A 57671-nucleotide genomic window follows, 5' to 3' on the forward strand; every position below is an offset into this window, starting at 1 on the left:
GCGCTCTTGCACCAGAGCTCGCCCACTTCGCCGCGCGGCAATTCCTTGCCATCCGGATCACAGATCTTCAGCTCCACCGCGAGCGGCGGGGCGCCAGCACTCGAAGGCCGGTTCACATAGTCTTCGCCGATATTCAGCGTGGCCGTTGCGCACGTTTCCGTCATGCCCCAGCCATTGCCGGGCGCCGCATCTGGGAAGCGCTTCTTGATCGTGGAAACGAGTTCCGGCGCCGAGGGCGCACCGCCATAGGAGATGACCTGGATGGAAGATAGGTCGTATTTGTCCCGGTCCGGATGTTCCAGGAGTTGCCAGGCAATCGCCGGCACGCCGCCGATGGAGGTGATCTTCTCCGCCTCGATGATCGGCAGGGCTTCGCCTGCGTCCCATTTATACATCGAGACGATCTTGTCCCCGCGCAGCGCCGAGGGAATGAGAATCGCGAAGGAACCGGTCGCGTGGAAGAACGGGATCGACAGCAGGGTAGCGCGCATCGCTTCCGGATCGGGCGTCGGCACAGGCTCACCCTTGCGCAGGTACATACGCGCCTGGCAGGTCATGGAGTTGAACATGTTGGTGATGATGGCGCGGTGCGTTGCCAGCGCCCCTTTCGGCTTTCCAGTCGTGCCGGAGGTGTACATGATTGTGGCATCATCATCCGGCCCCAGATCAACGGCGACAGTACCGGCATCAGCCAGCCCGACCCAGTCGTTCGGATGGCCGACGATGGCATCCAGCGATGAGACACGCGGATCGGCGATCTCTTCGGCAGTGTCCCGCGCAATGAGGATGTTTTTCAGTTCGGGCAGTTTTTCGAGATGGCCGCGAATGCGCTCATAGATCTGGCCATCGACAATCGCCAGCTTCACGCCTGCGAACGAAAGGCCGTATTCGAGTTCTTCCGCCGTCCACCAGGAATTCATCGGCGTGGCGATCGCGCCAAGAGACAGCGCGGCGTAGAAGCCGAGCGGCCATTGCGGATAGTTGCGCATCACGATGCCCACACGGTCGCCTTTCCGGATGCCGTATTTCGTATGCAGCTCGTGCGCGAGCTTGCGTACGGCAAGCTGCATGGCTCGGAACGTGACGCGCTCATTCTGATAGACGATGTAGGTCCGATCGGCGAACTGCATCGCCGCGAGATCAAGGATCACAGGCACCGTCGGCGGTGCGTTCTTGTAGACCTTATAGGTCACCCCGCGAATGACCGCATCTTCCAGCTCAACCGGTGAGCCGGGCGCCGCCAGCGCAGCGTTGGCCGCATCAATCGACATCGCCGGCCAGTTCGGAATCGCGCCTTCTGCCATGTGCAGTTTCCTCCATATCTGATTGTCGCCCCCCACAAACCATGCCTGCCGCCGTGTTTGAAGGGGTATGCGCACCGGATTCGGCGCGCAGGGCGCGGCTATTTGCGCCGAGCCGCAAGTACCTTGTCGATATCCCGGGCCGGATCGAAACGGCGCGGCCTCGAGTTGACAGCCCAGCTGAACATGAGCGGCAATGAGATCAGGACAATCCCCAGCTTGATCAGGTTGGTTATGGATACGTCGCCGATGCTGATCGGCAGGGCCAGCACGACAAGCACCAGGAAGCCAAAGGCCAAAATGTTGAAGATCAGCATCAGCCCGTAATAGGCCGGGCGCTCCCCTGCCCTGAACTCAGCCGACGGATTAGCGGCGGCAACACCGGCAACCACCTTGCGGATCAGCGGTTCGAAAGTGTCGAACCGATCCTCGAAATTGCCGATGCCCTTGAAGTGCATGCTGGTGAGCGTCAGTTGCGAGCGCGCACCGGTGAGCTCTGCCAGGAACCGTGTCTGTTGTATCCGCCCGGGCGCAAAGGCCAGACGCACGCGCCGGACATGGCTGTAAGGCACCGTCAGCACAAGCTGACCCTCAGGGCCAAACTGCTCCAGCCGGTCGTCGTGAGCCAGCCACAGCGTTTCGCCCGTCTGGCTGACGGACGCCCTGCGGCGGAACTCCACTACGCTCATATCCTGACCCCCACTGCGGGATCTGGTTAGCTTCATTTGCCGAGATCGCAAAAGCGGACTTTGCGGACCGTACCGTCCCGGTCCGTCACATCATAGGCCCGGCCGGTGAGGTTGGTGTCCTCACAGAGATAACCAATCTGGTACATCGCCAGCAGCGCTTCATTGTCCGGCATCAGGTCATAGGCGGTCATCACGTCAATGGCCGCCTGGTGACGGCCCAGGCCGAACAGCGCGTTAAACTCCTGCGTACGGGTCAGGTTGGCCGAGCCAAGCGTGGCGAGGTACTCGGCCACTTTCGTCTGCGCAACCGGAAGTTTCTTCGCAGCGTCCGCCGCTGCCTTGCTGGACGCATGGTCTGCCAGCACTTCCTGATAATAACCGACCGCGCCCTCGGCATTATAACCGCCCGTCGCGAGGCTGTAGTCACCGAGCAGCACAAGCGTCTTCGCGCGTTCTTCTTCTGTGATGCTGGTATCTCCGGCGAGCTGCATAAGGCGCTCGATGGCAATCGGCGTATTGCCGGCGCGGACGAGCTCTTCGACCGTGCCCATAGCGCGATCGAAGCTGGATTTCACAACCGCGGCTTCCGGCGGCGAAATCGCGCCGGGTACCGGCGTGGGTGATGGCGTCGACGAACATGCGGCGAGAACGACAGCCGAAGCGGCAGCGAACAGAAGGGAACGAAGCATCGGGAAACTCCTGTAAAAAGCTGGAATCGGCGGGACGAACCCGCGCGCAGCGCTATGCTTAGCCCGGCAAACTGAACCGAGACAGGGCCGAACTGCGGAGAAAATGTGACGTCTGCGCGTCAGGCGCGGGCAGCAATATCTATTGCTGAAATGTCACCCCGGCCGAGCGCCTCGATGGCCCGGGCCGCAATATGACGGGCGTTCAGGCCGGCCTGCTCGTACATCAGGAAGGGCGAGTCCTGATCCTGGAAGACGTCCGGCAGGGTCATCACCCGGATCTTCAGACCGCCATCCAGCGCGCCGACATTAGCGAGGTGTTCGAGCACGAAACTGCCAAAGCCGCCTTTGGCGCCTTCCTCGATCGTGATCAGCACTTCGTGTTCCTTGGCCAGGCGCTCGACGAGTTCTGCATCGAGCGGCCGAGCGAAGCGCGCGTCGGCAACCGTGACACTCAGGCCCTGAACGGAGAGCATGCTCGCTGCTTTCAGGCATTCCTGCAGGCGGGTGCCATAGGAAAGAATGGCGATGGTCGTGCCTTCACAGACGATCCGGCCCTTGCCGATTTCAAGGGCTTTCAGGACCGCAGGCATCTCGGCGCCTGTGCCTTCACCGCGCGGATACCGGATCGAACTCGGGCCATCATCAATCTCGTGCGCGGTCTTGACCATGCGGGCAAGTTCCGCCTCGTCCGAAGGCGCCATGCAGACAAAGCCCGGAAGTGCGCCGAGATAGCCGACATCGAAGCTTCCAGCGTGCGTCGCGCCATCTGCGCCGACGAGGCCTGCGCGGTCGAGCGCAAAGCGCACGGGCAGTTTCTGGATCGCCACATCATGGACGACCTGATCGTACCCGCGCTGAAGGAAGGTTGAATAAATCGCGCAGAAGGGCTTCATCCCATCCGCAGCGAGGCCGGCCGCAAACGTCACCGCATGCTGTTCGGCGATGCCGACATCGAAATGGCGCTCCGGAAAGCGAGCGCCGAAAATATCCGTAGACGTACCAGATGGCATCGCGGCCGTGATGGCGCAGATCCGGTCATCCGTCTCGCCAAGGTCTGCCAGCGTCTTGCCGAAGACTTTCTGATAAGAGGGCGGGCCGGCCGCGCCTTTCGCCTGCTCGCCGGTGATCACGGAGAATTTCGAGACACCGTGGTACTTGTCCGCGGAGTTTTCAGCGGGCGCGTAGCCCTTCCCTTTCTGGGTGACCACATGCAGCAGGATCGGGCCATCCTGCATCGCCTTGATGTTTTCCAGGATCGGGATCAGCGTGTCGAGGTCATGCCCGTCAATCGGGCCGACATAGTAAAACCCCATCTCTTCGAACATGGTGCCGCCCATCGCGAAGCCGCGGAGATACTCTTCCGCGCGTCGCGCCGGCGACTCGAGGCCCATCGGCGCGACGACTTTCTTTGCCAGCCGGCGCAGGCCCCGGTAAGGACGCGAAGATACGAGGCGCGAGAAATAGTGGCTCATCGCGCCGACCGGCGGCGCAATCGACATGTCATTGTCGTTGAGGATGACGATCAGGCGCGTCTTGTCAGCACCGGCATTATTCATGGCTTCGTATGCCATGCCCGCCGACATGGAGCCGTCGCCGATCACGCAGATGACGTGGTTCTTGCGCGCCTGCAGGTCGCGCGCCTTGGCGAAGCCGAGACCGGCCGAAATGGAGGTCGAGGCATGGGCTGCGCCGAACGGGTCGAACTCGCTCTCTGAGCGTTTGGTGAAACCCGAGAGGCCGCCCCCCTGACGGAGCGTGCGCATCCGGTCGCGGCGGCCGGTGAGGATCTTGTGCGGATAGCACTGATGGCCGACATCCCAGATCAGCTTGTCATCCGGCGCATCGAATACGGAATGGATGGCGACTGTCAGTTCGACGACGCCGAGGCCGGAACCGAGATGGCCGCCTGTCACGGCGACAATGTCGATCACCTCGTCGCGCACTTCGGCAGCAATCTGCTTGATATCCGCCCGGCTGCGGCCTTTCAGGTCTGCCGGGGAATTGATCGCGTCAAGCAGGCGATTGGGTCTGTTTTCTGTCATCTTGCGATGTCTTTTCTATACTTCGCCGCTGCTGTTTCAACGTGGCCGGTTCAGGACGTAATCAACCGAATGCAGCAGGACTGAGGCCTTGTCACGGAAAATCGCCAAATGTTCCTTGGCCTGGGCTGCCAGCAATCTGACCCGCTGGCGGGCCCCTTCCACCCCCAGAAGGGTGACGAAATTCGCCTTTCCGGCGGGCTGATCGGTCCGCAATGGCTTGCCGACCACACTCTCCTCGCCCTCGGCGTCGAGGATGTCATCCGCAATCTGGTAGGCGAGGCCAAGGTCGTTGGCGAAGCCCGCGAGGGCATTGCGCTCGGCCTCCCGGGCATGGCCGATGATGGCGGCGGCTTCAAAGGCGTAGGAGATCAGGGCGCCGGTCTTCAGGCGCTGCATGCGGGTAATCGTGTTGAGGTCGCGGGGGCTTTCCTCTTCCAGCATGTCGATCATCTGGCCGCCAACCATGCCGCGCGCCCCGGCGGAGTCGGCGAGGCGCTCGATCAGCAGGGAGCGGACCGCCGGATCATCGTGCGTTTCGCTCGAGGCGAGAATCTTGAAGGCCAGGGTCAGCAGCGCGTCACCTGCCAGAACCGCGGTCGCTTCGTCGAACGCCTTATGGACCGTGGGCTGGCCGCGCCGGAAATCATCATCGTCCATGCAAGGGAGATCATCGTGGACGAGCGAATAGCTGTGCACGCATTCCAGCGCTGCCGCGGTGCGCAGAAGCGATTTCTCGGATGCGCCAAACATCGCGCCGGTCTCGATGACGAAGAAGGGCCGCATGCGCTTGCCATTGGCGAGAGCTGCGTGGCGCATGGCCCGCATAAGGTTGGCTTCCGGGCCGCTGGCAGGCGGGATCAGCTGGTCGAGGGCCACCGTGACACGGTCTGCCACTTCCTTAAGCCGCTGTTCGAAATCCGTCACGTCCCCCATGTCCGCACCGGCCGCCTCATTCAAACGACGCAGGTTCAGTCGACGGGCCCGACGCGCCCTGGACGATCTGCTCGATCTTGAGTTCGGCAGACTTCAGACGGGTTTCGCAATGCGCCTTCAGGGCGGCGCCGCGCTCGTAGATGGCAATGGATTTTTCGAGTTCCACATCGCCCGCCTCGAGCTGGCGCACGATACCCTCAAGCTCCGAGAGCGCTTCCTCGAAGCTCATCTTATCGACGGGTTTCGCTTTCGAGTCGGCCATGGGCGGGCGCCCTCCTCAGGAATAGTCCATTTGTTTCTAGTGACGTCAGCCGGGGGCGACAACCGGATAAGCGATCCCGGGCCGGATTTAGTCCTCGCGATAGGCGTAAACCCGGAAGCTCCAGTAACTGTCGCCCCCGTCCCGGATGCAGGACCAGCCAAGGCGCCGCAGTTCCGGGCGAAGCATGCGATTGAACCAGCCATGGGCGGCAAGGTAAACTTTTCCTTGCTCCGAGGCCTCATGCAGGCGGAGGGCGGCGATTTTCGCGCGTAGATGGGCTTCGGTGTTCGATTCGCCGTCCAGGCTGTGTCCGGCAAGCCAGGCCGTTCTGGCGAGCACGTTCCAGGTTTTCGGCAACGCCCTCACCCCCACGAGCGTTGGCGGTGGCAGCGGCGCTTCGTTGAAGACAGGGTCATGCAACGCCGCCTTGTGGGGCATCGCGATGGCCGCTGTCTCCTGTGCCCGCAGGCGGGCGGAAGCGAACACGATATCGGCGTCTGCAACCGCTTCCATCAGCTCTTTTGGCGCTTTCTGGCCTTCGGCAAGAGGACCAGCTTCGTAGCGGCTCCACCAGTCGACATATTCCTGCCAGCTGAGGCGGGGCCCCTTGGTGCGGTCAAGTGCCGGGCGACCGTGACGGGATACGATGATGGGGCCGCGCGGCGGCTGAGTCGATGTCGTTGCTGGCATCGTCCTTCCCCCGTCATTCAGGCGCCTTGAGGGCCATGGCCCGGACTTTTCGACTAGCGGCGTTGCCCTTCGGGGGCAAGCTTACAGATCGCGCCAGACGCGCTTCTTGCAGGGCTCGTCATCGAGCAGGCCGCAGCGATGGAAGGTCAGCAGGACCGTATCCGCGCGGCCGATCAGGTGATCGAGCGGTACGAAGCCGACAGAGGCATCGTCCTTTCCGACACGCAGCGGGCAGCCGGCGCGGTCCACAACGCCATTGACCGGCGGGCAATGGCCCGACAGTTCGCGGCTGTCATAGGAATTGTTGCGGTTGTCGCCGATCATGAATAGGTGGCCTTCCGGCACCACGAACAGCGCAGTGTCGGCGACTTTCCGGCCGCGCAGGCCGCGGTGGGTGAGCCAGGACTTGTCACCGATGGTTTCGCGCCATTCCTGCGCCTGATCGATCACCACGTCCTTGTCGGGAACGTAGCGCACGGAGCGGACATATTCGGACTGGACCGGCTCGCCATTGATGATGAGCGTTTCGTTGAGAATCTGGACGGTATCGCCCGGCAGGCCGATGACGCGCTTGATCATCACTCGGTCGGAAAAGGTGTGCTCGAACACGACCACTTCGCCACGCTCCGGCGTGCCGGGAAAGAAGCGGCCTTCGCCGAGCGGCAGGTAGCGGCCCATGCTGAGGGGCAGCGAGTAACGGCCGTATCCATAGGCGAACTTCGCCACCGCCACCCGGTCGCCAACCTCAAGGCTGGGCACCATGCTCTCGGAGGGGATGACCCGCTGCTCGTACAGCAGGCCGGTGAACAGCAGGAAAACTGGCGCGACGATGGCCAGCGTTGCGCCCCATTCCTTCAGCTCGCGCTTGACCTTTTCCCAGGTCGTCAGCGGCGCCGCTTCCGAGGCCGAGGCGTCGATTTCACTGGACATTCTGACCTCGAGATTCCGTTTCCGGGGCAGTCTTAGACGAAAAGAGCGCCACCTGCGAAGGCGAAAACACCCTTGTGACTGCTATTGCCCGGCACTTTGCCCGCAGGTCAGGCAAGGCTGTAGAGGAGGACACCCTCAGGGTTTGGGGAAACCGACAATTCTTTTCGATGTTTCAAGTAGTTAAGGTGGGCAATCGCCTCCCCTGTGGCCATGCTGACCTCGTCCTCCTGAATGGCGCGGCCGAAGATCGCGATGAAAGTATCCAGCACGGTCATTGGCTGTTTGCCGAGGCGCTGGCGCAGGCGGGCGAGCGCGGTTTCGTGGCCATGGATCAGGTGTTGCAGCCGTGTGTGCGCCCCGGTGAAAGGCTCGTTATGGGCAGGCAGGACCAGCACGTCTTCCGGCAGGGTTTCCAGCAGTTTGCGACAACTGCGGAGCCAGTCTTCCAGCGGGTTTGCCTCTGGCTCGGTCGGATGGACCGAGACATTGGAGGAGATGCGCGGCAGGAGCTGGTCTCCTGAGATGACGACATTCAGCTGAGGCGCAAACAGGCAGGCATGCTCGGGCGAGTGGCCGGAGCCTGTGACGACCCGCCAGGTGGTTCCAGCCATCTCGAATTCCTCGCCATCGACGAGGCGGCGGTAGGAATCGGGCATCTGGCTGACACCTCGGCCAAAGCCGCCGAAACGCTTGCGGTAGGTGTCTATCGCGGCCTCGTCCCATCCCGCGCGGCGGTAGAATTCCACACCTGCCGGAGGGGCTTCGCGGCCAGTGTCGGCGACAAGCATGCGGCAGGTTATGTATTCCAGCTGAGTCATCCAGAGCTCAGCACCGTACTTGTGGCAAAGCCACCCAGCGGTGCCGACATGGTCAGGGTGCATATGCGTAATGATCACGCGTTTCAGCGGTTTCTTCTCAGAGATTCTAGCTTTTAACAGCTTCTTCCACGCGTCCCGGGTCTCGGTTTGCGGGATGCCGGTATCGACAATTGTCCACCCATCGCCATCATCAATGAGCCACAGGTTGATAAACTTCAGCGCGAATGGAAGCGACATGCGTACCCATTCGATACCCGGCGCAACCGGGATCGTTTCCGCGAGCCCAGGAGTCGCCTCGCCAAAGGGAAACGTCAGGCCGGCGCGGTGCGTGGGGGCGTATTCGAAACCATCCATGGGGCGACGTTAGCCTTCCGGATCGACCCGTCGAGCCGTCACGCAGGGGAAGTTACTTGATGGGGGTACGCGGACGTGGGGGAAGCTTGGTGCGCTTGAAATTCGGGCCCCGGGGGCCGTCATTCTTGGGGCGGTAGGGCAACTTCTCGGCCTGATCGCTGACCGGGGCGCTGGCGGCCTTCGGGCGCGCTTTGGCTGGCGAGGAAGACTTCTGCGGCTTGGCGGTCTTGCTCATGGCGATGAGGGCAGCGCGTTCCTTGTGGCTGAGGGCGCGCCATTTGCCTTCGGGTAGGTTGCCGAGTTCAACCGGACCGACGCGGATGCGCTGCAGGTCGAGCACCTTCAGGTGCACGAGCGAGCACATGCGGCGGATCTGGCGGTTGCGGCCTTCGTTGAGGACGAAGCGCAGCGTGCCCTTCCCTTCGACATTGACCTTGGCGGGGCGGAGCTGGCGGCCATCGAGTTCGAGGCCGTGGCGGAGGAGTTTCAATTTCTCCTCGGTGATCTCGCCGCCGACTTTGACGACGTATTCCTTGTCGACTTCGCTGAGCGGGCCGATGATGGCTTTGGCAAGGACGCCATCTTCCGAGAGGATCAGGAGACCGCGCGAGTCCTTGTCGAGCCGGCCGAGGGGCGCGAGCTTGCTGTTGCGGCCCGGAATGGCGGGGGCCTGACCGGAGAGGCGCTGCTGCGTGATGAGGCGTACGGCGGGCGTTTCGCCGGGCTCGGGTGTGCCGGAGACAAAACCGACCGGCTTGTTTAGGATGACCGAGAGCTGGCTGTCGAGCTTGCGGGAAGCCTTGGCGCTGAGGCTGATCGTCTGGCCGGGCTCCAGGCGTTCGCCGAGTTCGGTGATGGTTTTCCCATCGACTTCAACAAGCCCCTGCTCGATCAGAGCATCGGCTTCGCGGCGCGAACAGACGCCTTCCAGCGCCAGCCATTTGTTGATGCGGACGGGTTCAGCCCCTTCATATGTTTTCGACCACGCCATGTTTCAGTCGATCCCGAAGAGTGCATTGCTGCTGGAGAGAAAGCGGTCGCCGCCTTCCGTGATGCCGGGAACCCGGCCCGGCGCCGTCGCGAGGACGGTTTCGGCGAAGAAGCCGGCAAGCGCCGTCTGGCGGGCGCGGAAGTCTGCTGCCTTGCTGCGGGAGGCGAGCGCGGCGCGCGCGAGGAAGTGGCCGCCGATGACATCGCCCGCGAGGCCGAGATAGGCCGTTGCACCGGCGAGGGCCTTATCCTGTTCCTCGGCCTTCAGGCGGGCGAGCATCCAGTCCGTCGTTTCGACGAGCGCCTTTGACGCAGCCCAGAGGCGTTCGGCAATCTGCACGAATTGCGGATCGTTGGTGGACCGGGCGAGACGGACTGTTTCGTCGATCTCGGCGATCATCTCCCGCATGGACTCCCCTCCCGTGAGGGCGAGCTTGCGGCCGATGAGATCGATCGCCTGAATACCATTGGTGCCTTCATAGATCGGCGCGATACGGGCATCGCGGTAAAGCTGCGCGGCGAGCGTTTCGCTCATGAAGCCCATGCCGCCATGCACCTGTATGCCCATGCTGGCGACATCGACGCCCATGTCGGTGCTCCAGGCCTTGGCGATGGGTGTTAGCAGGTCTTCGCGCGCCTTGGCGGACTTGCGTTCGGCGGGGTTCTTCGAAGCGATTGCAAGGTCTGCGGCGACGCCGGTCGCATAGCAGATGGCACGGGCGGCGGCGACGCGGGCACGCATGGTGATCAGTGTACGGCGGATGTCGGCATGGTGGAGGATCGGCGCAGGACCGCTGACACCTTCGGCCTTGCCCTGCTTGCGTTCCTGCGCATAGGCAAAGGCAGCCTGATAGGCGGCTTCACCAACGGCCACGCCTTCGAGGCCGACATTGAGACGCGCCGAGTTCATCATCGTGAACATGCAGGCGAGGCCTTTGTTCGCTTCACCAATGAGCCAGCCGGTGGCACCGGAATACTCCATCACACAGGTGGGGCTCGCATGGATGCCCATCTTCTTTTCGAGGCCGATACAGTGCACCGGATTGCGCGCGCCAAGACTGCCATCGGCATTCACGAGGTATTTCGGCACCAGGAAGAGCGAGATACCGCGCGAGCCGGCGGGGGCGTCCGGGAGGCGGGCAAGGACCAGGTGGATGATGTTGTAGGTAAGGTCGTGGTCGCCCCAGGTGATGAAGATCTTCTGGCCGGTGATGGCGTAGCTACCATCAGCGTTGGGGACTGCTTTGGTGACAAGGGCGCCGACATCGCTGCCGGCCTGCGGCTCGGTCAGGTTCATCGTGCCGGTCCAGTCACCGGAGACGAGTTTCGGCAGGTAGGTTTTCTGCTGCTCCTGCGTTCCATGCGCGAGGAGGGCTTCGATGGCGCCGTAGGAGAGCATCGGGCAAAGGCCGAAGGCCATGTTGGCAGCGTGGAACATTTCCATGACGCCGAGCGCGAGTGCGCGGGGGAGCCCCTGACCGCCCCATTCTTCCGGCGCCGCGAGGCCCATCCAGCCGCCATCACGGAAAGCGGCGTAGGCTTCGCGGAAACCATCTGCGGCGACGACCCCGCCATCCTGCAGGCGGGCGCCTTGCGAATCACCGGTCTGGTTCAGCGGGGCGAGGACATCGCGCGCGAGTTTTGCAGCTTCCTCGAGGATCGGAGCGATGAGTTCCGGGTCATAGGCCTCATGGCCCGCCAGACCTGCGAGTTTGCCAATGCCCGCTACGTCTTCGAGAGAAAATGCGATGTCTTCGACGGGCGCGTCATAGGCCATGGTGTTCCAGTCCGGATAGGAGTTATGCCCGGACAGTGATAATCAAGTGGTTCACTTGGCGAAAGGGCACGCTAACTGTGTGGGCGCCCCTTAATGGCATGCTGGAGACCACCCAATGAGACTTTTCCTGATTTCTGCGAGCGCTCTGGTGCTCGCTGCCTGTACCCCCGCTACGGAAACGGCGGCCCCGGCCGGTGACACGGCCGCACCTGTTTCTGAAACAACCGCTGCACCTGCCGACGTGGCGTATGGCCGCGCCGGAACCTACGCGCTGGACCCGACGCACGCCTCCATCACCTGGAAGGTCGACCATTTCGGCCTGTCGAATTACACCGCGCGCTTCAAGAAGTTCGATGCGACCCTGACGTTCAATCCGGATGACGTGGCCGCCAACGCGATTGAAGTGACGATCGATCCGCTGTCGGTCGAGACCGACTATCCCGGCGACTATACCGGCACCCACCAGGGCACGCCCTATGCCAGCTGGAACGAAGATCTTGGCAAGGATGCAAAGTGGCTGAACGGCGCGGCCTTCCCGGCGATCACATTCAAATCGACCGGCGCCACCAAGACGACCGCCACCACCGGCACCGTGACCGGCGACCTGACCTTCCTCGGCGTGACCAAGCCAGTGACGCTGGACGTGACCTATAACGGTGTTGCGCAGATGCCGTGGGCACCGGATCAGGACAAGATCGGGTTCTCGGCCCGCACGGTGATCAAGCGCTCAGATTTCGGCAACACGACCTTCGCGCCGAATATCGGCGATGAAGTGGAAGTGATCGTCGAGGCGGAATTCTCGGAAGTTCCAGCGAGCGAATAATGAGCGACGCATCGCGGTCCCGATATACGAGTGTTGCCATCGCCCTTCACTGGGCGATGGCGGTCTTGCTGATTTTCATGATCCTTCTCGGCTGGAACATGGACGACAATGAGGCGCGCTTTCAGCTGCACAAGTCTGTCGGGATCACGATCCTTTTCCTGGCCCTGTCCCGGCTGGGCTGGCGTTTTGCCAACCCGCCGCCGCCGTTGCCGGAAGGCATGCCGAAGATTGAGAAAACGGCCTCGCATATGGTGCATGTGGCTTTCTATGCGCTGATGATCGGTGTGCCGCTGGCCGGCTGGTTCATGGTGTCGGTCTCGCCGTTTCAGGTTTCGACCGTACTGTACGGCGTACTCAGCTGGCCGCATCTTCCGTTTACGGAGCGGCTGCGGAGCGAGGGGGTGTACGGCGTTGCGGAATTTTTTCACAGCAAGAGTGCATGGCTGATCTTCGGCCTGCTGGCGCTGCATGTGGCGGGCGCTGTGAAGCATGAGATCGGCGCGGAGGACGGCGTGCTGAAGCGGATGTTGCCAGGCCTGTTCGGCAAGGCGGAGCCGCCTGCCCTGCCGGGACGCGGGTTCGTGTTTGCGTTCGGGGGGAGCCTGGCTCTGTTCGCCGCAATTGCGGCTGTGCCGCTGATCTTCTCCGGCGGAAATGGCGAAGCGAAGGCAGCGCCGGTTTCTAGTATCCAGAGCAACTGGGACGTGGACTATGCCGCGTCCGAAATCCGGTTTGACGGCGTGCATGAAGGCCGCGCGTTCGGTGGCACGTTTGGCACATGGACGGCCGATGTGGCCTTCTGGCCGGAGGATCTTGCACGCTCGGCGGTGCAGGTGGTGGTCGACACGCGCAGCATCCGGACGGGTACGAAGCTGTATGATGACAACCTGCGCGGCAAGGAATGGTTCAATCCGGGTGAGTTTCCGGAAGCCGTTGTCGTGCTCTCCGATTTTGCTGAGGCGGCGGGAGGCTACACGGCCACCGCAAGGATCACGTTGAAAGGCAAGGCCGTGAGCGTTCCGCTCGCGTTTACGCTGGAAATCGCGGGCAATGAGGCGACGCTCAGCGGCTCGGCGGAGCTGTCGCGCAAGGCACTCGACCTCGGGCAATTGTCTGATCCGGGCGCGGCCTATGTGGCGGATGCAGTGATGGTGACCCTTTCCGGCAAGGCGGCGCGCCGGAGCTAGGCGCGCATGCGGGCGGATGCTAAGGCGCCCGGATGATTGCGCCGGTTGTTCCCATTCTTCCAGAGACCATTGCCCTCGCCGTTGAAATTCTCGGCGAGGGCGGACTGGTCGCGATTCCTACGGAGACGGTGTACGGGCTGGCGGCAGATGCGAGCAATGCAGACGCTGTTGCCCGGCTCTATGCCGCAAAAGGGCGGCCGCAGTTCAATCCGCTGATTGCACATGTGGCATCGCGCGAAATGGCGGAAGCGGAGGCAGTGTTCACGCCGTTGGCACGCAAGTGCGCTGAGGCGTTCTGGCCGGGGCCGCTGACACTGGTTTTGCCAGTGAGGCCCGAGACGCGGGTGTGCGATCTGGCGCGGTCCGGACTGGATACAGTCGGGCTGCGCTGGCCGGACAACAAAGCGGCGCAGGCGTTGATTACGGTGCTGGGGCGGCCCGTTGTTGCGCCGTCGGCGAACAAGTCCGGGCATGTCAGCCCGACGCGGGCGGATCATGTGCTGATCGATCTTGGCAGCGTGATCGACCTGATCGTGGATGGCGGGCCGTGCCGGGTGGGCATGGAGTCGACGATCCTTGGCTTTGACGGCGAGCAGCCCGTGCTGCTGCGGCCCGGTGGAATTGCGCGCGAGGAGATTGAGGCGAAGCTGGGCGTGAAGGTCCGTGCGTATACGGATCATGGTAGCATCAATGCGCCTGGGCAGATGAAATCCCATTACGCGCCGAAAGCGCGCTTGCGGCTGAATGCGGCGGCGCGGGAGGATGGTGAAGGCTATCTGGGGTTCGGCCCGGCTAGCGAAGGCGGGCTCAACCTGTCGCCCACGGGCGATCTTGCAGAGGCCGCAACGAAACTATTCGCGATGCTGCGGGCGCTGGATGAGCGGTTTGATCGCATCGCGGTCGCCCCGATCCCGCAGGAGGGGCTTGGCGAAGCGATCAATGACAGGCTGGCGCGCGCCGCATGGCGCGAGAGCAAATAGCCCTCAACCGCCCATGATGTCTTCCTTGAGAACCGTCATGGTGAACTGGTAGGAGGTCTCGCCCTCGTCTTCATCCTTGTAGACGACTGCCAGGAACTCGGCACCGAGATAGACCTCGACGGAATCGTTTACCTTGTCGCGCGCCAGGAGGCGCAGGCCGGGATGCAGCTTTTCCTTGAGGTAGGCCTCGAGCCGCAGAGTTTCTTCCTTGTTCATCTTGTCATTTTCCAAATCAAATCAATCTGCGAAGCAGATTAGTCGCTTTGATGCGCCGCGCAAAGTGCGATGCTGCTAGTGGCTCAGGATGAGGTGGTCTGGTCTGGGATGCCCTGGTCCATCGTTTCTGCCGGTTGGCAGCAGACGGGACCGCCGACAATCTTCGCCGGGACGCCGGCAACTGTGCAGCGCGCGGGCACGTCCTTCAGCACGACGCTGCCGGCAGCGACCTTGGCTTCGTCGCCCACAGTAATGTTACCAAGGATCTTCGCGCCGACGGAGAGCAGCACCCCCTTCCCGATCTTCGGGTGGCGGTCGCCGACTTCCTTGCCCGTGCCGCCGAGCGTAACGCCGTGCAGAAGTGAGCAGCCATCTCCAACCACGGCGGTCTCACCGATCGTGATGCCGGAAGCGTGGTCGAGCATCACGCCTTCACCGATACGGGCGGCGGGGTGGATGTCCACATCGAAAAGTTCGGATGCGCGGCTCTGGAAGTGGAAAGCCAGCGTCTCGCGGCCCTGCCGCCAGAGGGCATGAGCAACGCGGTGCGTCTGCAGTGCCAGGAAGCCTTTGAAGAAGAGGAAGGGTTGCAGCATGCCGCGAGCGGCAGGATCGCGCTCCAGCACGGCATGCATGTCGGCCTCGGCAATTCGGACAAGGTCCGGCGCCGAATCGTAGATGCCGATGATGACATGGCGGATCAGCTGGGGCGCCATGGCCGGGCTCGAGAGCTTCTCAGCGAGATGATAGGACAAGGCCTCGCCCAGCGTTGCATGGCTGAGGACCGACGCGTTGAGATAACTCGCCAGCGAGGGCTCGTCTGCCGCTGCCGCGGTCGCCTCGAAGCGGAGACGTTTCCAGGCGGGCGCCGGGGCGCCGATATCGGGATTGTCGATCATGATCGTCTCCGGAGTTTCCCGTTTTCAGGCAGATGGCGCCTCTGGCGGGAGATTTCAATTGTCATGGCAGGACTACTCGGCGGCAAGAGGCTGACGGGGATGTCGGCCAAGCAGGCGCTGGAAGGGTTTCATTGTGTAGAGGCGGAAGACGGCTGGCGTGAAATAAAGCGCCAGCAGTGCCGAGCCGGCCACCCCGCCCGCGATGCCTGCGGCCAGCGGCAGCCAGAAGGCATCGCCGGACAACAGGATCGGGACGAAACCGCCCATTGTGGTCAGCGTCGTCGCAATAATGTGCCGCGTTGCATCCATGACAACTTCGCGCTGGGCGATGACATCATCCGCCATCGCTGCATCACTGCCGCGCAAAAGCGAGAGCACCACAATGGTGCCATTGATGGCGATGCCGAAGAGGCCGAGGCTGCCGATGATGGCATTGAATCCGAAAGGCAGGTTGAAGAGCCATACGCCGATGAACGCGAAGAACACCGACAGGATGCCGGCAGTGACAATCAGCAACATCATGCGGAAGGAGTTGAAGACAAGCATGATGGCCCCGCCCATGACGAGCAGCAGCGGTATGCCGACTGCGGCGAGGTTGCCCACAGCCTCACCGGAGTTTTCGGCTTCCCCGCCGATGAGCATGTCATAGCCGGGCGGAATCGAGAAACCGGACGCGGCAAGCTTTTCCTGGAAAGCGGCAAGGCTGGGGGCCGGCAGTGTGTAAGGGTCCAGATAGGCGAGGACCTGGTTGGTGCGAAGGCCGTCGCGCCGGGAAATGATGCCGGTTTTCGGAGTAAGTTCCATTTCGCCAAGAGCCGCAAGCGGTGTGCCGGCATCGCCCGGCGTCGCGCCGATGGTCTTGCCCTGAAGCGAGCCGAGTGTCGTGCGGCGGGTATCAGAGGCAATGATCCGTACCGGGAGTTCTTCCGTGCCCTCGAGGACAGAGCCGGCGCGGACGCCTTCGAGTTCGGAGTTGATGTTCGCGGCTAGTTCCACCAGGCCGCTGCCGGCGAGACTGGTGGCAGACTCGTCAGCCTTGAGACGCAGGGTTGGCGAGCCGAGTTCGAGCGAGGACAGCGTATAGGTGACACCCGGCGTCTGGATCAGGACCGCGCGGACTTCCTCACCGAGCCGGTTCAGGACTTCAAGGTCAGGCCCGCGCAGCACGAGTTCGATGGGCGCATCGGCAGGCGGGCCCTGCTCGAAGGGCAAGGCAAGGAACCGCGCGCCGGGAAACTCCGCGCGCAGCTGGCGCTGCACGTCGTCGACGATCTGGCGGGTGCGCTGGTTTCCATCGAGCTGGACCCAGCCTGACGCGAAACCTTCGACGCCCTGCGTGTTGTTAATGGCATTGTAGTAGACGCGCGGCGCGGGCTCGCCGAGCACCCAGGTGACAGACTTTACGCCTTCATTCTTCATGATCAGGTCGGTCGCGCGCCGGGTTATAGCCTCGGTATCGGCGAGATCGGATTCGGATGTCAGGCCGAGCGTCAGCTGGAACTGGTCACGTTCCGTAGGCGGAAAGAATTGCTGCGGAAGCTGTGTCAGCACATAGAGGCCGAAAAAGGCCGGAACGACGCAGACGAGAATGCCGAGCGGCGGGAACCGGATAACCGCTTCGATCGTGGCGCGGTAGCCGTCCGAGATGAAATCAATGGAGACACCGTCACGCCACCAGCGGCGCGAGCGGCGGGCCTCTCCCTTTTCCCAGCTGCGTGTGCGGTCGAACCAGCCGGCGAAGGCGGGAACGATCGTGATGGACAGGACGAAGGAGGCGACAATAGAGAAGATGACAGAGACGCCGATCATGCCGACGAACTCTCCTGCGGAGCCGGGCAGCAAGGCAATCGGGGCGAAGGCAAGCGCGGTCGTCAGGGTTGAGGCCGCGAGCGGGGCAAACAGGCGTTCGAGGCTGCGATCTATGGCTTCGAGGCGCGAGAAGCCGCGCGCCCGCCATTGATCCACGTCATCGACGACGACGATGGCATTGTCGATGAGCAGGCCGAGCGAGATGACGAGGCCCGTGACGGACATCTGGTGCAGCGGGTGGCCGTAGACCTGGAACAGGATCAGGACGAGCGCGACGGTGAGCGGCATGGCGGTGCCGACAACGAGCGCTGAGCGCCATCCCATCGTGAAGAACAGAACGGCAAAGACGATCAGCGCCGAGAAGAGCAGGTTCTGCGCGAGGCCCGAGAGGCGGTCGATCGTGTAACGGCTCTGGTCGAAGACCAGTTCCATCTTGATGCCGGGTGGCACCCGCTGCTCGAATTCCGCCAGGGCCTTGTGCGCGGAGGCGGCCCACAGATCGACGCGCTCATTCGGCGTGATGTAGGCCGCGACGAGAACGGCGCGCTTGTTGTTCTCCAGCGCCATGCGCGTGGGCGGGTCCTGATAGCCCTTGATAACAGTGGCAACATCGCCGACGCGGATGACAGAACCGCCGGTTCCCTGAACCAGCGGCACGGAGCGCACGCGCGCGATGCTGTCGAGTTCGCCGCCGACTTCAACGCCCAGCGTGCCGCCGCCAGTGCGCAACCGGCCTGCGGGGGCTTTGGAATCTGCGCCGGCAATGGCGTTCGCGGCGGCTGAAATGCTCATGCCGGCAGCAGACAGCGCGTCATTGTCAGCAATGACGCGGACTTCCTCGACCGGCATGCCAAAGGTTTCTGTCAGCTCGGTGCCCCGCTGGCGCTGAAAAGTGTCTTGGAGATCGAGCGCCAGGCGGCGCATGACGGCAAGGGGTGGGTCGCCCTGCCCTTCCCATGTGAGGGAGACGACCATGGTGCTGGCGCCGACAAACAGCCGGGTGATGTCAGGTGCAGAGGCGCCTGAAGGAAAGGATTGCTCAGCCTTCGCCACCTGTTCACGCACGAGCGTCCAGGCGTCGTCGATCTCTGCTGAAGACAGGTCTTCGCGCAGATTGATGCGGACCTGAACCACGCCGCTGCGCGAATGCGCCTCGACCTGCTCCATTTCCGGAAGCTCCATCAGGGCCGCCTCAAGCGGCTGTGCGATAAGCGCTTCCATCCGCTCGGCATCTGCGCCCGGCAGGGTGACGACGACCATGCCGAAGCGTTCGATCAGCGTCGGGTCTTCCTGACGGCCAAGCGAGAAGAAGGCCCCTGCGCCGCCGAGCAGAATCACCAGCACCGCCAGAACGGTGAGGCGCGGAAGGCGGAAGAAGAGCGTGCGCAGGTTCACGCGGGACGCTCCTAGCCGTCAGTCTCGGCAGCGGCGCGCTGCGAGTCGATGGGCTTTACCGGCACGCCCGGCGTGATGCGGTGCAGGCCGTCCACAATCACCCGGTCTTTTGGTTTCATCGGGCCGCGCACATAGGCGCGGTCACCGGAAGAATGGATCATTTCGACAAGGCGTGCCTCGGCGCGGGTGCCATTACCGTCCGAAACTGCGGCATAGACAGTCCAAAGGCCACGGGACGCGCTGGTGAGCGACTTGAGGGGTACCCAGAAGCCGCCCTCCTCGATGGTGCGCGGCAGGTTCAGGCGCACGACGCTGCCCGAAGGGACGGCGTCCGCCTCGGCAAAGTCGAACACGGCGGCGACGGTGCGCTGCGACGGGCTGACGACACCCGTGACGTTCCGCAGGGTCGCCGGAACTGGGCCAGCGTCGGACTGCAGCATGTACTCCTTGCCGGCTTCCAGTGCGGCGGCGGTTGCGGCGGGAACGCCGATGCGCGCCTCGAGCTTTCCGGTTTCGACCACTTCCAGAATGGGCTGGCCCGGGCCGGCGATGGCGCCCTCATCCGCGAAGCGCCCGGTGATGACACCGTCATAGGGCGCTGTGATACGGGCAAGGTCGATCTGTACACGGAGGGTGTCGGCCTGGGCGCGCGCCGCTTCGATGCGGGCGGCCGCGGTCGCGGCCTGCGCCTCGGCTTCGTCGACGCGCTGGGTGGAAACGTGGCCTTGCTTCAGCAAAGTGCGCTGACGCTCAACGGTATCGAGCGCCAGCCGGTGGGCGGCGCGGGCTTCTTCGACGACAGCGTTCGAGGAAGCGAGCTGTGCGCCAAGCGCGCGGGTGTCGAGCCTGGCGAGCGTAGCACCGGTCTTGACCCGGTCGCCGACGCGGACACTGATCGCCTCGATCCGCCCGCCAGTGGAGAAACCAAGCTGGCTGGTGCGCGCGGCAGTCGCGAGGCCGGCATAGCCTTCCTCGAGCTCGAATGTGGTGGCGACTTCAATGTCCGCGACTTCGACGGTCAGCGGTTCCGGCGTGGCGACGGCAACTTTTGGACCTTCCTTGCTGCGCATGATGAAGGCGCCAAAGACCAATCCACCCGCCACCAGGCCAAGGATCAGGAGGAACACAAGGCCCTTGAACCAGGTGGGCCGGACGTCCCGGGTCAGTTCGGATTCGGAGTAGTGGCTGTCAGACATGTTGCGTCTCGTTGGTGCCCGAAGCAGGGAGGGGCGTTTGCAGACTGCGGATCATCAGGTCTACATGGAAAGCTGTAAACTCATGGTTGTTCAATTTTGCGGCACGGGTGGGGATGCCTTCCCCGAAGTTCGGGACGCTGATAAGAAGCTGGGCGAGCCCATGCATGGAGGCCCACAGCGAGCGTGCGGCGTGGACTGAGTCCAGCGCCGGATCGAACTGTCCGCGCTGCTGGCCTTCCTCGACGATGGCTATGACGGTTCCGAAGGCCTTGCCTTTCTCTGTCTTCTGAAAGGCTTCCCAGTCGCCGCGGTCTGCGGCCGGCGCGTCCGCAGCACTGGTGGAGAATGCTGCGAGGTAATGGTGCGGGCGTTCGGTGGCGACTTCGATATAGTTCATGAAGCAGCGCCTTATGCGTTGTTCAAACGGCATGGCCTGAAACGCCGCTTGATCCATGCTGGACATCAGACGGCTGAAGAACGCTTCCTTCAGCTCATCGATAAGCTCTTCCTTGGACCCGAAATATTTGTAGATCGCCGATGGTGAATAATCGATTGCGCCCGCCAAGCGGCGGATCGAGAGGCCGGCCTCGCCCTCGGTTGCGAACACGCGTTCGGCGGCTTCGAGGATGGCCCCGCGGACGCGCAGACGCCGCCGCTCTGCCGGCGAATGGTCGAGATCCAACTGCTCAGACACGCTTCGCTCCCGAGAGCCGTTTAAAAAGTGAACACTGTTCACTTTGCAGATAGATCGGCTCAACCAGCACGGCAAGGCGCTGAAGAAAATAAATCGCCTTCTCCCGGCGCCCGCCGCCCGCTAAGCGGAACGAATGACACGCCGCTTCCCCCCTGTCCCCGAATTCAACCAGCCGCTCGCCGGCGCCCGCCCGAGTGCCGATGCCCGGAGTTTGCTGGCCCTGCGCCGCTCCGCGAACAAACTTTTCCTTGGCGAACCGGGCCCCTCCCCGGCAGAGCTGGATGAACTGCTGACAGTTGCGGCGCGGGTTCCGGATCATCGCAAACTGGGTCCATGGCGGTTTATCGTGTTTGAAGGTGAGGCGCGGGCGTCCTTCGGCGACGCTCTTGCCGGCATTCTGGAGCGGCGCGGAAAGCCTGCGACCGAGATCGAGGATGCGCGCAACGCGTTCCGGCGCGCGCCAGTCGTCGTGGCCGTTGTATCATGCCCCGTTGAAGATGGCCGCACGCCGGTATGGGAGCAGGAGCTTTCTGCAGGAGCTGTCTGCCACAACCTTCTGCTCGCGGCGAACGCGAGCGGATGGGCAGGTGTCTGGCTGACAGAATGGCCAGCGTTCGACAGCGATGCCGGCGCCCTGCTCGAACTGAAGGACAAGGAACGCGTGGCCGGGTTTATCTATCTCGGCACATCGAAAATGCCCTCGCCCGAGCGCGCGCGGGCAGACGCTGCCACGCGCACGACACGCTGGAAAGCCTAGCCCCGGCCACGATACGGCGCGACGCCGGTTTCGGGAACGTAGAGACCGTCGGGCACGGCGCCGGATTGCCAGAAGACGTCAATCGGAATGCCGCCGCGCGGATACCAGTAGCCCGAGATACGCAGCCACCTCGCGGCCGTGAACGCATGGACGCGCTTTCCGATGGAAACCGTGCAGTCTTCGTGGAAGGCGCCGTGGTTACGGAAACTGGTGAGATAGAGCTTCAGGCTCTTGGATTCCACGAGCCAGTCGGCGGGCGCATAGTCGATAACTAGGTGCGCAAAATCCGGCTGGCCTGTGACCGGGCAGAGCGAAGTGAACTCCGGCGCGACGAACCGGGTGAGATAGAGCGTATCCGCGTGCGGGTTCGGCACGCGCTCCAGCACAGCCTCTTCCGGCGATGCCGGGATGGCGCTCGGCTGGCCAAGCTGGCCCAGGCCTTTGTAGTTTGCGGGATCAGACATTCGGAAGGAGACCTATTTTCGGAATAAGATCAAAGGTCAGGCCCATATAGATCATATACCCAAGAAGCAGCACCCCTCCCTCCCAGCGCGAGATGCGCTTGCCGGTAAAGGCAAAGAGGATCAGCAACCCGGCCGACAGGACAAGCGCGCCTGCATCAATTGACGAAATGATGCTTACGGGCTCACCGCCGGCGAGCGCATCGGTGGAGATGTCTCCGCGGATGCTGAAGGGATGCACGAGCGCCGTGATGCCCAGGATGCCGAGAATGTTGAAGATGTTGGATCCGATGATGTTGCCAATCGCCACGTCGGCACGCTTGCGGATGGCAGCGATGACGGATGTGGCAAGCTCAGGAAGGCTGGTGCCGACCGCAACGATGGTCAGGCCAATGACGGTTTCGCTGATGCCGAACGAGCGCGCGATCGAGACAGAGCCCGTCACCAGCAGGTTCGCACCGGCGACCACACCGGCAAGTCCGGCGACGGCAATCAGGATGCCCGTGACCAGACCGAACTGGGTTTCGACGATCTCTCCTTCGGCGCGGTGCATTTCACCCGCGGCACTGTCCGGCTTGGAGTCGGCCATCAGGGAGAAAGCTAGATAGGCGATCAGCAGTCCGACAAGGCCGAAACCGGCAATCCGGCTGAACAGGTCGAACCACATCATGGCGCAGAGAATCAGCGTGACGGCGATCATGATGCTGCCATCACGGCGCAACGCCTGCGGGTTCACCAGGATAGGCGAAATCAGCGCGGCCAGGGCAAGGACCAGCAGGATATTCGCGATGTTCGAGCCGACGACATTGCCGACGGAAATGCCGACCGCGCCGCGTTCAATGGCCTGAAGACTGGTGACCAGTTCAGGCACTGATGTGCCAAATCCGACCAGGGTGAGGCCGATTACAAGCTCGGAAATGTTCAGTTTGCGAGCCACGCTGACTGAGCCGCGCACCAGTGCCTCCCCGCCAATGAACAGCAGAAGCAGGCCACAGATTACAAAAACGTACATCATACAGACGAATCCCGGGTTGCCGGGCGGACTTATAGGAGGGCCCGGCCCGGTAGCGCAATTGGCGTTAACCAGACTTCATTACGGTTACACTTATCAAGCGAACGTTATGGTTCCTGCCTTACCTGTGGGCCAAATATTGCAACAATCTGCCTGCAGAATGCTGAGTAACAGATGAAACCGGTGGTAACGGCCCCCTTGTGGACGATCGCCCGGCCTTTGGCCGGGGCGGCGCTGCTGGTGTCGGTGTCTGCTTGCAGCCTGCTGCCGGATTTCCAGTCGACGCTGACACGGGAGCCTGAGAAGACGGCGCGGGCCGATGTGCAGGGCGTGCCGCCGGAATTGCGAGCGAAGGCCGCTGAGCTGGTCCAGGTTGCGGAGGAGCCGCCCCGGAGTGTGCTCGAGGTGCGCAACCGGTTGAACGGATCCGCCCTGCTGCTCAGGGATTACCTTTCCTCGGAAGGCTATCTGGCTGCGGAAGTGGAGCCTTCCCGGGTCGACACCCTGTCCGACCAGCCCGTTTTGCGGGCCCGCCCGGGACGCGTGTTCACGGTAGCGTCCCTCGTATTTGAAGGCCGTGACGCGATTGAGCCCGAAGTTGCGCAGAAATTGGACCTGATCCTCGCGGACCTGCCGCCCGGGGCGATTGCCCGCACCGACACCATCGAACGCATCGACGACCTCCTTGTCCAGCAGCTGCGCCGCAGTGGCCACGCGTTTGCGCGCAGCCAGGGCATTGATGTGCTCGCCTCGCGCGAGGACGCGAATGTGGAGCTGACATTCCTGCTGATGCCCGGCCCGCAGGTACGGCTGGGAGCGCTGGAGGCTCCGGAAGCGGTTGGCCGCAACGCCGATATGATCCGCACACTGAAGACGTGGCGCGACGGCGACCTTTACACACCGGGCGTGATTGACCGGCTGCGCACACGGCTGCGCTCTACAGGACTGTATGATGGCATCGGCGTTGCCGTCGCAGAATCACCAGGCGCAGATGGGCTGCATACGGTGACGGCGACCCTGGTAGAAGGAAAACCACGCACGATCGGCGCGGGCTTCAATGCGTCCACAACAGAGGGTATTGGTGTTAATGCCTACTGGGAGCGGCGCAATCTCACCGGACGGGCAGACAGGTTCCGGATCAGCACCAATGTGGCCACGCTGGCGCGAGATCTGACGGCGACGTACGAGTTGCCGAACATCGGCCGCTTTGGGCGCACGCTGGGGCTTGAAGCGGGAGTTCGCGCGGAAGAGACGGATGCTTATGATCTGGAAGGCGCCAAACTTGGTGCCAGCCTGTCGCAACCTTTCAGCCGCCAGCTGCGCCTGTCCGTTGGTGCAGAGCTGGACGCGACGAAGACGATTGATCAGCGGGCGAAGATTGTCGGCGGCATTGAACGGGAACTCGTCACGCTCGCCTTCCCCGTCGGACTGACGTACACGGATGTTGGCGATCCGCTGGACCCGCAATCGGGGCTGCGCCTGTTCGGGGGCGTTGAATCGGGCGTCGCCTTCGGAGACGCGACCCCTGGCTACACACGCATACACCTTTCGGGCTCGACCTATCGCGCCATCTCCGACAACCTTGTGGCCGCCGTGCGCGCCGAATATGGCGCCTTTGCCGGCTCAAATGCGGTTCCACCTGACAAGTTGTTCTTTGCCGGCGGCGGCGGAACGGTGCGCGGGTATGATTATCAGAGTCTTTCGCCCACCGATGTATTTGGCAATCTGCAGGGCGGCCGAAATCTCTTCGCTACATCGGCGGAGCTGCGCTGGCGTGCCTCGGAGCGCTTCGGCTATGCGGCGTTTGTGGACTATGGCGGCGCCGCAGATGATGCGGGTACGCTGTTTTCGGAAGCCGGGGCCGCCATAGGCTTCGGCGTGCGTTACTATCCGGGCTTCGGACCAATCCGCTTTGACATCGCGACACCGCTCGACCCGCGCGACGGCGACAGCCCGGTGCAGGTCTACATATCCATCGGGCAGGCCTTCTAATGGCCGCACTCGCAAGCATCGTTTCGTTCCTCCGGAGACGGCCTGTCAGTTCCGCGATCGGACTGATCGTTCTGTTTCTCGGACTGATTGTGCTGACTGCGCGCTGGTGGATCGCAACGGATTCGGGGCGGGACTTTGTGGTCTCGCAGATCGATGGCCGGGAGGTAGCCGGCTATGGCCGCCTAAGTGTGCGCAAGCTGGAAGGTGATCCGCTCACGGAGTTTACACTCGGGTCCTTGGAAATCCGAGATGCGACCGGCGTCTGGGTCAACGCCTCCGATATCCGGATGCGATGGTCTCCGCTGGGGCTCCTGTCGCGGAAAGTTGATCTGGAGACAGTCGGCATCGGCGAGATCAACATTCTGCGCCTGCCTGTGCGCCAGGAACAGCCGAAATCCGAAGGCGGCGGCTGGGCGGTCAAACTTGAACGCGGCGCCATCAGCCGGCTGACACTGACAGACGGTGTCGCCGGTCCGCAAGCGGCCTACTCGGTTTCCGCGCGCTTCATCAACGATCAGAATGGTACTTTCGAAACCGAATTGTCGCTTATACCCCTCGAAGGTGCCGGCGACCGTATCGATGCGCGCATCCTGCGGGATCGCCACGGTGCATTTGATATCAACGCGGAAGCCACAGCCCCTGCGGGCGGAACTTTCGCGCACCTCCTGAAATTGCCGGAAGGTGCGTCCGCCATTCTGACCACATCCGGCGCGGGAGATCTATCCGAGGGCCTGGCTGAAGCCACGCTGGCGATTGATGGAGCAAACAAGGCCTTCCTCTCCGCCAAGATCGAGGACAAACGGCTGGAGGCAGGACTGCGCCTGGATGCCTACGTTCTTCCGATACCGGCTGACCTCAGAGCTTTCCTGGGTCCGGAAGCTGAGGCCGATCTTGTCGCCGTCCTTGGCAACCGGGCGACGGACTTCACGCTGGACACACGGTTTTCGGCCGGAACGGCGAAGCTGACGGGTAAGACGCCGCCCGGCCGGGTCACACTGTCGGAGCCTGCTCAGCTGCAGGCCAACCTATCCACTCTAGAGCCCTTCTGGGACGGCGCGAGCGGCTTGGTCCTTGATGGCCGGGTCACGCAGGAAAAGGGCAGCTATCGCTATGCCGGCGAGGCGCAAATGGATTTTACTGCGGACTCGAACGTTCCATTTGCCAGCGTCCGCGGACCAGTCGAGGCGTCATATGAAGACGGGCGTATTCCGTTTTCTGCAGATGTGATCATCGTTCGTCCGTTTGCGGACAATGGGACGCTGTCTACCGCACTCGGTGACGAGGTCCGCTTGACCGGAAACGGCGTGTATGACCTTGCCTCAAGGCGGCTCGTCGTCAATGCGGCGGAACTAGCTCACAAGTCCGGCACAGCTCAGCTGCTTGGCGAGACGGGCATTTCCGACCGTACCCTGAATTTTTCGGGCCGGATTTCGCAGGCCCTGTCTGCCCTTCCCGGGGGCGTAACGGGGAATGCCAATGGGTTCGTACAGCTCAAAGGCGCCTATGATGATCTTGAGCTGGGCGTAAACCTGAACCTTGCTGCACTGTCGATCGGAACGGACGCGCTGAAACCACTTGTCGATGGGCCCGGTACGGTCAGGGGAATTGTTAAAATCCGTCCTGAGCGCGGATCGATCCAACGTCTTGATGTGCGCCTCACGGGCTTTGAAGGGCAATTGACAGGCGCCCTGTACGGGCCTGGCGCTCCGGATCTCAATCTCGCCGGCGATCAGAGGGTTCCGCTCGAGATCTCCGGCAATGTGATCGACCTCAACACTGTGAACCTGCGCATTGCACCCGAAGACGATGGCCTGCGCATAAACGGCACATCATCTGGCGGCAGCGCGCTCGTCAGCGGACGGCAGGTTTCAAATCTTGCCAGCCAGGTGAACGTGAAATTCCTGGGCGGGTCCGTCTTTGGACCCGTCAGTCTCTCCGGCATATCGAACCGTCAACCCGCATCAGCGTCGTTCTACCTTGACCGCCGGCCGGGAATGACCCGCCTGGAAAATCTCAAGGGCAAGCTCGCGGATATCGTGATCTCGGGCGCTGCGGAGATCGCGGATGACGGAGCTCTGGACCTGGATGTGGACGCGCAGGCCGCCTCGCTGAGTTTCGGCGGTGTGTCTTTCGGCAGCCTGAGTTTCAAAGGCGCAGGCAATCGCGGGGACGACGCGGCTTTTGCAATCGGCGGCGAATTCCGCGCCGTGGACATTGCGCTGACATCCGACTTCACGGTCGATCTGGTCACCGGAACAATCGAAACGACGCCGGAAGGCTATCGCATATTCGGCCGGCTGGTGGATCAGGAAGATGGCAAGCTCAGTGATGTCCGGTTCGGTGGAGTGCTCTCTGCCGGCCAGGGCAGCACCTCCGGAACGCTGTCGCTGGATGGCACTCTTTTCGGTATCGCAATCGCCTCGCGGCGCGATATCGCCTGGGCCCTTGAACCGACTTTCACGCTGGATGCAGACATATCGGCGCTCGGAGGCCGGATTGCGGCAAGGCTTCGTCCGGACACTGAGGAAAGCAGCAACCTCATCTCGATCGACAACCTCAACATGGAGCCTGTCCTCTCTGCCTTCGGACTTCCGCCCATCTCCGCCGTCGTTTCAGGACGGGCGAGCGGAAATCCGTTTGGCGAAGTACCGGCCGGAACACTGGCACTTGTTGCCCGCAGCCCGGTCTCGGGCATTGATGCGTCAATCGACCTGCGCCTGAATGGCGTGCTGGATCGCAACGGCCTGTCCCTCACGAGCGATGCGACCTACGGGCCTGACCTGAAGCTGAACGCTGTTGCGCAGATACCCGTGATTACGGCAACCAATGAAATCGTGCAGATCAACCGCGCGGGTGACATGCGTGGACGGATCAATCTGGATGGCAAGCTTGACGCGCTGGCCCTTGTCGCGATTGCGTATGGGCATGATATCGGCGGATCTGTCACCGGCCAGTTTGATCTGTCCGGCTCTCTCGAGAAGCCGGTGGTCAACGGCGAGGCGCGCATAAAGGATGGCCTTTACGAATATGGCGCTATGGGCCTTCGTCTGACGGCAATCACCCTGGATGCCGGCATCGAGAACGACCTTCTGGCTGTGACCGGAAACGCTTCCGGGCCCGGCGGCGGCAAAGCCACATTCAACGGGCGGCTTGCGGAGCGTGAAGCCGGAATTGAAGTCAAGCTCGACCGGCTTCTTGTCTATGACCGTGCCGGCGATATTGCCCGAGTTTCCGGCACCGCCACGCTGGATGAGCTCTCTGATCACCGGCTGCTCAGCGGCAAGCTTACCGTTGACCATGCACGTTTCGCTATCGACAATCTCTCGGGCAGCTCCATCCGTACGCTGAATGTGCGCTGGTCGGATGATGAAGACGGAGTCCGCCGCGATCCCCTGCTCGACAAGCCCATCCGGATGAATCTGGACGTTTCGGCGCCTCGCGGAATTGTCTTTCATGGGCGAGGACTGGAAACAGATTGGGGCGTCAATCTCGTGCTCACGGGCACTCCCGACAACATTCTGCTGAACGGACGCGCCACTCTTGCGCGCGGTTCGCTGGAACTTGCGCAGCGGCCATTCGAATTCGAAAGCGGCTTGATCACTTTCGATGGCCCGCTCGATACTGCACGCATGGCAATTGCCGCCAACCGGCAAGTCGATGGGTTCAATGTGCGTGTCGATGTCGGCGGCGCGCCGACACGGCCAACCATTGAGTTGTCAAGCACGCCGTCGCTTCCGCAGGATGAAATCCTTTCACGGATGTTGTTCGGACGATCCTCCGTGGACCTCACGGCGCTCGAAGCAGCAGAACTTGCGGCTTCCATTGCGCGCCTGTCTGGACAGGGCGGAGGGCTGGACCCGTTGGGTGCTATTCAGGCAGGCCTCGGAATTGACCGCCTTCGTTTCGGTGTCGATGATGCGGGGAATACCGAGCTGGGTGTCGGCCAGTATCTCGCATCGGATGTCTACCTCGAGGTGACGACACAAGGTGCGGCCGGCAACAGCGTGGAAGTCGAATGGCAACCGCGTCCTCAGGTCTCTGTTTCTTCCGAGACGAGCTCTACGGGTGAATCGCGCGTGTCCGTACGTTGGAAACGGGACTACTGAGCCGAACCTTGGTCATGGCGATACAATAGTGCCATTGGTACATTTCGGAGCCGCATAACGAAAATTGTAATACTGAATCGCTTGCCTTCCACTTATTGTGGAGGGATCAAGAAAAAAATGCCAAAAGGTAGAAAAATGATCGATGACATGCGAATTGCCGGTTCACGCTCCCCCACAAAGGTCGACCAGATGGTCGGAGAGAAGATCAGGGAGCTTCGCACGTCTCAGAATTTCACCTTATCGGAACTTGGACAAGAGCTCGGCATCAGCCACCAGCAACTGCAGAAGTATGAGACCGGTACCAACCGCCTCAGTGCCGGCATGCTTGCCAATGTCGCCCGTGTTCTGCGCGTGCCCATCGCCGAACTGTTCCAGTATGCCGAAGCCGGAACACCGGACAAGCGCGATCCCATAAATGAAGCCCGGGCCCGTTGCCACACGCTGATCGACCGTACAGGCTCGGTTGCTAAGCTGGAGACGATGGCGAAAGTTCTGCGCGCGCTGTCCTCTGACTGATCGTCAGCATTCGACAACATTGACCGCCAGGCCACCCTGGCTCGTTTCCTTGTATTTCGAGGACATGTCGATGCCCGTCTGGCGCATCGTCTCAATCACCTGATCGAGTGTAACCTTCGTCTGCTCAAGCGAATGCAGCGCCAGGCGGGCCGCGTTGGCAGCCTTAACCGCGCCGATAGCATTTCGTTCGATGCAGGGGATCTGCACGAGCCCGCCTACGGGGTCGCAGGTGAGGCCCAGATTGTGCTCCATCGCGATTTCCGCGGCATTGGCCACCTGCTGGGGCGTGCCGCCCCACACCGCAGCGAGACCGCCGGCCGCCATCGAGCAGGCCACACCGACTTCGCCCTGGCAGCCCATCTCCGCGCCGGAGATCGAGGCGCGCTGCTTGTAGAGCAGGCCGATGCCACCCGCCGTCAGCAGGAAGCGGCGGATGCGGGTCTCACGGTCTTCCGCGTCCCAGCAATAATAGCGAATCACTGCCGGAATGATTCCCGCCGCGCCATTTGTCGGCGCTGTGACGACCTGGCCGCCTGCCGCATTCTCCTCATTCACCGCCATCGCATAGACATTCAGCCAGTCGAACAGCTGCTCCCGTTCGTTTGATGGCGGCGCGTCCCGCAGCTTCTGCCAGATTTCCGGAGCGCGCCGGCGCACTTTCAACCCACCCGGCAGGATGCCGGTGCGGCTGAGACCGCGATCGATGCAAGCCATCATCACACCAGCGATCCTGTCGAGTGCCGCGTCCGTTTCAGCCGGCGTCCGCTTCGCCGCTTCGTTTGCCATGATCACGGCATCGACATGGAGCTGTTCACGCTCACAAACGGCGAGCAGGTCTGCTGCCGAGTAGAAGGGGAACCGGGCCTCCAAACCGCCGGGAACGATATCGCTGGGTGCGGGGCGTTCGAGTTGGCGATGCGATGCAATGAAACCGCCGCCGGTCGAGTACCAGGTACTGTCCGCCAGCAACTCCCCTTGCCCGCCGAACGCCCGCAGGCGGATTCCGTTGGGATGAAGTTTGGGGATCACATCATAGGCAAAACGGATATCCGTAGACGGATCGAACCCGATCTGCCGACCATCCGGCAGTGTAAGAACCCTGGCGCCTTCCAGTTCCCCGACCCGGCGATCTGCATCTTCGGGGTCAAGCGTTTCAGGGTCGAGATTCAACAGGCCGAGCATCACGGCTTTGGGCGTACCGTGGCCGACGCCGGTGAGCGCCAGTGAGCCCTGCAGTTCGGCTTCAATCCGGTCGACTTTCCCGAGTAAGGAGGCGTGTGAAAGGTCGGCAAGGAAGCGCGCGCCAATCCTGATCGGCCCGACCGTGTGAGAACTGGACGGGCCAATGCCGATACGAAACAGATCAAGCACTGAAAGCATGCGCCGTTCCCCCTGTTTTGGTTAGATTTATGCGGCGAGACGTCAGGCATACCCCGACGCGTCGGTCACGTCATGGGCATATATCCAGTCATGTTGGCCCTGAGCGACCGACGGCAGAAAAGCGCCCACCGCCCAGATAGGTCCGTAGGTGGCCAGCTGAGACAGCGGATCACCGCGGTGAAAGATGTGCGCATTGCGGCGCGCGCCGAGCTGAACGCGCGCGGTGCGTGGCTTGCGGACACCTTCATAGGTCTCAAGCGCATGCGCCAGGTCGGGCTGTGTAGAGACAAGACGCGCCAGGACATAGGCATCCTCCACCGCCATCACTGCGCCCTGTGCCAGGAAAGGCAGCATGGGATGGCAGGCATCGCCCAGCAGAACCGCGCGCCCATCGCTCCACCGCGCCAGCGGGTCTCGGTCGTAGAGTGCCCAGCGGTTCAGAACGCGCGCCTTCTTCAATATCTCGCGGACGACGGGTGACCAGCCTTTGAAATGCTTCAACGCTTGTTCGCGTGCGCCGGTCGCAGACCAGGACTCGGCGTGCTGTTCCTTGCTTTCAACGACACCGACAAAGTTTGCCAGCCCGCCGCGGCGAAGCCTGTAGGTCACGGCATGCCGCCGCCCGCCAACCCAAACGCAGGCGGTTTCCGGCGGAGCGTGCTCCCCAAGTTCGAGAACAGGCGCCACAGCGCGCCAGGCAACATTGCCTGTATAGCGCGGCGCATCCGGGCCGATCATCTGCGCACGAACCGCAGAGTGAATACCGTCAGCGCCGACCAGGAGGTCAGCTTCGATATCCTCCCCGCTCTCAAGGCGCGCGACGATATGAGCGTTAGCGTTGGTGTATCCGGTGACGCGGCTGCCGAGACGCACGGCCGAGGGCTGGCGTTCTTCAAGCGCGGCGCCAAGTGACACGATCAGGTCTGCGCGGTGTACATGCAGGTATTCCCCGCCCCACCGGGAACGGGACGCTTCGCGCAGCGGGATCGACAGGATGCGCGCCCCGCTCTTGCCCATACGGATTTCCTGCGCGCGCGGCCTGAAGGCGTTGGCCTCAATGCGCGCGCTGACGCCGAGAACGTCGAACACGCGCATGCCATTGGGGCTGAGTTGCAGACCTGCGCCGACTTCCTCGATCCGGCTTGCCTGCTCGGCAACCGTGACTTGATGACCGAATTTCGCAAATGCCAGCGCGGCTGTCAGACCGCCTATCCCCCCGCCTGCAATCAGCACATGCATCTTGGCGGGACCATTCTCTGACGCGGGGCCTTACTTCGGGCGCGAAGGGTCTTCGCGGCCGCCGATCAATACGAACCGGCGGTCGCAATATTTGCACTCGACGAAGTCCTCATCGCCCATTTCGTACCAGACCTTCGGATGCCCCAGCGCCCCGCCCCCGCCATTGCAGGAGACCTTGCGGCTGCTCACCATTGAAATCTCCGGCGGCGTGAAGACATCACGTTTCAGGGGCATGGACTGGCTCCGGTCAGGAAAAGAAAGGGCTGGCTTGCCCGCTTACGACCTGATCCCTAACTAAAGATTGGCTGGCTCGCTTGCAAGGCGCACCAAATGCCGCAACGAAAGGGCGCCATGACTGCCTCCCCCTACGCCATCGAAGTCCGCGATCTGCGGAAAACCTATGCCGCAACCGGCAAGATGCCGGAAAAGCAGGCTCTCAACGGAATTACGCTGCAAATCCCCAAGGGCGCCATTTTCGGCCTGCTGGGGCCCAACGGGGCCGGCAAATCGACCTTCATCAACATTCTCGCCGGTCTGGTGAAGAAAACCTCCGGCACCGCGGAAATCTGGGGCCTAGACATCGACCAGCACCCTCGCCAGAGCCGGGCAGCCATCGGGGTCGTGAACCAGGAAGTCGTCGCCGACCCGTTCTTCACACCTTTCGAGATGCTGGAACTTATGGCCGGCTTTTACGGCGTACCCAGGGAAGAGCGCCGGACCGTGGAAATTCTCACGGCGCTGGGGCTGGGGGACAAGAAAGACGCATACGTCCGTCAGCTGTCAGGAGGCATGAAACGCCGCCTGATGGTCGCCAAGGCGCTGGTCCACAATCCGCCCGTGCTCATCCTCGATGAACCGACGGCCGGCGTCGATGTCGAACTGCGCCGCCTGCTCTGGGACTATGTGCGGGAACTGCATGCCAAGGGCACGACGATCATCCTGACGACCCACTATCTCGAGGAAGCCGAGGAGCTTTGCGACACCATTGCCATTGTAAATCATGGCGAAATCACCGCCTGCGAGCCGACCTCGCAACTGCTTTCGCGCCTCGACTACAAGACCCTGATCATCACGCCGCGCGAACTGCTGGCTGCTGTTCCGGCCGAACTCGCGATGCATGACGCCAAGCTTCGCAGTGACGGCACGCTCGCCATCACGTTCAAGACTGCGGAAACCGGTATCGGGCGCCTGCTCGAAAAGGCCCGCGCCGCTGGCATCAGCGTCGCGGACCTGTCAACGAAATCTCCGGATCTGGAAGAGGTGTTCATCGCCCTGACGAGCGAGAAAGCGCCTATGCCAGCGACTGGCTGATCCAGTTGGCAAGCGCCTGACGGTTCATGGCGCCGTTATGGGTGGCGGCCACCTTGCCCTGCTTGAACAGCAGCATCGTGGGCAGGCCGCGAACGCCATATTTCGCGCCGACGAGCGGAAACTCATCGACGTTCAGTTTCACGATCTTCACTTTGCCGTCCATTTCGGCGGCAACAGCTTCGATATGGGGGGCCATCTGCTTGCAGGGGCCGCACCATTCGGCCCAGAAGTCGACAACGACCGGAAGGTCCGACTGACCTAGCAGCGTGTCGAATTCGTCGTCGCTTACGTCCATAGAAGACATGGTTCCGGCTCCTTCTGCCGTACGGTTTGGTCCCCGATACATAGGGAATCTTTTGGGCTGTCAAACACCCTGACGGGCTTTTGCGAGTGATTCGGTCATCAACTCGTCCGGCAGGCGCATCATCTTCGGCCCATCCGTCCAGCAGAGGATGGCTGACACTTTCCGCCCCGGGAAAGCTGTAGCCAATACAGCACGATACGCGGCCATCTGCACGATGTAGCTCTCGGCGACGTCTTCCACCGCATCCGGGGCGGGCTGGTCGGTCTTGAAGTCGATCACAAGTACGCGATCCGGCGTGACGACCAACCGGTCGACCCGGCCGTTGATCACAGCGTGTCCGGGGAGCTCATCTGACGTTCCGATCACCGCCGCTTCGGCACGGCTCCCGGGGCCGAACAATTCCTGCAGCGCAGGATCGGTCAGGATCGATTCTGCGGCCTGCAGCATCTCCTCCCGCTGGGCACGGGTGAGATGCGGCTCCCGGTCGAGCATGGCGCGGCCCGCCGCGCTGCGGGCGTGTTCCGGCATTTCCGGCAAATGTTGCAGCAGGCTGTGGATCAGCCGGCCCCGACGCAGCCGTGCCTCCCGTTTCGGATCGAACGGGGCCACAACCTTCGTCTTCGGCTCCAGCAAGCTGGAGGGGGCCATCAGCTTGCGCGCCTCTCTATCCACATCCGGCGGCAACCGGGCCCAATCCGGAAGCCCGGATTCGGAAGCGAGAGAAGCCTGCGAGCTCGTCTCTGCGCGCAAGGGCGCTCCGAACTGCATGATGCCCGCCTCGTCGGCCTCAACGCCCAGGGTATCCATCGCCCCGCGGCACAGGGCATACCAGGAATTGGCATCGTATCCGGCAGCGCCCGCCTTGGTGCTGCCATACCAGTGCCCGGCAATCAGCAAATGATCCTGCGCGCGGGTGAGCGCCACATAGAGCAGGCGGCGATGTTCTTCATGCGCCTTTGCCTGTGCGATGGCGCGGGCAGCTTCCGAAGCAGGAATGTCCGTATCCTTCCGCGGCGCCCAAATTGCCGCACCGCCCGCCTCGAGAATGGCATCCGTCTCCAGCTTGGGCTTGGCTGTCGTATCCGGCAGGATGACGATCGGCGATTGCAGCCCCTTTGCGCCATGGACCGTCATTACACGGACTTCCTGTCCGGCCTCGGCGAGATCGCGTTTGATCTCCACAGGTGTCGCCTCCAGACCGGCGACGAAGGCCTGCATGGATGAAGGACCGGTCGCATCATGGGCGAGTGCCTGAGACAGCAACGCCTCAAGAGGATCGCGGGCGGGCGGGCCAAGGCGCACATTGATCCTTTCCCAGCCGGTGACGCCGTCTGCATCTGGCTGGTCGAGCACGGAAGACAGAAACTCGTATGGCGGCAGATGACGCTTCTCCGTCAAGGATCCGAGGAAATCCGCCGCCCGTTTCACATCCGGATCATCACTGGCCTGCACTCTGCTCCAGAGCGTCTCCTGATCCGTGCGTCCCGCCGCGAGTTCAAACAGGTAGCGGTCATCATCGACGAGGCCAATGAAGGGGCCCCGCAGGATTTCAGCCAGCACAAGATCGCGCGAAGGCAGCAGCGCAAACCGCATCAGGTTCAGGCAGTCCTGCACACCAATATAGTCCGCAAGGCGCAACCGGTCCGCGCCCGCAACCGGTATGCCGCGCGCCTTCATGGCATTGATCAGCGCTTCAAAAAGACCGCCGCGCCGCTCGCGCACAAGTATGAGGACATCACCGGCCCTTGCCGGCCGGCGCATTCCGTCAGCGCCCCAGACAGCTGCGCCGCCAGAGATCATCTGCTTCACGCGGTCGGCCACAGCCTGCGCAACTTTCACTTTTGGCGAGGTCTGCCGTAGCGCATCGACCGGCCGGTCCCACGCATCAGTTTCCGGTTCGGGGTCCGGTGCTGCAACCGGCCAAAGGTCGATCCAGCCGGGTTCATCGCGGCGCTTCGCTATGTGCTCTGTTATATCAGCCGTAGAGGGCCGCTCCGTGCCGAAAGGCACATCAATTGGCGGCGCCGTATTCCAGACGGTATCGACATAGGCAAGGATTTCCGGACCAGACCGGAAGGACATCTTCATTTCGGCGGCCTTTGCCGAGGGATCCCTCAGTGTAAGAGCCTGCGCTTCCTCGAGGAATTTTGCGGGATCCGCGCCCTGGAAAGAATAAATCGACTGCTTGTCGTCCCCGACGATGAACAATGTCCGCGGGTCCTGCAAGCGCTCTGTTCCCTTTCCGGATGTGAACTCATGTGTGAGGGCGCGGATCAATTCCCACTGGTTGGGGCTCGTATCCTGCGCCTCATCCAGCAAGACATGGCTCAGCCCGCCATCGAGCTTGTAGAGTACCCAGCCAGACATGCCGTCCGTGGTCAGAAGATCGCGCATCCTATCGATCAGGTCGTCAAAATCCAGCGCACCGCGCCGCGCCTTCTCTTCGCTGTAAGCCATCAGTGCGGGCACGCCGACACGGAACAGGGCCAGGCTGCGGGCGAAGGCCTCCGCTTTCTTTAGGTCTTCGCGCAGTTTCCGGAAGCGCTGAACTTCCGTGCCTTCCGGCATCTCTGCGGAGAATAACTCCTCTACCACTGGCCCGGCCGCAGCAGCCCCCTTCGTGAACGGGTTCTTTTCCCGGAACTCACCATCTGTTTTCAGAAATATCGGTAGATAGGCATCATGTGCAGCTTTCGGATCTGGTGCATCCAGAACGGCCGTCAGCGTATCCGCGAGCTTGCTGTCAGTAGCTTTTCCGGTCTGCAAGGCACCGATAGCGAGCCGCAGGCGCGCCGTAGGCAGGTCCCGCACCATCGCATTGGCGAGCAGAACGTCCGGTCCCTCAGCAGGCGGATGAATGGCGCCGCGCAGCGCGGCCTCTATTGACTGTATGTCAAATGCATGGCGCGCGAAAAATGCGCGGCTGGCCCCGGAAGACGCGCGCAGATCATCCAGCGCCGTGAGCGCCCCTTCGTTGCCCGCTTCGCGCGCGATCAGAGCGAGCGCTTCCGGATAGTCCCTCGCCGCCAGCCTGATCGCCTCTGCCTTTGCTTCCTGCCAGATACGCCGCGCGTCCTCGTCCTCGAGTTCGACAAAGCCCGGCACAACGCCCGCCTCCAGGGGGAACCGGCGCAGTACGCGCGCGCAGAACGCGTGAATTGTTTCAATACGGAGCCCGCCCGGTGTTTCCAGCGCTTTGGCGAACAGCGCGCGGGCTGCCTTCAGGCGATCATGCGTATAGTCCTCAGGCGCGCCGCCTTCCAGCGCAGCCAGCTCGCGGCTGAGCTTTTCATCTTCCATCACCGCCCAGTTGCCCAGTGTGCGAAACAGTCTGGACAGCATCTCGCTCGCTGCGGCTCGGGTGTAAGTGATGCAGAGAATGGAATCGGGTGCGGCGCCCGGCCGGCCATCCGGCCTTCTCAGCAGCAGTCTCGCAACGCGGTCTATAAGCACCTTGGTCTTGCCGCTGCCGGCATTGGCCATTGCATAGGCGGACCGGGTCGGCTCTGCCGCAATCGCCTGCGCGCGCGTTGCAGCTTCGTAAGCAGCATGATGGGCGGGGCTACTCATCGCCGCCCTCCCCATCCGACGTGTCGCTCGTCCACTCTGCGCGGCGGGCCAGAAGATTGTAGCCGAAATCATATTTCACAAACTGCACGCGCGGCGCCGACGCAAAGACAGCATCCGGCTGACGGTAAGCCGCGATGAGTTTCTGCACGCCCTCATCTGCCCGCTGGGTAAGCGAGGGCACGTCCATGTCAGCAATCCGTCCACTGCCAATCCGGCGGGCTTTCGGTTTGCCCTTGAACTCGACATATTCAAGCGCCTCGACAGTTGCGCCGGCAATGCCGCCGAACCCGCCGCGCTGAGCAATCAGGGCCTGTAGCGGCATCTGCTGGTCGAAGCCGGTACTGATCGCCCTGTCGGATGGCGAACTGCCTGTCTTGAAGTCAACAATCGTCAACCGGCCCGTTGCAGATGTCTCGATTCGGTCTGCCTGCGCGGACAGCACGAACTTCTCTCCGGCAATCAGGTAGTCGATCTTGCCATTCACCTCGAGGTGAAGCCCCCCCGAGACGTCCCGTCCGATCCGCCAGTCAAGATACCATGCCGCGACCATCTCCCAGATCGCTTGCCGACTCAGCCAGTCTGTGTCGGGCGTACCTGATGATTCCAGCTGCGCTTTCAGGAGCGTGAGGAGCCGGGTCTCCGATTTCTCGCCGCCTGATTCCTCAAACAGTTCTAGCGCCTTGTGGATTGCCGTTCCGCGCAGGTTTGCCTGCATCGGTCCGTTCATCGGGTCTAATGTCCGTAGGCGGAGCACATCTTCCGCCCAGATGGCATAGGGGTCTCGCTGCAGGCGGTCCACACGCGTCACCGACAGCCTGAAGGGCCAGCCAGAGGGTCGCCTTGTGGGGCGCGGCTCGACCCGCACGCCGCCCGCGGGCATCGGGCCTTGTTCCGACTGGCGCGCCCGCACCCAACCGTGAAGCTCACTCGCGTCTCCGGCCAGCACCGCCGAGGCGTCGTCGCGCAGCGCGCCCTGCGCCAGTGTCCGCAACCGCCACACCCAGCGCGAGGCCACGGCAGGAGAATCCTCGCGCCGCGCCGCGTGCAGCATCACCACTTTTGGCGCGCAGGCGAGCTGCGCAAAGTCATGCGCGGACAGTCCCAGACGTTCATCCGGATCCATCAGCCCGAGCGCAGACCTGAACCGGCGCGGCAGGAAGGCATCCGGCGGCGTCTTCTCCGGCCAGACATCTTCATTCAGCCCCGCCAGCACAATCAGATCAGCCGACTGGAGCCGCGCCTCCAGCGGACCCCAGATGCTGAGGCGTGGATGCTCGGCTTCCCCCATGCTGACAGTCAGGCCCGCACATTCCGTGCCAACCAGTTGCGCGAGATCAAGGGGCCGTACAGGCTCCATATACTGGCCCATCTCGTCCAGCCGCTCGAGCAGCTTGGAGGCACCCGCGCCATCCTCCCCGGCCCAGGGCAAGGGGGTCTCGCTCATGGCTTCCGCAAGCGCCGCAATCCGCCGGACTCCTTCGGAAACGCCAATGGTCTCCACGCTGGAAAAGTCCGCACCGGAACGGGAAAGTATGTCGATCAGCTTTTGCACGGCTGCCGCTGCTTCAGTCTGATCTTCCGGCGCAAAGGCAGGTTTGCGCTCTTCCTTGTCCTTCACTGCAATCAGCGCCGTCAGCGCAGGAAGGTCCTTCCAGCGCCTTGGCCCTCTCAGGAAATGCAGGTCAAGAAGGTCGCCCGCGCGCTTCAAGGATACAAACGGATGTTTCAGTACAGCCGAGAGGGCGACGGGATCTGCCGGGTCTGCCGACCACTGGGCGCATAGCGCTATCAGGCTGCCTGCCGGCGACCGCGCCAGCGGCTGCCCGGCGGAAGGCGCCACATGAATGCCCCAGCGTTTCATCCGGGCACTGATACGCCGTGCCAGCGCGGCATCCGGCGTAACCAGCGCAGCTCGGGCACCCTGCGTTTCGAGAACCTGCCTCAGCAGCAGCGCCGCAGCCTCCGCCTCCGACGCTTCATCGGAAAGTTCGATTACGGACAATCCATCCAGCGCTGCTCGTGCAAATTCCACCTGCGTTGCGCCCGCGCTACCGGCAAGTTCCGCCAGGGTTTCGCGCCAGTCTGCCGTGTCATCTGCAGGCGCAAGGGCTTCATGGACAAGTTTCCGCCGGGCTGCCCGGGAGGGCGCCGCTGTATCTTCCGGCCAGGTCTTCACCGCCCCCGGGGTGAGCCCGAGAGAGATAACGGTTTTGACCAGAGTGTGCTGGGGATGGCTGGGCGCCTTGAGGATCGCCTCTATGGCCTTGCCGGACAGATCCGTGTCCAGCCCTGGAAACACGACCAGCCCTTGCGGCAAATCCAGCGCAGCCTTCATCAGCATTCGGCCGGACGGGGTCGCCCCGGTAGAGCCGGCTATGATCACGGAAGACTGCGGCGTCTCGCTGCGCCAGCGCTGCGCCATCGCGGCTGCGGCCTGAATCCGATAGGCAAACGGATCGGCCTTGTTGTTCTCGGCGAGCCAGGCCGGCCAGAGTTCTGCAACAATCGACAGGAACCGCGTTGAGGTCTCCAGGTGTCCGGCCAGCTCGCTTTCAATCGCGAGGACTTCCAGCTTCGACCAGTCAACAGGCGCTTCCGCAAACGTCGCCTGCTCCAGAATTCTCGAGAGCTCACGGGCCGATGCCAGCGCAGATGCCGGCGGAAGGACGCGTCCGTATTCCTGCTTGAAATATGCCGCCACCAGCTTTGCAAGAACGCCGAGCCGGCTTGCAGGCGAAAGGGGCATTGCAAGATCGATCAACGCCGCCTCAGCGACAGGCGGCGGCTCCTCGGATTCCAAGTCGCCTAGCGTCCGCACGTCCGGAGGCAACAGCGTACCTTTCCCGCCCAGCGTATCAAACAACGCAAGTGTCAGCGCCCGCGCCGAGCGGCGGTTCGGCACATAGATGATTGCTTCCGCAAGCGCATCCGGGCGGTTTGCAAGCTCAAACTCCTGAGCCAGCGTGCGGGCGAGAGATCCCAGAAAGTCCGCACCCGGAGCGATGGTCCAGACCTTTCCGGAACCCATCACACGAGGGGGCCGTTCAGCCGCCATGACAGGCGATCCACATGTCCGCATCAGCCAGCGCCTGGGGGTCGCCGACATGAAGCCAGAAGCGGTCCAGCGGGTGCCCGGCAAGACGGCCCTGGGGGATGAGTTCATCCCAGATTTTCACCGCAGAGAAGCGTTCAACAGCCCGCGTATCGTAGAGCTGCGGTTTCATGATCCGCACTCCGGCATACGCCCAAGGAGAGGATGGTGCCGCCCCGCGCCGGATGAGGCGATGGTTGTCCTGAAGGAAAAAATCCCCCGGCCCGTCAAAGCCCAGCGCACGGCCTGTTTCGGCGATCAGGAGCCGCTCATCCTCCGCCTGCGGATCAAATGCCGCTGCGAGTTCGAGAAAGGGTTCAGGCGATTCCGGTGCCCAGAAGGCGTCCGTGTTCATCACGAATATCGGCTCATCGCCGAGCAGGGGCCGCGCCTTCGCAATCGCGCCGCCTGTTTCCAGCACTTCAGCGCGCTCATCCGAAATGATCACGTCGAAACGCTTCAGTGCCGCCGCATAGGCTTCGATCTGGTCTGCCAGATAATGAACGTTGATCACGACCCGTTTCACGCCTGCTTCCGCGAGCGGATCGAGTAGCCGGTCAATCAGCGCCTTGCCGCGCACCTTGAGCAGCGGTTTTGGCGTTGCATCGGTGAGCGGGCGCATGCGCGTGCCAAGGCCAGCCGCAAGCACCATTGCCGTATGCGGAACCGGCACGCTCATGGGTTCGCCTCGAAAACAAACGGGGTCGCCTCGCGCACGAAGGCCGCCATGCCTGCCAGCGACGGATGGGACAGGTTACGCGCAAGAAGTGACAATTGCCGGGGCTGGAAATCGCCATAGCGCGGCTTGCCATCCCGGTGCTGCAGGCGAGAAAATACGCCCGCAATCCGCAGCGCATTCAGCGTACCGATGACAGCGAGGCGTTCGTCAAAAGCGGTGCGCTCCTGACCTGTCAGATCGAGGAATGTCCGGATCGCCGCTTCAGCCGCCTCCGGAGACACGGCGCGGCGCGCATCCTGTGTCAGCATCGCAAGATCCCACGCGTCCCACCCGATCACGGCATCCTGGAAATCGAGAAGGCCCACATCGCCGTCCGGAAGCCAGAGCAGATTCTCCGCGTGATAGTCCCTGAGCGTGAAACTTCTGGGGAAGGATATGGCCTGCTCGATCAGCGCATTGCGCTCTACTTCCCAGCGCGCCCGCACCGCGCCCACAAGAGGCCCTTTCCCGGCTTCAGCGGGAAGCCAATCGGCATAGAGGTCCGCATTCGCGCCCAGCGCCACGGCATCAAAATCCAGGATCGGCCAGCTCAAACCCTCCAGAGAGAGCACATTCGGTGTGGACGCTTTATGGAGGGTCGCAAGGCGTTCTGCAGCGGCTTTGTAGAGCGGAACTTCCGCCTCCCGTCCGCTTTCGATCAGTCGCGCAAATTCGCGGTTGTCGCCAAAGTCCTCGATCAGCGCGAAGCCCCTCTCCGCGTCGAGCTTCAGCACTTTCGGTGCCCGCAGGCCCAGTGATCTCAAATGCTCCGAGATCAGCGCGAACGCCTCCACGCGGGATGCCGCAAGGCGCGTCATCGCGTTCCAGCCCATCTTCGCGCGCGTTGCAGGGTCTGCGTCAGGCGGACAGGGTTCGCTCTCGACGCGCGGCGCATCCATCAACAGGGCCGTCGCTCCATCCTGCCGGAACAGACGGATATACCGCCGCGTCGACGCATCCTGCCCGAGTGGCTGGCGGCGCGCTGCGCCCCAGCCATCGCCGGCAGCCAACAGGAACGCATCAATCTCGCCGGAGCGGGTGTCAGTCACGAAGCTCATCCAGCCGTTCCTGCCAGCCTTCGCCCCTCGGTTCCAGCCTTGCCCGGCGGCCTTCCCCAGAGATTTCGAGATACAGGTCGAGCCGGTTCGTCGGCAGGTGCCTGCCCGCCCGTTCCGGCCACTCGATCAGCGCCGCACCGTCAACGGTCTCATACCAGCCGAGCTCCTCGACGTCTTCGGGATTGTCCAGCCGGTAAAGGTCGAAATGCCAGAGCGGAAAATCCGGCCCATCATAGACCTGCACCAGCGTGTAGGTCGGGCTGGGCACCTCCTCGGGCCGGGCCAGCAGGGCCTGAACCAGCCCGCGCACAAGGGTTGTCTTCCCGGCCCCAAGGTCACCGTGCAGCGCCACGACATCACCGGGTCGCAACAGTGCGGCGAGCGCGGCGCCGAGCGCTTGTGTTTCCTGTTCGGAAGGCAGGTTAAACTGTCGCATCTTGAGTCGGCACAGTAGTTGTCCACCCGGTTGACGCAATGCGCCGATACCTGTGACGGTGTGCCCCGGTAAGGCCCTGTTGCAGCGGCAGGCGCAAGCGTTTAGAAGAAAAGTGACGCTAGCGTCACGAAATTGCAGGGGAAGCCCTTTGGCATCTGGTGAGGTCCGTCGGATTGTGATTGCCGGCGCAGGTCAGGCTGCGGCGCAGGCGCTGCAATCGCTGCGTCAGGGCGGATTTGACGGCAGCCTCACGCTGGTCGGCGAAGAAACCGCATTGCCCTACCAGCGCCCACCCCTGTCAAAGGCCTACATGAAGGGCGAGTTCGAGGAAGAGCGGCTATACTTCAAGCCCGCCGCCTGGTACGAAGACCAGAAGGTCGAGGTCCTGCTCGGCACCCGCGCAACCCGTATCGACCGCGCCGCGAAGACCCTGCACCTCGGCCATGGCGCAACCCTGCCCTATGATGCGCTGATCATCGCCACAGGTTCCCGCCCGAGACCGCTGCCCTGCAAGGGCGCAGACCTCCAGGGCGTGCATGATCTGCGCACCCTCGCCGATGTCGAGCGGATCCGCCCGCAGATGGTCGAAGGCCGCAACATGGTGATCATCGGTGCCGGCTATATCGGTCTCGAGGCTGCCGCGGTTGCGCGCCAGATGGGGCTGAACGTCACCGTGCTTGAGATGGCGCCGCGCGTCCTCGCCCGCGTGACAAGCCCGGTCCTTAGCGAGTTCTACACGGCAGAGCATCGCCGGCAGGGCGTGACGATCCTGACGTCCACGCAGCTGTCTCATCTGGAAGGCAAGGACGGCGTGGTAACCGGCGCGGTACTCGCCGATGGTATGGTCCTGCCTGCGGATATCGTCCTCTCCGGTATCGGTATCCTGCCAAATGACGAACTGGCGAAGGACTCCGGCATCGCCTGCTCCAACGGCATCCTCGTCGACCGCGATGCGCGCACGTCCGATCCCGCCATCTTCGCCGCAGGCGACTGCGCCAGCAGGCCGCTGGTCCACTATGGCCGCGACGGCCGCCTCGAAAGCGTCCACAACGCTATTGAGCAAGGCAAACTTGCCGCCGCCGCCATCCTCGGCCTGCCCCGCCCTGCCGAAGACTGCCCGTGGTTCTGGTCGGATCAATATGACCTGAAACTGCAGATTGCAGGGCTCAGCCAGGGCTACGACACCCATGTCATTCGCGGAGACCCGGCGGCGCGCAAGTTCGCCGTGTTCTACCTGCGCAACGAAACCCTGATCGCGGTGGACGCCGTGAACAGCCCGCCGGAGTTCCTGGCATCGAAAAAGCTGATCATGTCGGGAGCAAAGCTTGCGCCCGGCAAGCTTGGCGATACATCAACCCCGATGAAAGACATTGCGGCAGAAGCTGCCGCCTAGAGGAGACGGAATACCAGATGCCCAAGATCACCTATATCGCCCATGACGGCACCGAGCGCACCATCGAAGCCAAGAATGGCATGTCGGTGATGGAAGTTGCGGTGAATAATTCGGTCCCCGGCATCGACGCCGATTGCGGCGGGGCGTGCGCGTGCGCCACCTGCCACGTTTATGTGGACGAGGCCTTCCTGTCGAAAACCGGCGAGCAGCAGGAAATGGAAAAGTCGATGCTCGACTTCGCCGAGAACGTGCGCCCGAATTCGCGCCTGTCCTGCCAGATCAAGGTAACGGACGCCCTCGACGGCCTGCGCGTCACCACGCCGGAAAGCCAGCACTGAGCCAATTTCTCAGTGAGCCTGATCAACGCTCCCGCCCCGCGCGGGGGCGTTTTTCTTTGACGTGGCGTGACGGGTTGGTTCTTTTTCGGAACGGTGTAGAAGAGGCCTGTCCACCTCCCGGGAGCCCAGCATGAAATACTCCGAACTCCTTGCCTCGATCGCTCCCGCTGACGGGAACGTACGGTCGACCGGCATTCCCGAAAACTGGATGCAGGGGCGCACAGCCTATGGCGGACTGACAGCTGCGCTGTGCCTCGACGCGGCCCTGCCCCTCTCGGCCGGCCTGCCAATCCGCGCCGCGCAGGTCGCGTTCGTCGGCCCGGTGAACGGCACGGTTCGCTGCCAGCCGCAGCTGCTGCGTCAGGGCAAGAACACTGTGTTCGTCTCTGTACGGATGACCGGGGAGGATGGCGTGCTGGCGGAGTGCATCTTCACATTCGGCGCCGCCCGATCCTCAAGCCTGCACCTCTCCGAGCTGCCGCCCCCCGCTGTCCCCTCAGCGGCGGATGCCGGGAACTATTTCCGCAAGGAAGGCCACGGCCCGACATTCGCCCAGAATTTCGACATCCGCTTTGCCGGCGGCTCCATCCCGATGAGCGGCGCGAAGGATGCGGACGTGTCGATCTGGATGCGCCACCGCGATCCGGAAACACCGAACAATGCCGTCGCCCTGCTCGCGCTTGCCGATGCGCCGCCGCCTGCAGCAATGGCAATGTTCACGGCCCCGGCCCGGATCAGTTCGATGACCTGGATGACGGAATTCCTGACCGAAGACATCACGACTGACGACCGCTGGTTCCTCGCCCGCCATACGGCGCAGACGGCCCTCAACGGCTATTCCAGCCAGCAGATGGTCATGTGGAACACGTCCGGCGCGCCCGTGATGATCGGGCGCCAGACGATTGCGATCTTTACCTGATCAGTTGGCCAGCGCGGCGCGGACGCCTTCGAGATAGGCGATCGATTCCTGCAGCGCGAACTGCTTGGTATCGTCCTTGTCGAGGGCGAGCAACTTCAGGCGCGTCGCCTCGATCTCGGCGTCAACGTCTTCGGCTTTCACGTCGGACAGATTGCGCGCTTCCTCGGCGAGGATCGTCAGGCCGGCGGGTGTCACATCCGCGAACCCGCCGCGCACGAAGATGCGCATCTTCACGGTGTCGCCCTCCAGCACCCGGACAACGCCATTCTTCAGGGTCGTCATGAACGGCGCGTGGTTTGCAAGCACACCGAACTCACCTTCCGTACCCGGAGCGATGACGTGATCGACCTCGCCCGAGAACAGTTCCCGGGCGGGTGATACGAGAGAGAAGTGAAGCTTGTCGGCCATCTGTCAGCCTCCCTGGAGGATGAAGATCAGGCGTCTGCCATCAGCTTGGCAGCTTTGGCTTTCGCTTCTTCGATATTGCCGACCATGTAGAAAGCCGGCTCCGGCAGGTGGTCGAACTCGCCGCTGATCAGGCCTTTGAAGCCCTTGATCGTGTCGTCGAGTTTCACCTGCACTCCCGGCGAACCGGTGAACACCTGCGCCACGTCGAACGGCTGCGACAGGAAGCGCTCCACTTTCCGGGCGCGGGCCACGGTCAGTTTGTCTTCTTCCGACAGTTCGTCCATGCCGAGGATGGCGATGATGTCCTGCAATTCCTTGTACTTCTGCAGGATGGCCTGCACACCGCGGGCGACGTTGTAGTGGTCTTCGCCGACAACCATCGGGTCGAGGATGCGCGAGGTCGAGTCGAGCGGGTCCACGGCGGGGTAGATGCCTTTCTCGGCGATCGAGCGTGAAAGCACCGTGGTCGCGTCAAGGTGGGCGAACGACGTTGCCGGCGCAGGGTCGGTAAGGTCGTCAGCCGGAACGTACACGGCCTGCACCGAGGTGATCGAGCCCTTGTTGGTCGAGGTGATGCGCTCCTGCAGCGCGCCCATGTCGGTGGCCAGCGTCGGCTGGTAGCCCACGGCCGAAGGAATACGGCCGAGCAGAGCGGACACTTCCGAGCCGGCCTGCGTGAAGCGGAAGATGTTGTCGACGAAGAACAGCACGTCCTTGCCTTCCACGTCGCGGAAGTACTCGGCTTGTGCGAGACCCGTCAGAGCGACGCGGGCGCGGGCGCCCGGCGGCTCGTTCATCTGGCCATAGACCAGCGACATGCGGCTTTCGCCTTCGAGGTTGATCACGTTCGACTCGATCATCTCGTGATAGAGGTCGTTACCTTCGCGCGTCCGCTCGCCAACGCCGGCGAACACAGAATAGCCACCGAACAGTTTCGCGATGTTGTTCACGAGTTCCATGATCAGAACCGTCTTGCCCACGCCGGCGCCGCCAAACAGGCCGATCTTGCCGCCCTTCGCGTAGGGGCACAGAAGGTCGATGACCTTGATGCCGGTGACGAGCACTTCAGCTTCCGTGGACTGATCAACGAAGTCCGGTGCCGGTGCGTGGATCGGGCGGGTCGTCTCGGCCTTTACTGGTCCGCGCTCGTCGATCGGCTCACCGATGACGTTCATGATGCGGCCGAGGGTCGCCGGGCCAACCGGAACCATGATCGGCTTACCTGTGTCGGCGACCGACTGACCGCGGACCAGACCTTCGGTCGAGTCCATCGCGATGGTGCGGACGGTGTTCTCGCCGAGGTGCTGAGCCACTTCGAGCACCAGGCGGTTGCCGCCATTCGTCGTTTCCAGTGCGTTCAGGATGGCCGGCAGTTCGCCGTCGAACACGACGTCGACAACGGCGCCGATCACCTGGGATACCTGCCCTTTGGCGTTCGCGGTTTTGCTCATTTCAGTGCTCTCCTCGGGAGATGTAGTCTCTTGGGTTCGTATTCGTTAAAGGGCTTCGGCACCGGAGATGATCTCGATCAGCTCCTTGGTGATCTGTGCCTGGCGGGCCCGGTTGTATTTCAGGTTCAGGGCCTTGATCAGGTCCTTGGCGTTGCGGGTCGCGTTGTCCATCGCGGTCATCCGGCTGGCCTGTTCGCCGGCGGAGCTTTCCAGCATCGCCGACAGGATCTGGGTATTGATGTAGCGCGGCAGCAGCGTCTCGAGGATCGCCTCCTCGCTCGGCTCGTAGCGATAGATCGCCCCGCCGAGATCGATGGATGGCGCCCCTTCCGGCGCTTTCGCCGGAATCAGCTGCTGCGCCGTCGGCACCTGCGTCAGCACGTTCTTGAACTGGGAATAGATCAGCGTGGCGACATCGAATTCGCCAGCCTCATATCCCTTGGTCAGCATCTGGCCGACCGCGATGGCGGAGTCGGCATAGTCGTTGCCTTTGACGTCGCCGAGATTGACGTGTGAGGTGAACAGCGATGCGTAATCCCGCGCCAGTTGTTCGCGACCCTTCTTGCCGATGGTCAGAACCTTGACGGTCTTTCCTTCAGCCTGCAGCGCCTGGATTTTCTGGCGGGCGAGCTTCACGACATAGGAGTTGAAACCACCTGCAAGGCCGCGCTCTGCCGTCATCACGACGACGAGATGCACATCATCGTTGCCCGTGCCGCTGAGCAGTTTCGGACCGCCGCCACCCGCCGAACTGGCGAGGTTCGACAGCACAGCCGCCATACGCTCCGCATACGGACGGGCCGCCGTCGCAGCATCCTGCGCACGCTTCAGCTTTGCAGCCGCAACGAGCTGCATCGCCTTCGTGATCTTCTGCGTGGATTTCACGCTCGAGATACGGTTCTTGAGGTCCTTAAGGCTGGGCATGTGTGGCCTTTGTTGTCCTAAGGTCGGCGGTCAGGGCGGGGCTCAGGCGAACTTCGCGGTGAAGGCATCCAGCGTCGATTTGATCTCGGCTTCGATGTCGTCGCTCAGTTCTTTCTTGTCGCGCAGTTTCGCAAGCAAGTCTTTCTTCGAACCGCGCAGGTGAGCGAGGAGTTCCTTCTCGTAACGCGTCACGTTCCTGAGGTCGACCTTGTCGAGATATCCGCGCGTACCGGCGTAGATGATCACGACCTGCTCTTCCATCAGCAGCGGCGAATATTGCGGCTGCTTCAGGAGCTCCGTCAGGCGGGCGCCGCGGTTCAGCAGGCGCTGCGTGGCGGCGTCGAGGTCCGAGCCGAACTTCGCGAAGGCGGCCATCTCGCGGTACTGGGCGAGTTCGCCCTTCATCGAGCCGGCAACTTTTTTCATCGCCTTGGTCTGGGCAGCCGAGCCCACGCGCGACACCGACAGGCCCACGTTCACGGCCGGGCGGATACCCGAGTTGAACAGGTCGGTCTCGAGGAAGATCTGGCCGTCGGTGATCGAGATCACGTTGGTCGGGATGTAGGCCGACACATCGTTCGCCTGGGTTTCGATGATCGGCAGCGCGGTCAGGGAGCCCGAACCATTGTCCGAGTTCAGTTTCGCAGCGCGCTCAAGGAGGCGCGAGTGAAGGTAGAACACGTCGCCCGGATAGGCTTCGCGGCCCGGCGGACGGCGCAGCAGCAGCGACATCTGGCGATAGGCGACAGCCTGTTTCGACAGGTCATCATAGATGATCAGGGCGTGCATGCCGTTATCGCGGAACCACTCGCCCATAGTGCAACCGGTGAACGGCGCAAGGTATTGCAGCGGCGCAGGCTCGGAAGCCGTCGCAGCGACGACGATCGTGTAGTCCAGGGCACCGCGCTCTTCGAGCACTTTGACAACCTGAGCCACCGTCGAACGCTTCTGGCCGATGGCGACGTAAACGCAGAACAGCTTGTCCTTGTCGGACTTCGCCGCGTCGTTGGTCGGCTTCTGGTTCAGAATGGTGTCGACGCAGATAGCAGTCTTGCCGGTCTGGCGGTCGCCGATGATCAGCTCGCGCTGGCCGCGGCCGACCGGGATCATGCCGTCGATGGCCTTGATACCCGTCATCATCGGCTCGTGCACCGACTTGCGCGGGATGATGCCGGGAGCCTTCACGTCAGATCGCTGACGGCTTGCAACGTCCTTCAGCGGACCCTTGCCGTCGATCGGCTCGCCCAGCGCGTTGACGACGCGTCCGAGAAGACCTTTGCCAACGGGGGCAGCCACGATCTCGCCGGCGCGCTTCACGGTCGCGCCTTCCTTGATGCCGCGGTCGTCGCCGAAGATCACGACGCCGACATTGTCGCTCTCAAGGTTGAGCGCCATGCCTTTCAGGCCGCCATCGAACTCGACGAGCTCACCGGCCTGAACGCTGTCGAGGCCGTACACACGGGCGATACCGTCGCCGACCGAGAGCACTTGTCCGACATCCGAAACTTCAGCTTCGACGCCGAAATTCTCGATCTGCGACTTCAGGATGCCCGAAATTTCTGCAGGTGAAATATCCATCGAGCGACTATGCTCCCTTCATGGCGGTGTTCATGCGTTCAAGTTTGGCGGCAACGCTTGCGTCCACCAGCTTCGAGCCGATGCGCAGCTGGATGCCGCCGATCAGCGAGGGATCAACCTCGCTTGAAAGTTCCACTTCGCCGCCGACGACTTTCGCCAGCAGCGTTTCGATCCGGCCCTTTTCGGCGCCGGTCATTTCCTTTGCGGTGCGCACCACGGCGCGCTTCACGCCGCGCTGTTTCGCATACAGCTGGTCGAACGCAGCTTCCGCGCCCAGCACATCGCGGGCGCGGCCGTTCGCGGCAATCGTGCCGAGGAATTTTGCAAACAGCGGCGAATAACCGGCCTTGGCCGCGATCGCGCCGAGCGCGCCGACCTTCTCATCCCGCGTGAAGGCAGGAGAGTTCAGCAGCTTGCCGAGATCAACCGAGCTGCGAACCGTTGCTGCGAATGCCTTGAAATCCTTGTGAACGGCGGCAAGCGCGCCGTTTTCCTGCGCCAGGTCGAACAGCGCGCTCGCGTAGCGCTGCGCTGCTTCACTCGTCTGCGTTACGCCCGATGCCGGCAAGGTCTCTATCCGTCGCGCTTGAAGGGGCGGAAATGCCCCGGAATATGTTGGTTACAGGCAATCGCATAAGGTGCGTGCCCGTGAAACTGAGCGGCGCTTATCACCAGAAAACAACCCTGACAACATGGCCGCGGCGGCGCACAGTGCGGCGAAATGGCAAACAGGAAGCCCGGGCCGGATTCCCCTGCAATTACAGGAAGGAATAGGGATCGATATCCACTGAAATACGCACCTGCGAAGGCGGCTTCAGACGCCCGATCCAGGCAGTCATGTACGCCGAAAGGTCCACTGTCCGGGGACTTTTGACAAGGAATCGCCTGCGATGCCTGCCGCGGATCACCGAAAGCGGGGCGGGTGCAGGTCCGAAAAGCTCAATTCCGTCGCCGTTCGGGGCAAGTCCGGCTGCCTCCAGAGCGAACCGGTCAACGAGATCTGCCGCAGGTGCCGACAGGATCATGGCGGCCAGCCGCCCGAACGGGGGGAGTTCCAGTTCGGCCCGGATATCCCTTTCAACCGCGAGATAACCATCCCGGTCATTCGCTGCCAGCGCCTGCATGGCGGGGTTGTCCGGCGCATAGGTCTGCACATACGCCCGCCCTGGCCGTTCAGCCCGGCCCGCCCGACCCGCAACCTGGCTCAGGAGCTGATAGGTCCGCTCCCCGGCGCGCAGGTCCCCGCCCTTCAGGCCGCTATCGGCATCAACCACCCCGACCAGGGTCAGATTTGGAAAATTGTGCCCTTTGGCCACGATCTGGGTACCGATCAGCACATCGATCTCGCCTTCCGCCATCCGGTCGATCAGGCTGCGCGTCGAGTCGCCCCCCTGAACCGTATCGGACGAGAAAATCTCGATCCGCGCGCCCGGAAGCAGGATACGCAACTCCTCCGCCACCCGCTCCACGCCCGGCCCGACCCCCATCAGCGAATCTGCAGCTCCGCAATGCGGGCAATGGGCCGGTTTCGGGATCGAGTATCCCGTCAGATGGCAGACCAACCGGCCGGAATAGCGATGCTCCGTCAGCCAGGTGTCGGTCCCCGGAGATTTCAGCCGCTCGCCGCAGGCCTTGCAGATCACCAGCGGCGCATATCCTCGCCGGTTCAGGAACAATAGGGACTGCTCACCCGCTGCCAGCGTCGCCAGCATCGCCTGTTCCAGCACCGGTGACAGCCACTTGCCCCGGGTGGGCGGCGCCTTCTTGAGGTCAACGAGTTCAATCTCCGGCAGGCGCGCCGTACCCGGCCTTGCCGACAGGCGCAGGCGCTCATACCGGCCCGCTTCCGCATTCACGACCGTTTCCAGCGCCGGCGTTGCGGACGCCAGGATGACAACCCCCTCCTCCAGCTTGGCCCGCATCACTGCAAGGTCGCGGGCATGGTAGGTCACGCCGTCTTCCTGCTTGAAGCTCGCATCATGCTCTTCATCCACGATGATCAGCTTCAGTTTGCGAAACGGCAGGAACAGGGCGGAGCGCGCGCCGATCACGATCCGCGCCCGGCCCTGCATTGTTTCACGCATGGTCCGGCGGCGATCCTTCGGGGTCATACCCGAATGCCAGGGTGCCGGGGCAGTCCCGAACCGCTGCTCGAAGCGGGTCAGGATCGCCTGCGTCAGGGCAATTTCCGGCAGCAGCACAAGCGTCTGCGCTTCCGGATCGTGGCGCAGTGTCTCGGCGATGGCTTCAAAGTAGACCTCGGTCTTGCCCGAGCCTGTCACCCCATCGAGCAGGTAGGACGCGTAGCCTCCCGTGCGTACGCCTTCCTGAAGAGCGGCCGCCGCAGAGGCCTGCTCCGGGGTGAGCACTGCACCGCGCAGGTCCGGGTCCGGCGCCGGAAAGGGCAAGTCGGTTTCGACCTCGAAGGCTTCCAGCGCGCCAGCCTCCAGCAGGCCCTTGACGACACTTGAGGTGACGCCGGCGGCGGCGGCGAGGTCTGCCGATGCCGATGGTCCCAACTCCGCCGCCACCTGCAACACTCTCTGCCGGGCCGGCGTCATGCGGGGCGGCACCGCGCCCGTTACACGATACAGCGTCTCTACGGGCGAAGGCTGAAGCGCGTCGCGCGCCCTGAGCGCCATCGACAGGATGGTTCCCGGATGGCTGACCGTGTAACGCGACGTCCAGGCCATGAACTCGCGCATCGCCGCCGTCATCGGTGGCACATCGTAAACGGCCGTGACAGCCTTCAGCTTGCGATTGCTGCCCGGCTGGTCGGGCAGCACCTCGACCACCATGCCAAGCCTATCATATGGCCCGACAGGGGCCGCGACATAGCTGCCAGGCTCCAGCGCCATGCCCTCGGGCACCGTGTAGTCAAACGGTTCCGGCAGCGGCAACGTAAAGAGAATCCGGGCAATCGGCATGGCCCTGACGTCCTAGCCCCGCCCTTTCGCGGCGTCACGCCTTGCCCTTCAGCTATGTGCCGCCTACCCCTCGGCAAATGGCTAAAGACAAGAAGACCGGCTACGAGCCGCTGACCTCCATCGAGGCGATCACCGCAGGGCTCGGCGAGGTGGGCTATATTTCCACAGCGCAGATTTCGACCGCCGTTTTCCTGGCGCACGGCCTGCGCAAGCCGATCCTGATCGAAGGCCCTGCCGGCGTCGGCAAGACCGACCTCGCCGCCTCGCTCGGCCGCTGGCTCGACCTGCCGCTGATCCGCCTGCAATGCTATGAGGGCCTCGACGAGGGCAAGGCGCTGTATGAGTGGAAGTACGGCAAACAGCTTCTCTACACGCAGATCCTGAAAGAGAAGCTCAACGAGCTTCTCGGCGGAGCCGACACGCTCGCCAAGTCGCTGGAGAAACTTTCCGGTTTCGAAGACCTGTTCTTCTCGCCGCAATTCCTCGAGGCGCGCCCCCTGCTCAATGCCATGCAGCAGAAGCAGGGCTCCGTGCTGCTGATCGACGAGATCGACAAGTCGGACGAAGCGTTCGAGGCGTTCCTACTGGAAGTGCTGTCGGACTATCAGGTGACCGTCCCGGAGATCGGCACCATCCGCGCCAACGTCCCACCCATTGTCATCCTGACATCCAACAATGTCCGCGAACTCGGCGACGCGCTGAAGCGGCGCTGCCTGCACCTGCATATCGGCTTCCCGGACCATGAGCGCGAGCAACGCATTGTCCGGGCCCGCGTCGACGGCATTTCCGACAGCCTGCTGGGCCAGCTTGTCCGCTTCGTCCAGTCGGTGCGCGAAACTGATATAAAGAAACGCCCGTCAATCGCTGAAACTGTCGACTGGGCCCGCACTCTGATCCTGCTGCACGCCACATCGCTCGAGGAAGACTTCGTGCGCGACACGCTCAACGTGCTCCTCAAACACGAGAGCGACATTGCCGCGATTTCGCCATCCATCCCGAAGATGGTGCGCGAAGCGACCGGCCCGGATGCGCGCGGACGGCTCGCCTCGGGATATCCCGACCAAAATTAGGGACCGATGGAAAAGCAGATCTCCAACTTCATCCGGGCACTGAGATCCGCCGAAGTGCGCGTCTCGACCGGTGAAGCGCTGGACGCGGCGCGCGCCGTTGCCATGATCGGCTATGGCGACCGCCCGCTACTCAAGGATTCACTCGCCTGCGTTCTTGCGAAATCCGAGGCAGAAAAAGAAATCCATGACCGTCTGTTCGACCTCTATTTCTCCAGTGCTCCCGCACGCGCTTCTTCCGCACAGGACAGCTCCGAAAGCCGCGATGACGGCCGCTCGGAGGAACCTGCCAACGCGGCCGAGCGCCTGTCGCAGCTCGCCGAAGAAGGCAACGAACAGGCCCTCGCCTCCGCCATCGAGCGCGCTGCCGAAGCCTCCGGCCTCAACGACATCCGCTTCTCCACTCAGGTCGCCTATTTCTCGCAAGCCATGCTCCGCGCCATGGGCGGCGAAGCCTTGCAGGCCCGCCTGCTGGAAGCGCTGCAGGTGCGCACGCCAGAAGCCGATGCCGAAGCCCAGCGCCTGATCGATGTACGCCGCACCCTGACAATGGCCGCCCGGGAGCGCGCCGAACGCGCCTTCGATATTTTCGGCGCCGCGGAAACCGAGCGCTTCCGAGACGACTACGCCGCCACAAAGCGCCTCTCCGCCATCGAGGCTAGCGACATGGCGCGGATGAAACTTCTCATTGCCAAGGTCGCCAAACGCCTCGCCGTGAAACACTCCCGCCGCCGCAAACGTACGCAGCGCGGCATCCTTGACGTGCGCCGAACCATGCGCGCCAATGCCGGCCTGGACGGCATCCCCTTCAACGTCATCTGGCGGCAGAAGAAAAAGGACCGCCCGAAAATCCTCGTCCTCTGTGACGTTTCGGGTTCCGTCGCGCTCTATGTCCGCTTCCTGCTTCTGCTTCTCTTCTCGATGAAGGAAGTCATACCGGACCTGCACGCCTTCGCCTTTTCGTATCGCCTGAAGAGTGTCGACGACATTCTCGAAGGCCACGAATTCGACAAGGCGATGAAAACCATCCTGCGCGAAATCGGCCTCGGCTCCACCAGCTATGGCCAGGCCTTCTCCGACTTCAAGATGGATCACGAATCCAAGATCGACCGGCGCTCGACCATCATCATCCTCGGCGATGGCCGCTCAAACTATGGCGACCCGCGCCTCGATCTCTTCCGCGACTTTGCCGGCCGCGCCAAACGTATCATCTGGCTGAACCCCGAAGGACGCGCCCTCTGGGGCACGGGCGACAGCGTCATCCCGCGCTATGCGCCCTTCTGTGCACAGATGAGTCACGTCGCGACGCTGAAAGACCTCGAGCGCGCCATCGACGAAGTGCTGACAGCCTACGACTGACGCCTAGTTGAGGCCCATCTCGTCGCGGTACCGCCGGCGCAGCAGATCGATCGGCGCAAGGTCGCGCTTGTCGGTTTCATAGTGCCAGTAGGTCCAGCCATTGCATGCCGGTGCCTGCTGAACATGCGCGCCCAGGCGGTGGATCGATCCGGTAATCGCGCCCGTCGTCAGCGACCCGTCAACACGGATACGCGCCTGATGGCGGCGTTGCGGCGAGTAGAGCCGGTCGCCCGGCTTCAGCCAGCCGCTCTCGATCAGCGCGCCAAACGGCACCCGCGCCAGCGACTTCTTGCTGCGTTCGGTCTCCAGCACGTCCTCGTCCAGCGGCTTGATCGTCTTCAGCCGCGCGCGCGACAGGCGCACATAGGCCTCGTCCCGCTCCAGCCCGATATAATCGCGCCCCAGCAGCTTCGCCGCCGCTGCCGTCGTGCCGGTGCCCGAGAAAGGATCAACCACAAGATCGCCCGGCCGTGTCGTGGCCAATAGCACGCGGTGCAGCAGCGATTCCGGCTTCTGCGTCGGGTGCGCCTTGCGCCCGGTTTCATCCTTCAGGCGTTCAGACCCCGTGCAAAGCGGGATCAACCAGTCAGAGCGCATCTGCTTGTCTTCATTGAAGGCTTTCAGCGCGTCATAATTGAACGTCACGCGGCTGTCCTTGGACTTGCCTGCCCAGATCAGTGTCTCATGCGCGTTCTGGAAACGCGTGCCTTTGAAATTCGGCATCGGGTTGGTCTTCAGCCAGATCACATCATTCTGGATCCAGAAGCCCTGATCCTGCAGGATCGTCCCGACACGGAATATATTGTGATACGACCCGATCACCCAGATCGCGCCATCATCCTTCAGCACACGGCGCGCTTGTTCCAGCCACTGGTGCGTGAACAGATCATATTCGTCAAAGCTGCCAAACTTGTCCCAGTCATCGTCTACGCCGTCGACCACTGACTGGTCCGGACGCGTCAGCCCGCCTCCAAGCTGCAGGTTATACGGCGGGTCGGCAAAGATGAGATCCACCGAACGGTCCGGAAGGCGCGACAATAGTTCGATGCAGTCGCCCTGAACGATGGTGTTTCTCTGGATGGTCATGCCGGCAGCCCCGCTGAATCTACAGTATTCAGATTCTGTGGGCTGCTCCGGTTACTACGCCTTTAAGGAAACCCTGCCGAAAGGTTACCGTGTCCGCTTGCGTCAGGGCTGTGCGCGCCGCTAAGTCAGCCCTTCTGAACTATTAAGGCAGCGCTCCGGCACAGCATGATGCTCACTCTGGAACTCATCGGCGGCATAGGCCTGTTCCTGCTCGGCATGTCGATGCTGACGGACGGGTTGAAACTTGCCGCCGGCGACGGCCTGCGTGCCATCCTTCGCCGCTGGACGCGCACCCCGCTGCGCGGCCTTGCCTCCGGCGCGCTCGTCACCGGCCTCGTGCAATCCTCCAGCGCCGTCACCGTCGCCATCATCGGCTTCGTTAATGCCGGCCTTCTGACGCTCAGCCATGCCGTCTGGGTCATCTTCGGCGCCAATATCGGCACCACCATGACCGCCTGGCTCGTCGCCCTCGTCGGCCTGAAACTCGATATCGGCGCCTTCGCCTTGCCGATGACCGGCGCTGGTGTCCTCATCCGCTTGTTCGCAGCGCAGCGCCCGCGGCTTTCCGGTGCGGGCACGGCGATTGCTGGTTTCGGCCTCTTCTTCCTTGGCATCGCAACCCTCAAGGGTTCGTTCGAAACCCTGCTGCCGCTGATCAGTGAACGAGGTCTGATCGTTTCCGGCTTCTTTGCACCATTCGCCTTCCTCATCGCAGGCATCGTGCTGTCCACACTTGCGCAATCCTCCAGCGCCGCGATTGCGCTCATCCTTACCGCGACCGCAAGCGGCGGTCTGCCGCTCGAACTCGCCGCCGCCGGCATCATCGGCGCGAATGTCGGCACGTCGAGCACCGCCGCCTTCGCTTCCATTGGCGCCACGCCTGCGGCCCGGCGCGTCGCCACGGCGCATATCGTATTCAACCTGTTTGCCGGCGTTGTCGCTTTCCTGCTCCTCTACCCCCTCGTTGCCGCCAGCCACGAACTGGCCGATGTGCTGCTCGCAGACAGTAAGGACGAGCCCCTTACGCTGGCGGTTTTCAACACGCTGCTCAACTGTCTCGGCGTTCTCCTCATCTGGCCGTTGTCCGGCCACCTGCTCAGATGGCTGCAAGGTCTCTATGCCAGTGACGATGAGCGTGTCGGCCGCCCCCAGCACCTTGATCCGACGCTCGCCGCCATCCCGTCCCTCGCGCTGCGCGGTCTCGTGCTCGAGATCGAGCGCATGATGCAAATCGCCTTCCTGCGCGCCGGCAACCGCGTCTCTTCACCGCCCGGCCAGATCACCAACGGCAACAGCGACAGCGGCATCCTCGCACTCGGCCAGTCGATCCGCGATTTCATCTCGGATCTCAGCCGCCAGCAACTGCCAGCTGAAGTCGTCACCGCCCTTCCGGACCTCATCCGCTCCATCCAGCATGTCGAGGAAGCCCTCACCGACAGCGCCGTGCTGCAGCATCCGCCCTTCCCGCCAGCCCGCCTCATCACCGGTCCGGAATGGGACCGCCTGCGCGCCGGCGTCCTCGCCGCCCTTGTCACCTCCTCAACCAACCCGGACTGCTTCAAGTCGGAGTTCGACACTGAAATGGCGGAAGTGGAG

Annotated in this window: 49 protein-coding genes (2 of these 49 cut by a window edge); 14 read left to right on the plus strand and 35 right to left on the minus strand. The window is 62.8% G+C overall.

The window, feature by feature from the left end:
- From ACK4TE_RS00240 to ACK4TE_RS00290, 11 genes are all read right to left on the minus strand, one after another.
- On the minus strand, positions 1–1304 hold the 5' portion of the coding sequence (locus tag ACK4TE_RS00240; RefSeq protein ID WP_409909448.1) for an AMP-binding protein. 445 nt of this gene lie to the left of the window's left edge; the window shows 1304 of its 1749 coding nt (coding positions 1–1304); its start codon is at positions 1302–1304; its stop codon lies off the left edge, out of view.
- Positions 1305–1402: 98 nt separating this feature from the next.
- Complete coding sequence (locus tag ACK4TE_RS00245; protein ID WP_409909449.1) at positions 1403–1990, minus strand: hypothetical protein; 588 nt, start codon at positions 1988–1990, stop codon at positions 1403–1405.
- A gap of 32 nt (positions 1991–2022) precedes the next feature.
- Complete coding sequence (locus tag ACK4TE_RS00250) at positions 2023–2679, minus strand: hypothetical protein (RefSeq protein WP_409909450.1); 657 nt, start codon at positions 2677–2679, stop codon at positions 2023–2025.
- Positions 2680–2798: 119 nt separating this feature from the next.
- On the minus strand, positions 2799–4721 hold the full coding sequence (dxs, locus tag ACK4TE_RS00255; protein ID WP_409909451.1) for a 1-deoxy-D-xylulose-5-phosphate synthase: 1923 nt from the start codon (positions 4719–4721) through the stop codon (positions 2799–2801).
- A 36-nt stretch (positions 4722–4757) separates the two neighbouring features.
- On the minus strand, positions 4758–5645 hold the full coding sequence (locus ACK4TE_RS00260; RefSeq protein ID WP_409909572.1) for a polyprenyl synthetase family protein: 888 nt from the start codon (positions 5643–5645) through the stop codon (positions 4758–4760).
- Positions 5646–5670: 25 nt separating this feature from the next.
- On the minus strand, positions 5671–5916 hold the full coding sequence (locus ACK4TE_RS00265; protein ID WP_409909452.1) for an exodeoxyribonuclease VII small subunit: 246 nt from the start codon (positions 5914–5916) through the stop codon (positions 5671–5673).
- Positions 5917–6003: 87 nt separating this feature from the next.
- Complete coding sequence (locus ACK4TE_RS00270; protein ID WP_409909453.1) at positions 6004–6606, minus strand: histidine phosphatase family protein; 603 nt, start codon at positions 6604–6606, stop codon at positions 6004–6006.
- Between the two features lie 81 nt (positions 6607–6687).
- Complete coding sequence (gene lepB, locus ACK4TE_RS00275) at positions 6688–7536, minus strand: signal peptidase I (RefSeq protein WP_409909454.1); 849 nt, start codon at positions 7534–7536, stop codon at positions 6688–6690.
- Between the two features lie 107 nt (positions 7537–7643).
- Entirely contained in the window at positions 7644–8708 is a 1065-nt protein-coding gene (locus tag ACK4TE_RS00280; protein ID WP_409909455.1) for an MBL fold metallo-hydrolase, read from the minus strand.
- 52 nt (positions 8709–8760) lie between these two features.
- Positions 8761–9699, minus strand: a complete 939-nt coding sequence (locus ACK4TE_RS00285) for a pseudouridine synthase (RefSeq protein WP_409909456.1) — start codon at positions 9697–9699, stop codon at positions 8761–8763.
- A 3-nt stretch (positions 9700–9702) separates the two neighbouring features.
- Complete coding sequence (locus tag ACK4TE_RS00290; protein WP_409909457.1) at positions 9703–11475, minus strand: acyl-CoA dehydrogenase family protein; 1773 nt, start codon at positions 11473–11475, stop codon at positions 9703–9705.
- 115 nt (positions 11476–11590) lie between these two features.
- Between ACK4TE_RS00290 and ACK4TE_RS00295 the strand changes: the two genes are divergently transcribed.
- From ACK4TE_RS00295 to ACK4TE_RS00305, 3 genes are read left to right on the plus strand one after another with little or no spacing between them, the layout of a single operon-like run.
- Positions 11591–12298, plus strand: a complete 708-nt coding sequence (locus tag ACK4TE_RS00295; RefSeq protein ID WP_409909458.1) for a YceI family protein — start codon at positions 11591–11593, stop codon at positions 12296–12298.
- Positions 12298–13485: a cytochrome b/b6 domain-containing protein gene (locus ACK4TE_RS00300; protein ID WP_409909459.1), complete on the plus strand. Its 1188-nt coding sequence runs from the start codon at positions 12298–12300 to the stop codon at positions 13483–13485. Before ACK4TE_RS00295 ends, ACK4TE_RS00300 begins: the two co-directional genes overlap by 1 nt.
- Positions 13486–13517: 32 nt before the next feature.
- A complete protein-coding gene (locus tag ACK4TE_RS00305; RefSeq protein ID WP_409909460.1) occupies positions 13518–14465 on the plus strand; it encodes an L-threonylcarbamoyladenylate synthase in 948 nt (315 codons plus the stop codon).
- A gap of 3 nt (positions 14466–14468) precedes the next feature.
- On the opposite strand, the gene ACK4TE_RS00310 is transcribed toward ACK4TE_RS00305, so the two are convergent.
- The 6 genes from ACK4TE_RS00310 to ACK4TE_RS00335 all read right to left on the minus strand — a co-directional run bounded on the left by ACK4TE_RS00310 (position 14469) and on the right by ACK4TE_RS00335 (position 20993).
- Positions 14469–14681, minus strand: a complete 213-nt coding sequence (locus tag ACK4TE_RS00310) for a DUF3126 family protein (RefSeq protein WP_409909461.1) — start codon at positions 14679–14681, stop codon at positions 14469–14471.
- Positions 14682–14764: 83 nt separating this feature from the next.
- Complete coding sequence (gene cysE / locus ACK4TE_RS00315) at positions 14765–15580, minus strand: serine O-acetyltransferase (RefSeq protein WP_409909462.1); 816 nt, start codon at positions 15578–15580, stop codon at positions 14765–14767.
- Positions 15581–15652: 72 nt separating this feature from the next.
- Complete coding sequence (locus tag ACK4TE_RS00320; protein WP_409909463.1) at positions 15653–18784, minus strand: efflux RND transporter permease subunit; 3132 nt, start codon at positions 18782–18784, stop codon at positions 15653–15655.
- 11 nt (positions 18785–18795) lie between these two features.
- Positions 18796–19980, minus strand: a complete 1185-nt coding sequence (locus ACK4TE_RS00325) for an efflux RND transporter periplasmic adaptor subunit (RefSeq protein ID WP_409909464.1) — start codon at positions 19978–19980, stop codon at positions 18796–18798.
- Entirely contained in the window at positions 19973–20674 is a 702-nt protein-coding gene (locus ACK4TE_RS00330) for a TetR/AcrR family transcriptional regulator (RefSeq protein ID WP_409909465.1), read from the minus strand. The genes ACK4TE_RS00325 and ACK4TE_RS00330 overlap by 8 nt, the downstream gene beginning before the upstream one ends.
- Positions 20667–20993, minus strand: coding sequence for a hypothetical protein (locus ACK4TE_RS00335; protein ID WP_409909575.1), 327 nt, complete (start codon positions 20991–20993; stop codon positions 20667–20669). The genes ACK4TE_RS00330 and ACK4TE_RS00335 overlap by 8 nt, the downstream gene beginning before the upstream one ends.
- On the opposite strand from ACK4TE_RS00335, the gene ACK4TE_RS00340 reads away from it, so the two are divergent.
- Positions 20886–21431, plus strand: coding sequence for a nitroreductase (locus ACK4TE_RS00340; RefSeq protein ID WP_409909573.1), 546 nt, complete (start codon positions 20886–20888; stop codon positions 21429–21431). The two genes, ACK4TE_RS00335 and ACK4TE_RS00340, sit on opposite strands and share 108 nt — an antisense overlap.
- On the opposite strand, the gene queF is transcribed toward ACK4TE_RS00340, so the two are convergent.
- Together queF and ACK4TE_RS00350 are read right to left on the minus strand one after the other, a co-directional pair.
- Positions 21428–21895 (minus strand): preQ(1) synthase, encoded by a 468-nt coding sequence (queF, locus tag ACK4TE_RS00345; RefSeq protein WP_409909466.1) that lies wholly within the window; start codon positions 21893–21895, stop codon positions 21428–21430. The genes ACK4TE_RS00340 and queF overlap by 4 nt on opposite strands.
- Positions 21888–22907 (minus strand): calcium/sodium antiporter, encoded by a 1020-nt coding sequence (locus ACK4TE_RS00350; protein ID WP_409909467.1) that lies wholly within the window; start codon positions 22905–22907, stop codon positions 21888–21890. The genes queF and ACK4TE_RS00350 overlap by 8 nt, the downstream gene beginning before the upstream one ends.
- A gap of 171 nt (positions 22908–23078) precedes the next feature.
- On the opposite strand from ACK4TE_RS00350, the gene ACK4TE_RS00355 reads away from it, so the two are divergent.
- The 3 genes from ACK4TE_RS00355 to ACK4TE_RS00365 all read left to right on the plus strand — a co-directional run bounded on the left by ACK4TE_RS00355 (position 23079) and on the right by ACK4TE_RS00365 (position 29518).
- Entirely contained in the window at positions 23079–24896 is a 1818-nt protein-coding gene (locus ACK4TE_RS00355) for an autotransporter assembly complex protein TamA (RefSeq protein WP_409909468.1), read from the plus strand.
- The gene (locus tag ACK4TE_RS00360; protein ID WP_409909469.1) at positions 24896–29002 is read left to right on the plus strand and encodes a translocation/assembly module TamB domain-containing protein; all 4107 of its coding nucleotides are present in this window, start codon (positions 24896–24898) and stop codon (positions 29000–29002) included. Before ACK4TE_RS00355 ends, ACK4TE_RS00360 begins: the two co-directional genes overlap by 1 nt.
- Positions 29003–29137: 135 nt before the next feature.
- Positions 29138–29518: a helix-turn-helix domain-containing protein gene (locus tag ACK4TE_RS00365; RefSeq protein ID WP_409909470.1), complete on the plus strand. Its 381-nt coding sequence runs from the start codon at positions 29138–29140 to the stop codon at positions 29516–29518.
- Between the two features lie 3 nt (positions 29519–29521).
- On the opposite strand, the gene ACK4TE_RS00370 is transcribed toward ACK4TE_RS00365, so the two are convergent.
- From ACK4TE_RS00370 to ACK4TE_RS00380, 3 genes are read right to left on the minus strand one after another with little or no spacing between them, the layout of a single operon-like run.
- On the minus strand, positions 29522–30898 hold the full coding sequence (locus ACK4TE_RS00370; protein ID WP_409909471.1) for an L-serine ammonia-lyase: 1377 nt from the start codon (positions 30896–30898) through the stop codon (positions 29522–29524).
- A 42-nt stretch (positions 30899–30940) separates the two neighbouring features.
- Positions 30941–32137, minus strand: a complete 1197-nt coding sequence (locus tag ACK4TE_RS00375) for an FAD-dependent monooxygenase (RefSeq protein WP_409909472.1) — start codon at positions 32135–32137, stop codon at positions 30941–30943.
- A 30-nt stretch (positions 32138–32167) separates the two neighbouring features.
- Entirely contained in the window at positions 32168–32371 is a 204-nt protein-coding gene (locus ACK4TE_RS00380) for a zinc-finger domain-containing protein (RefSeq protein WP_409909473.1), read from the minus strand.
- A gap of 117 nt (positions 32372–32488) precedes the next feature.
- On the opposite strand from ACK4TE_RS00380, the gene ACK4TE_RS00385 reads away from it, so the two are divergent.
- Positions 32489–33448 (plus strand): ABC transporter ATP-binding protein, encoded by a 960-nt coding sequence (locus ACK4TE_RS00385; protein WP_409909474.1) that lies wholly within the window; start codon positions 32489–32491, stop codon positions 33446–33448.
- On the opposite strand, the gene trxA is transcribed toward ACK4TE_RS00385, so the two are convergent.
- From trxA to tsaE, 6 genes are read right to left on the minus strand one after another with little or no spacing between them, the layout of a single operon-like run.
- Complete coding sequence (gene trxA, locus ACK4TE_RS00390; RefSeq protein ID WP_409909475.1) at positions 33429–33752, minus strand: thioredoxin; 324 nt, start codon at positions 33750–33752, stop codon at positions 33429–33431. The genes ACK4TE_RS00385 and trxA overlap by 20 nt on opposite strands.
- A 60-nt stretch (positions 33753–33812) precedes the next feature.
- Positions 33813–37322 carry a double-strand break repair helicase AddA gene (addA, locus tag ACK4TE_RS00395; protein ID WP_409909476.1) on the minus strand — a complete coding sequence of 1170 codons (3510 nt, stop codon included), beginning with the start codon at positions 37320–37322 and terminating at the stop codon, positions 33813–33815.
- Positions 37315–40377 carry a double-strand break repair protein AddB gene (gene addB / locus ACK4TE_RS00400; RefSeq protein WP_409909477.1) on the minus strand — a complete coding sequence of 1021 codons (3063 nt, stop codon included), beginning with the start codon at positions 40375–40377 and terminating at the stop codon, positions 37315–37317. The genes addA and addB overlap by 8 nt, the downstream gene beginning before the upstream one ends.
- Positions 40367–41092, minus strand: coding sequence for a nucleotidyltransferase family protein (locus ACK4TE_RS00405; RefSeq protein ID WP_409909478.1), 726 nt, complete (start codon positions 41090–41092; stop codon positions 40367–40369). The genes addB and ACK4TE_RS00405 overlap by 11 nt, the downstream gene beginning before the upstream one ends.
- Positions 41089–42189, minus strand: a complete 1101-nt coding sequence (locus ACK4TE_RS00410; RefSeq protein ID WP_409909479.1) for an aminoglycoside phosphotransferase family protein — start codon at positions 42187–42189, stop codon at positions 41089–41091. The genes ACK4TE_RS00405 and ACK4TE_RS00410 overlap by 4 nt, the downstream gene beginning before the upstream one ends.
- Complete coding sequence (tsaE, locus tag ACK4TE_RS00415) at positions 42173–42625, minus strand: tRNA (adenosine(37)-N6)-threonylcarbamoyltransferase complex ATPase subunit type 1 TsaE (protein WP_409909480.1); 453 nt, start codon at positions 42623–42625, stop codon at positions 42173–42175. Before tsaE ends, ACK4TE_RS00410 begins: the two co-directional genes overlap by 17 nt.
- A 148-nt stretch (positions 42626–42773) precedes the next feature.
- Here tsaE and ACK4TE_RS00420 point away from each other — a divergent pair, with 148 nt between their 5' ends.
- The 3 genes from ACK4TE_RS00420 (at position 42774) to ACK4TE_RS00430 (ending at position 45275) form a co-directional block, all read left to right on the plus strand.
- Positions 42774–44018 carry an NAD(P)/FAD-dependent oxidoreductase gene (locus tag ACK4TE_RS00420; RefSeq protein WP_409909481.1) on the plus strand — a complete coding sequence of 415 codons (1245 nt, stop codon included), beginning with the start codon at positions 42774–42776 and terminating at the stop codon, positions 44016–44018.
- 17 nt (positions 44019–44035) lie between these two features.
- Positions 44036–44356 carry a 2Fe-2S iron-sulfur cluster-binding protein gene (locus ACK4TE_RS00425; protein WP_409909482.1) on the plus strand — a complete coding sequence of 107 codons (321 nt, stop codon included), beginning with the start codon at positions 44036–44038 and terminating at the stop codon, positions 44354–44356.
- A 130-nt stretch (positions 44357–44486) separates the two neighbouring features.
- Positions 44487–45275 carry a thioesterase family protein gene (locus ACK4TE_RS00430; protein ID WP_409909483.1) on the plus strand — a complete coding sequence of 263 codons (789 nt, stop codon included), beginning with the start codon at positions 44487–44489 and terminating at the stop codon, positions 45273–45275.
- Here the strand turns inward: ACK4TE_RS00430 and ACK4TE_RS00435 are convergent, their stop codons facing one another.
- The 6 genes from ACK4TE_RS00435 to ACK4TE_RS00460 form a co-directional block, all read right to left on the minus strand.
- Complete coding sequence (locus ACK4TE_RS00435; protein WP_409909484.1) at positions 45276–45683, minus strand: F0F1 ATP synthase subunit epsilon; 408 nt, start codon at positions 45681–45683, stop codon at positions 45276–45278.
- A 26-nt stretch (positions 45684–45709) separates the two neighbouring features.
- A complete protein-coding gene (gene atpD, locus ACK4TE_RS00440) occupies positions 45710–47134 on the minus strand; it encodes a F0F1 ATP synthase subunit beta (RefSeq protein ID WP_409909485.1) in 1425 nt (474 codons plus the stop codon).
- A gap of 45 nt (positions 47135–47179) precedes the next feature.
- The gene (locus ACK4TE_RS00445) at positions 47180–48058 is read right to left on the minus strand and encodes a F0F1 ATP synthase subunit gamma (RefSeq protein WP_409909486.1); all 879 of its coding nucleotides are present in this window, start codon (positions 48056–48058) and stop codon (positions 47180–47182) included.
- Between the two features lie 42 nt (positions 48059–48100).
- Positions 48101–49636: a F0F1 ATP synthase subunit alpha gene (atpA, locus tag ACK4TE_RS00450; protein WP_409909487.1), complete on the minus strand. Its 1536-nt coding sequence runs from the start codon at positions 49634–49636 to the stop codon at positions 48101–48103.
- A gap of 7 nt (positions 49637–49643) precedes the next feature.
- On the minus strand, positions 49644–50204 hold the full coding sequence (gene atpH, locus ACK4TE_RS00455) for an ATP synthase F1 subunit delta (protein ID WP_409909488.1): 561 nt from the start codon (positions 50202–50204) through the stop codon (positions 49644–49646).
- Between the two features lie 190 nt (positions 50205–50394).
- Complete coding sequence (locus ACK4TE_RS00460; protein WP_409909489.1) at positions 50395–52563, minus strand: primosomal protein N'; 2169 nt, start codon at positions 52561–52563, stop codon at positions 50395–50397.
- Positions 52564–52640: 77 nt separating this feature from the next.
- On the opposite strand from ACK4TE_RS00460, the gene ACK4TE_RS00465 reads away from it, so the two are divergent.
- Positions 52641–53633, plus strand: a complete 993-nt coding sequence (locus ACK4TE_RS00465; protein ID WP_409909490.1) for an AAA family ATPase — start codon at positions 52641–52643, stop codon at positions 53631–53633.
- A 6-nt stretch (positions 53634–53639) separates the two neighbouring features.
- Complete coding sequence (locus tag ACK4TE_RS00470) at positions 53640–54989, plus strand: vWA domain-containing protein (RefSeq protein ID WP_409909491.1); 1350 nt, start codon at positions 53640–53642, stop codon at positions 54987–54989.
- 3 nt (positions 54990–54992) lie between these two features.
- Here the strand turns inward: ACK4TE_RS00470 and ACK4TE_RS00475 are convergent, their stop codons facing one another.
- Positions 54993–56075, minus strand: coding sequence for a site-specific DNA-methyltransferase (locus tag ACK4TE_RS00475; RefSeq protein WP_409909492.1), 1083 nt, complete (start codon positions 56073–56075; stop codon positions 54993–54995).
- 165 nt (positions 56076–56240) lie between these two features.
- On the opposite strand from ACK4TE_RS00475, the gene ACK4TE_RS00480 reads away from it, so the two are divergent.
- Positions 56241–57671: the 5' portion of a Na/Pi cotransporter family protein gene (locus ACK4TE_RS00480; protein ID WP_409909493.1), read on the plus strand. It continues 210 nt past the right edge of the window; the window shows 1431 of its 1641 coding nt (coding positions 1–1431); the start codon lies at positions 56241–56243; its stop codon lies beyond the right edge, outside the window.

Origin of the sequence: Hyphomonas sp., from assembly GCF_046313975.1 — a bacterium.
Lineage (GTDB): Bacteria > Pseudomonadota > Alphaproteobacteria > Caulobacterales > Hyphomonadaceae > Hyphomonas.

Bases quoted from the DNA above. Each gene is read 5' to 3' on its own strand.
- queF (WP_409909466.1), bottom strand. From the start codon at position 21,895: ATGTCTGATCCCGCAAACTACAAAGGCCTGGGCCAGCTTGGCCAGCCG.
- ACK4TE_RS00300 (WP_409909459.1), top strand. From the start codon at position 12,298: ATGAGCGACGCATCGCGGTCCCGATATACGAGTGTTGCCATCGCCCTT.
- ACK4TE_RS00305 (WP_409909460.1), top strand. From the start codon at position 13,518: ATGATTGCGCCGGTTGTTCCCATTCTTCCAGAGACCATTGCCCTCGCC.
- atpD (WP_409909485.1), bottom strand. From the start codon at position 47,134: ATGAGCAAAACCGCGAACGCCAAAGGGCAGGTATCCCAGGTGATCGGC.
- ACK4TE_RS00405 (WP_409909478.1), bottom strand. From the start codon at position 41,092: ATGAGCGTGCCGGTTCCGCATACGGCAATGGTGCTTGCGGCTGGCCTT.
- ACK4TE_RS00465 (WP_409909490.1), top strand. From the start codon at position 52,641: ATGGCTAAAGACAAGAAGACCGGCTACGAGCCGCTGACCTCCATCGAG.
- ACK4TE_RS00410 (WP_409909479.1), bottom strand. From the start codon at position 42,189: ATGAGCTTCGTGACTGACACCCGCTCCGGCGAGATTGATGCGTTCCTG.
- ACK4TE_RS00475 (WP_409909492.1), bottom strand. From the start codon at position 56,075: ATGACCATCCAGAGAAACACCATCGTTCAGGGCGACTGCATCGAACTA.
- ACK4TE_RS00365 (WP_409909470.1), top strand. From the start codon at position 29,138: ATGATCGATGACATGCGAATTGCCGGTTCACGCTCCCCCACAAAGGTC.
- addA (WP_409909476.1), bottom strand. From the start codon at position 37,322: ATGAGTAGCCCCGCCCATCATGCTGCTTACGAAGCTGCAACGCGCGCG.
- tsaE (WP_409909480.1), bottom strand. From the start codon at position 42,625: ATGCGACAGTTTAACCTGCCTTCCGAACAGGAAACACAAGCGCTCGGC.
- ACK4TE_RS00290 (WP_409909457.1), bottom strand. From the start codon at position 11,475: ATGGCCTATGACGCGCCCGTCGAAGACATCGCATTTTCTCTCGAAGAC.
- ACK4TE_RS00295 (WP_409909458.1), top strand. From the start codon at position 11,591: ATGAGACTTTTCCTGATTTCTGCGAGCGCTCTGGTGCTCGCTGCCTGT.
- ACK4TE_RS00270 (WP_409909453.1), bottom strand. From the start codon at position 6,606: ATGCCAGCAACGACATCGACTCAGCCGCCGCGCGGCCCCATCATCGTA.
- ACK4TE_RS00380 (WP_409909473.1), bottom strand. From the start codon at position 32,371: ATGCCCCTGAAACGTGATGTCTTCACGCCGCCGGAGATTTCAATGGTG.
- ACK4TE_RS00245 (WP_409909449.1), bottom strand. From the start codon at position 1,990: ATGAGCGTAGTGGAGTTCCGCCGCAGGGCGTCCGTCAGCCAGACGGGC.
- ACK4TE_RS00325 (WP_409909464.1), bottom strand. From the start codon at position 19,980: ATGTCTGACAGCCACTACTCCGAATCCGAACTGACCCGGGACGTCCGG.
- ACK4TE_RS00250 (WP_409909450.1), bottom strand. From the start codon at position 2,679: ATGCTTCGTTCCCTTCTGTTCGCTGCCGCTTCGGCTGTCGTTCTCGCC.
- ACK4TE_RS00285 (WP_409909456.1), bottom strand. From the start codon at position 9,699: ATGGCGTGGTCGAAAACATATGAAGGGGCTGAACCCGTCCGCATCAAC.
- ACK4TE_RS00360 (WP_409909469.1), top strand. From the start codon at position 24,896: ATGGCCGCACTCGCAAGCATCGTTTCGTTCCTCCGGAGACGGCCTGTC.
- ACK4TE_RS00425 (WP_409909482.1), top strand. From the start codon at position 44,036: ATGCCCAAGATCACCTATATCGCCCATGACGGCACCGAGCGCACCATC.
- ACK4TE_RS00350 (WP_409909467.1), bottom strand. From the start codon at position 22,907: ATGATGTACGTTTTTGTAATCTGTGGCCTGCTTCTGCTGTTCATTGGC.
- lepB (WP_409909454.1), bottom strand. From the start codon at position 7,536: ATGTCCAGTGAAATCGACGCCTCGGCCTCGGAAGCGGCGCCGCTGACG.
- ACK4TE_RS00460 (WP_409909489.1), bottom strand. From the start codon at position 52,563: ATGCCGATTGCCCGGATTCTCTTTACGTTGCCGCTGCCGGAACCGTTT.
- cysE (WP_409909462.1), bottom strand. From the start codon at position 15,580: ATGATCGACAATCCCGATATCGGCGCCCCGGCGCCCGCCTGGAAACGT.
- ACK4TE_RS00335 (WP_409909575.1), bottom strand. From the start codon at position 20,993: ATGATCCGGAACCCGCGCCGCAACTGTCAGCAGTTCATCCAGCTCTGC.
- trxA (WP_409909475.1), bottom strand. From the start codon at position 33,752: ATGTCTTCTATGGACGTAAGCGACGACGAATTCGACACGCTGCTAGGT.
- ACK4TE_RS00470 (WP_409909491.1), top strand. From the start codon at position 53,640: ATGGAAAAGCAGATCTCCAACTTCATCCGGGCACTGAGATCCGCCGAA.
- ACK4TE_RS00370 (WP_409909471.1), bottom strand. From the start codon at position 30,898: ATGCTTTCAGTGCTTGATCTGTTTCGTATCGGCATTGGCCCGTCCAGT.
- ACK4TE_RS00435 (WP_409909484.1), bottom strand. From the start codon at position 45,683: ATGGCCGACAAGCTTCACTTCTCTCTCGTATCACCCGCCCGGGAACTG.
- addB (WP_409909477.1), bottom strand. From the start codon at position 40,377: ATGGCGGCTGAACGGCCCCCTCGTGTGATGGGTTCCGGAAAGGTCTGG.
- dxs (WP_409909451.1), bottom strand. From the start codon at position 4,721: ATGACAGAAAACAGACCCAATCGCCTGCTTGACGCGATCAATTCCCCG.
- ACK4TE_RS00385 (WP_409909474.1), top strand. From the start codon at position 32,489: ATGACTGCCTCCCCCTACGCCATCGAAGTCCGCGATCTGCGGAAAACC.
- ACK4TE_RS00280 (WP_409909455.1), bottom strand. From the start codon at position 8,708: ATGGATGGTTTCGAATACGCCCCCACGCACCGCGCCGGCCTGACGTTT.
- ACK4TE_RS00445 (WP_409909486.1), bottom strand. From the start codon at position 48,058: ATGCCCAGCCTTAAGGACCTCAAGAACCGTATCTCGAGCGTGAAATCC.
- ACK4TE_RS00265 (WP_409909452.1), bottom strand. From the start codon at position 5,916: ATGGCCGACTCGAAAGCGAAACCCGTCGATAAGATGAGCTTCGAGGAA.
- ACK4TE_RS00310 (WP_409909461.1), bottom strand. From the start codon at position 14,681: ATGAACAAGGAAGAAACTCTGCGGCTCGAGGCCTACCTCAAGGAAAAG.
- ACK4TE_RS00375 (WP_409909472.1), bottom strand. From the start codon at position 32,137: ATGCATGTGCTGATTGCAGGCGGGGGGATAGGCGGTCTGACAGCCGCG.
- ACK4TE_RS00430 (WP_409909483.1), top strand. From the start codon at position 44,487: ATGAAATACTCCGAACTCCTTGCCTCGATCGCTCCCGCTGACGGGAAC.
- atpA (WP_409909487.1), bottom strand. From the start codon at position 49,636: ATGGATATTTCACCTGCAGAAATTTCGGGCATCCTGAAGTCGCAGATC.
- ACK4TE_RS00355 (WP_409909468.1), top strand. From the start codon at position 23,079: ATGAAACCGGTGGTAACGGCCCCCTTGTGGACGATCGCCCGGCCTTTG.